The 55,413-nt window shown below is 66.2% G+C and carries 63 protein-coding genes, 2 tRNA genes and 1 pseudogene (1 of these 66 only partly in view); 21 read left to right on the top strand and 45 right to left on the bottom strand.

The features are described from left to right. A protein-coding gene (locus VF992_02710) for an Nramp family divalent metal transporter (GenBank protein HEX9340068.1) crosses the window boundary here: on the bottom strand, positions 1 to 1,335 show its 5' portion. The gene continues 210 nt to the left of window position 1, outside the view; only the first 1,335 of its 1,545 coding nucleotides appear in the window; it begins with the start codon at positions 1,333 to 1,335; the stop codon falls past the left edge of the window. A gap of 258 nt (positions 1,336 to 1,593) precedes the next feature. Here VF992_02710 and VF992_02705 point away from each other — a divergent pair, with 258 nt between their 5' ends. Together VF992_02705 and VF992_02700 are read left to right on the top strand one after the other, a co-directional pair. After that, positions 1,594 to 2,979: an FAD-linked oxidase C-terminal domain-containing protein gene (locus tag VF992_02705; protein HEX9340067.1), complete on the top strand. Its 1,386-nt coding sequence runs from the start codon at positions 1,594 to 1,596 to the stop codon at positions 2,977 to 2,979. A gap of 153 nt (positions 2,980 to 3,132) precedes the next feature. Continuing rightward, complete coding sequence (locus VF992_02700; GenBank protein ID HEX9340066.1) at positions 3,133 to 3,459, top strand: hypothetical protein; 327 nt, start codon at positions 3,133 to 3,135, stop codon at positions 3,457 to 3,459. Between the two features lie 26 nt (positions 3,460 to 3,485). Here VF992_02700 and VF992_02695 read toward each other — a convergent pair whose 3' ends face one another. Together VF992_02695 and VF992_02690 are read right to left on the bottom strand one after the other, a co-directional pair. Continuing rightward, complete coding sequence (locus VF992_02695; GenBank protein HEX9340065.1) at positions 3,486 to 5,510, bottom strand: LUD domain-containing protein; 2,025 nt, start codon at positions 5,508 to 5,510, stop codon at positions 3,486 to 3,488. 88 nt (positions 5,511 to 5,598) lie between these two features. Next, complete coding sequence (locus VF992_02690) at positions 5,599 to 6,153, bottom strand: lactate utilization protein (GenBank protein HEX9340064.1); 555 nt, start codon at positions 6,151 to 6,153, stop codon at positions 5,599 to 5,601. Positions 6,154 to 6,325: 172 nt separating this feature from the next. Here VF992_02690 and msrB point away from each other — a divergent pair, with 172 nt between their 5' ends. Both msrB and VF992_02680 read left to right on the top strand, forming a co-directional pair. Further along, positions 6,326 to 6,712 carry a peptide-methionine (R)-S-oxide reductase MsrB gene (gene msrB, locus VF992_02685; GenBank protein ID HEX9340063.1) on the top strand — a complete coding sequence of 129 codons (387 nt, stop codon included), beginning with the start codon at positions 6,326 to 6,328 and terminating at the stop codon, positions 6,710 to 6,712. A gap of 68 nt (positions 6,713 to 6,780) precedes the next feature. After that, the gene (locus VF992_02680) at positions 6,781 to 7,143 is read left to right on the top strand and encodes a VOC family protein (protein ID HEX9340062.1); all 363 of its coding nucleotides are present in this window, start codon (positions 6,781 to 6,783) and stop codon (positions 7,141 to 7,143) included. Positions 7,144 to 7,187: 44 nt separating this feature from the next. Here VF992_02680 and VF992_02675 read toward each other — a convergent pair whose 3' ends face one another. The 4 genes and pseudogenes from VF992_02675 to VF992_02660 form a co-directional block, all read right to left on the bottom strand. Continuing rightward, the gene (locus VF992_02675; protein ID HEX9340061.1) at positions 7,188 to 7,610 is read right to left on the bottom strand and encodes an SRPBCC family protein; all 423 of its coding nucleotides are present in this window, start codon (positions 7,608 to 7,610) and stop codon (positions 7,188 to 7,190) included. Positions 7,611 to 7,667: 57 nt separating this feature from the next. After that, positions 7,668 to 8,168: pseudogene (locus VF992_02670) on the bottom strand (SRPBCC domain-containing protein). Next, the gene (locus tag VF992_02665; protein ID HEX9340060.1) at positions 8,168 to 8,539 is read right to left on the bottom strand and encodes a metalloregulator ArsR/SmtB family transcription factor; all 372 of its coding nucleotides are present in this window, start codon (positions 8,537 to 8,539) and stop codon (positions 8,168 to 8,170) included. The pseudogene VF992_02670 and the gene VF992_02665 overlap by 1 nt, the downstream one beginning before the upstream one ends. Positions 8,540 to 8,614: 75 nt before the next feature. Continuing rightward, positions 8,615 to 9,007, bottom strand: a complete 393-nt coding sequence (locus tag VF992_02660) for a nuclear transport factor 2 family protein (protein HEX9340059.1) — start codon at positions 9,005 to 9,007, stop codon at positions 8,615 to 8,617. A 192-nt stretch (positions 9,008 to 9,199) separates the two neighbouring features. On the opposite strand from VF992_02660, the gene VF992_02655 reads away from it, so the two are divergent. Both VF992_02655 and VF992_02650 read left to right on the top strand, forming a co-directional pair. Continuing rightward, entirely contained in the window at positions 9,200 to 9,472 is a 273-nt protein-coding gene (locus tag VF992_02655; GenBank protein ID HEX9340058.1) for a DUF2277 domain-containing protein, read from the top strand. Positions 9,473 to 9,514: 42 nt separating this feature from the next. Beyond that, positions 9,515 to 10,471 (top strand): hypothetical protein, encoded by a 957-nt coding sequence (locus VF992_02650; GenBank protein ID HEX9340057.1) that lies wholly within the window; start codon positions 9,515 to 9,517, stop codon positions 10,469 to 10,471. Positions 10,472 to 10,553: 82 nt separating this feature from the next. Here the strand turns inward: VF992_02650 and VF992_02645 are convergent, their stop codons facing one another. From VF992_02645 to VF992_02625, 5 genes are read right to left on the bottom strand one after another with little or no spacing between them, the layout of a single operon-like run. After that, on the bottom strand, positions 10,554 to 10,859 hold the full coding sequence (locus VF992_02645) for an NIPSNAP family protein (protein ID HEX9340056.1): 306 nt from the start codon (positions 10,857 to 10,859) through the stop codon (positions 10,554 to 10,556). 48 nt (positions 10,860 to 10,907) lie between these two features. Next, entirely contained in the window at positions 10,908 to 11,924 is a 1,017-nt protein-coding gene (locus VF992_02640) for a zinc ribbon domain-containing protein (GenBank protein ID HEX9340055.1), read from the bottom strand. Between the two features lie 54 nt (positions 11,925 to 11,978). Next, positions 11,979 to 12,683, bottom strand: a complete 705-nt coding sequence (locus VF992_02635; GenBank protein HEX9340054.1) for a hypothetical protein — start codon at positions 12,681 to 12,683, stop codon at positions 11,979 to 11,981. A 40-nt stretch (positions 12,684 to 12,723) separates the two neighbouring features. Then, positions 12,724 to 13,179: an NUDIX hydrolase gene (locus VF992_02630; protein HEX9340053.1), complete on the bottom strand. Its 456-nt coding sequence runs from the start codon at positions 13,177 to 13,179 to the stop codon at positions 12,724 to 12,726. 26 nt (positions 13,180 to 13,205) lie between these two features. Continuing rightward, positions 13,206 to 14,540, bottom strand: a complete 1,335-nt coding sequence (locus VF992_02625) for an Nre family DNA repair protein (GenBank protein ID HEX9340052.1) — start codon at positions 14,538 to 14,540, stop codon at positions 13,206 to 13,208. A 101-nt stretch (positions 14,541 to 14,641) separates the two neighbouring features. On the opposite strand from VF992_02625, the gene VF992_02620 reads away from it, so the two are divergent. Then, on the top strand, positions 14,642 to 15,451 hold the full coding sequence (locus VF992_02620; GenBank protein HEX9340051.1) for a hypothetical protein: 810 nt from the start codon (positions 14,642 to 14,644) through the stop codon (positions 15,449 to 15,451). Here the strand turns inward: VF992_02620 and VF992_02615 are convergent. The 7 genes from VF992_02615 to albA are packed head-to-tail and all read right to left on the bottom strand — an operon-like array spanning position 15,448 to position 19,460. Then, positions 15,448 to 15,996 (bottom strand): DUF655 domain-containing protein, encoded by a 549-nt coding sequence (locus tag VF992_02615; protein ID HEX9340050.1) that lies wholly within the window; start codon positions 15,994 to 15,996, stop codon positions 15,448 to 15,450. The two genes, VF992_02620 and VF992_02615, sit on opposite strands and share 4 nt — an antisense overlap. Before the next feature lie 13 nt (positions 15,997 to 16,009). Further along, positions 16,010 to 16,330 (bottom strand): RNA polymerase Rpb4 family protein, encoded by a 321-nt coding sequence (locus VF992_02610; GenBank protein HEX9340049.1) that lies wholly within the window; start codon positions 16,328 to 16,330, stop codon positions 16,010 to 16,012. 10 nt (positions 16,331 to 16,340) lie between these two features. Next, positions 16,341 to 16,631: a 50S ribosomal protein L21e gene (locus VF992_02605; protein HEX9340048.1), complete on the bottom strand. Its 291-nt coding sequence runs from the start codon at positions 16,629 to 16,631 to the stop codon at positions 16,341 to 16,343. 5 nt (positions 16,632 to 16,636) lie between these two features. Further along, entirely contained in the window at positions 16,637 to 17,845 is a 1,209-nt protein-coding gene (locus VF992_02600) for a tRNA pseudouridine(54/55) synthase Pus10 (protein HEX9340047.1), read from the bottom strand. Between the two features lie 32 nt (positions 17,846 to 17,877). Next, complete coding sequence (locus VF992_02595; protein ID HEX9340046.1) at positions 17,878 to 18,282, bottom strand: DUF1634 domain-containing protein; 405 nt, start codon at positions 18,280 to 18,282, stop codon at positions 17,878 to 17,880. After that, positions 18,279 to 19,139, bottom strand: a complete 861-nt coding sequence (locus VF992_02590; protein ID HEX9340045.1) for a sulfite exporter TauE/SafE family protein — start codon at positions 19,137 to 19,139, stop codon at positions 18,279 to 18,281. Before VF992_02590 ends, VF992_02595 begins: the two co-directional genes overlap by 4 nt. Positions 19,140 to 19,187: 48 nt before the next feature. Further along, positions 19,188 to 19,460 (bottom strand): DNA-binding protein Alba, encoded by a 273-nt coding sequence (albA, locus tag VF992_02585; protein ID HEX9340044.1) that lies wholly within the window; start codon positions 19,458 to 19,460, stop codon positions 19,188 to 19,190. Positions 19,461 to 19,571: 111 nt separating this feature from the next. Between albA and VF992_02580 the strand changes: the two genes are divergently transcribed. Next, a complete protein-coding gene (locus VF992_02580; GenBank protein HEX9340043.1) occupies positions 19,572 to 19,739 on the top strand; it encodes a preprotein translocase subunit Sec61beta in 168 nt (55 codons plus the stop codon). 73 nt (positions 19,740 to 19,812) lie between these two features. Here the strand turns inward: VF992_02580 and VF992_02575 are convergent, their stop codons facing one another. From VF992_02575 to VF992_02550, 6 genes are all read right to left on the bottom strand, one after another. Further along, a complete protein-coding gene (locus VF992_02575) occupies positions 19,813 to 20,187 on the bottom strand; it encodes a hypothetical protein (GenBank protein ID HEX9340042.1) in 375 nt (124 codons plus the stop codon). Between the two features lie 72 nt (positions 20,188 to 20,259). Next, positions 20,260 to 20,448, bottom strand: coding sequence for a hypothetical protein (locus VF992_02570; GenBank protein ID HEX9340041.1), 189 nt, complete (start codon positions 20,446 to 20,448; stop codon positions 20,260 to 20,262). Between the two features lie 52 nt (positions 20,449 to 20,500). Beyond that, positions 20,501 to 21,439 (bottom strand): trypsin-like peptidase domain-containing protein, encoded by a 939-nt coding sequence (locus tag VF992_02565; protein HEX9340040.1) that lies wholly within the window; start codon positions 21,437 to 21,439, stop codon positions 20,501 to 20,503. 60 nt (positions 21,440 to 21,499) lie between these two features. After that, positions 21,500 to 22,114: a TMEM175 family protein gene (locus VF992_02560; protein HEX9340039.1), complete on the bottom strand. Its 615-nt coding sequence runs from the start codon at positions 22,112 to 22,114 to the stop codon at positions 21,500 to 21,502. Between the two features lie 48 nt (positions 22,115 to 22,162). Then, on the bottom strand, positions 22,163 to 22,555 hold the full coding sequence (locus tag VF992_02555; GenBank protein ID HEX9340038.1) for a nuclear transport factor 2 family protein: 393 nt from the start codon (positions 22,553 to 22,555) through the stop codon (positions 22,163 to 22,165). Between the two features lie 12 nt (positions 22,556 to 22,567). Continuing rightward, positions 22,568 to 22,984 (bottom strand): VOC family protein, encoded by a 417-nt coding sequence (locus VF992_02550; protein HEX9340037.1) that lies wholly within the window; start codon positions 22,982 to 22,984, stop codon positions 22,568 to 22,570. Between the two features lie 84 nt (positions 22,985 to 23,068). Between VF992_02550 and VF992_02545 the strand changes: the two genes are divergently transcribed. After that, positions 23,069 to 24,982 (top strand): S9 family peptidase, encoded by a 1,914-nt coding sequence (locus VF992_02545; protein ID HEX9340036.1) that lies wholly within the window; start codon positions 23,069 to 23,071, stop codon positions 24,980 to 24,982. 57 nt (positions 24,983 to 25,039) lie between these two features. Here VF992_02545 and VF992_02540 read toward each other — a convergent pair. Both VF992_02540 and VF992_02535 read right to left on the bottom strand, forming a co-directional pair. Beyond that, positions 25,040 to 25,119: transfer RNA gene (locus VF992_02540), tRNA-Ser, on the bottom strand. A gap of 491 nt (positions 25,120 to 25,610) precedes the next feature. Next, a tRNA-Ser gene (locus VF992_02535) sits at positions 25,611 to 25,692 on the bottom strand. Positions 25,693 to 25,787: 95 nt separating this feature from the next. Here VF992_02535 and VF992_02530 point away from each other — a divergent pair. The 4 genes from VF992_02530 to gcvPB are packed head-to-tail and all read left to right on the top strand — an operon-like array spanning position 25,788 to position 29,403. Beyond that, on the top strand, positions 25,788 to 25,994 hold the full coding sequence (locus VF992_02530) for a hypothetical protein (GenBank protein HEX9340035.1): 207 nt from the start codon (positions 25,788 to 25,790) through the stop codon (positions 25,992 to 25,994). 6 nt (positions 25,995 to 26,000) lie between these two features. Next, a complete protein-coding gene (locus tag VF992_02525; protein HEX9340034.1) occupies positions 26,001 to 26,588 on the top strand; it encodes a histidine phosphatase family protein in 588 nt (195 codons plus the stop codon). Positions 26,589 to 26,641: 53 nt separating this feature from the next. Further along, complete coding sequence (gene gcvPA, locus VF992_02520; protein ID HEX9340033.1) at positions 26,642 to 27,964, top strand: aminomethyl-transferring glycine dehydrogenase subunit GcvPA; 1,323 nt, start codon at positions 26,642 to 26,644, stop codon at positions 27,962 to 27,964. After that, positions 27,961 to 29,403, top strand: a complete 1,443-nt coding sequence (gene gcvPB, locus VF992_02515) for an aminomethyl-transferring glycine dehydrogenase subunit GcvPB (protein ID HEX9340032.1) — start codon at positions 27,961 to 27,963, stop codon at positions 29,401 to 29,403. The genes gcvPA and gcvPB overlap by 4 nt, the downstream gene beginning before the upstream one ends. Here gcvPB and VF992_02510 read toward each other — a convergent pair whose 3' ends face one another. The 8 genes from VF992_02510 to VF992_02475 form a co-directional block, all read right to left on the bottom strand. Next, the gene (locus VF992_02510) at positions 29,404 to 30,051 is read right to left on the bottom strand and encodes a 6-hydroxymethylpterin diphosphokinase MptE-like protein (protein ID HEX9340031.1); all 648 of its coding nucleotides are present in this window, start codon (positions 30,049 to 30,051) and stop codon (positions 29,404 to 29,406) included. Between the two features lie 16 nt (positions 30,052 to 30,067). Next, positions 30,068 to 31,165, bottom strand: coding sequence for a DUF373 family protein (locus VF992_02505; GenBank protein ID HEX9340030.1), 1,098 nt, complete (start codon positions 31,163 to 31,165; stop codon positions 30,068 to 30,070). A 285-nt stretch (positions 31,166 to 31,450) separates the two neighbouring features. Then, complete coding sequence (locus VF992_02500) at positions 31,451 to 32,104, bottom strand: translation initiation factor IF-6 (protein ID HEX9340029.1); 654 nt, start codon at positions 32,102 to 32,104, stop codon at positions 31,451 to 31,453. 9 nt (positions 32,105 to 32,113) lie between these two features. Beyond that, the gene (locus VF992_02495; GenBank protein HEX9340028.1) at positions 32,114 to 32,377 is read right to left on the bottom strand and encodes a 50S ribosomal protein L31e; all 264 of its coding nucleotides are present in this window, start codon (positions 32,375 to 32,377) and stop codon (positions 32,114 to 32,116) included. A 3-nt stretch (positions 32,378 to 32,380) separates the two neighbouring features. Beyond that, positions 32,381 to 32,536: a 50S ribosomal protein L39e gene (locus tag VF992_02490; GenBank protein ID HEX9340027.1), complete on the bottom strand. Its 156-nt coding sequence runs from the start codon at positions 32,534 to 32,536 to the stop codon at positions 32,381 to 32,383. Positions 32,537 to 32,538: 2 nt separating this feature from the next. Next, a complete protein-coding gene (locus VF992_02485; protein HEX9340026.1) occupies positions 32,539 to 32,874 on the bottom strand; it encodes a DNA-binding protein in 336 nt (111 codons plus the stop codon). Between the two features lie 3 nt (positions 32,875 to 32,877). Continuing rightward, positions 32,878 to 33,342: a 30S ribosomal protein S19e gene (locus tag VF992_02480; GenBank protein ID HEX9340025.1), complete on the bottom strand. Its 465-nt coding sequence runs from the start codon at positions 33,340 to 33,342 to the stop codon at positions 32,878 to 32,880. A 944-nt stretch (positions 33,343 to 34,286) separates the two neighbouring features. Then, complete coding sequence (locus tag VF992_02475; GenBank protein HEX9340024.1) at positions 34,287 to 34,787, bottom strand: GNAT family N-acetyltransferase; 501 nt, start codon at positions 34,785 to 34,787, stop codon at positions 34,287 to 34,289. 181 nt (positions 34,788 to 34,968) lie between these two features. On the opposite strand from VF992_02475, the gene VF992_02470 reads away from it, so the two are divergent. After that, the gene (locus tag VF992_02470; GenBank protein ID HEX9340023.1) at positions 34,969 to 35,538 is read left to right on the top strand and encodes a UbiX family flavin prenyltransferase; all 570 of its coding nucleotides are present in this window, start codon (positions 34,969 to 34,971) and stop codon (positions 35,536 to 35,538) included. 1 nt (position 35,539) lies between these two features. On the opposite strand, the gene VF992_02465 is transcribed toward VF992_02470, so the two are convergent. After that, positions 35,540 to 37,993: a DUF835 domain-containing protein gene (locus VF992_02465; protein HEX9340022.1), complete on the bottom strand. Its 2,454-nt coding sequence runs from the start codon at positions 37,991 to 37,993 to the stop codon at positions 35,540 to 35,542. 111 nt (positions 37,994 to 38,104) lie between these two features. On the opposite strand from VF992_02465, the gene VF992_02460 reads away from it, so the two are divergent. Beyond that, positions 38,105 to 38,848: a helix-turn-helix domain-containing protein gene (locus VF992_02460; GenBank protein ID HEX9340021.1), complete on the top strand. Its 744-nt coding sequence runs from the start codon at positions 38,105 to 38,107 to the stop codon at positions 38,846 to 38,848. After that, complete coding sequence (locus VF992_02455) at positions 38,848 to 40,065, top strand: NAD(P)/FAD-dependent oxidoreductase (protein HEX9340020.1); 1,218 nt, start codon at positions 38,848 to 38,850, stop codon at positions 40,063 to 40,065. Before VF992_02460 ends, VF992_02455 begins: the two co-directional genes overlap by 1 nt. Positions 40,066 to 40,149: 84 nt before the next feature. Here VF992_02455 and VF992_02450 read toward each other — a convergent pair whose 3' ends face one another. The 4 genes from VF992_02450 to VF992_02435 form a co-directional block, all read right to left on the bottom strand. Next, positions 40,150 to 41,373, bottom strand: coding sequence for an MBL fold metallo-hydrolase (locus tag VF992_02450; GenBank protein HEX9340019.1), 1,224 nt, complete (start codon positions 41,371 to 41,373; stop codon positions 40,150 to 40,152). A 27-nt stretch (positions 41,374 to 41,400) separates the two neighbouring features. Next, positions 41,401 to 42,498: an NAD(P)/FAD-dependent oxidoreductase gene (locus tag VF992_02445; GenBank protein ID HEX9340018.1), complete on the bottom strand. Its 1,098-nt coding sequence runs from the start codon at positions 42,496 to 42,498 to the stop codon at positions 41,401 to 41,403. Between the two features lie 12 nt (positions 42,499 to 42,510). Next, a complete protein-coding gene (locus tag VF992_02440) occupies positions 42,511 to 43,458 on the bottom strand; it encodes a polyprenyl synthetase family protein (GenBank protein ID HEX9340017.1) in 948 nt (315 codons plus the stop codon). A 175-nt stretch (positions 43,459 to 43,633) separates the two neighbouring features. Beyond that, positions 43,634 to 44,926, bottom strand: a complete 1,293-nt coding sequence (locus VF992_02435; GenBank protein ID HEX9340016.1) for a hypothetical protein — start codon at positions 44,924 to 44,926, stop codon at positions 43,634 to 43,636. A gap of 149 nt (positions 44,927 to 45,075) precedes the next feature. On the opposite strand from VF992_02435, the gene VF992_02430 reads away from it, so the two are divergent. Together VF992_02430 and trxA are read left to right on the top strand one after the other, a co-directional pair. Beyond that, the gene (locus VF992_02430; protein ID HEX9340015.1) at positions 45,076 to 46,401 is read left to right on the top strand and encodes a DUF835 domain-containing protein; all 1,326 of its coding nucleotides are present in this window, start codon (positions 45,076 to 45,078) and stop codon (positions 46,399 to 46,401) included. 44 nt (positions 46,402 to 46,445) lie between these two features. Beyond that, a complete protein-coding gene (trxA, locus tag VF992_02425) occupies positions 46,446 to 46,853 on the top strand; it encodes a thioredoxin (protein ID HEX9340014.1) in 408 nt (135 codons plus the stop codon). A 21-nt stretch (positions 46,854 to 46,874) separates the two neighbouring features. On the opposite strand, the gene VF992_02420 is transcribed toward trxA, so the two are convergent. Continuing rightward, on the bottom strand, positions 46,875 to 47,750 hold the full coding sequence (locus VF992_02420; protein HEX9340013.1) for an Mrp/NBP35 family ATP-binding protein: 876 nt from the start codon (positions 47,748 to 47,750) through the stop codon (positions 46,875 to 46,877). A gap of 56 nt (positions 47,751 to 47,806) precedes the next feature. Beyond that, positions 47,807 to 48,541 carry a DUF5781 family protein gene (locus VF992_02415; GenBank protein HEX9340012.1) on the bottom strand — a complete coding sequence of 245 codons (735 nt, stop codon included), beginning with the start codon at positions 48,539 to 48,541 and terminating at the stop codon, positions 47,807 to 47,809. A 148-nt stretch (positions 48,542 to 48,689) separates the two neighbouring features. Between VF992_02415 and VF992_02410 the strand changes: the two genes are divergently transcribed. The 3 genes from VF992_02410 (at position 48,690) to VF992_02400 (ending at position 51,342) form a co-directional block, all read left to right on the top strand. Further along, complete coding sequence (locus VF992_02410) at positions 48,690 to 50,084, top strand: NADP-dependent malic enzyme (protein HEX9340011.1); 1,395 nt, start codon at positions 48,690 to 48,692, stop codon at positions 50,082 to 50,084. Positions 50,085 to 50,185: 101 nt separating this feature from the next. Beyond that, positions 50,186 to 50,398: a hypothetical protein gene (locus VF992_02405; protein ID HEX9340010.1), complete on the top strand. Its 213-nt coding sequence runs from the start codon at positions 50,186 to 50,188 to the stop codon at positions 50,396 to 50,398. Positions 50,399 to 50,406: 8 nt separating this feature from the next. Further along, positions 50,407 to 51,342: a hypothetical protein gene (locus tag VF992_02400; GenBank protein HEX9340009.1), complete on the top strand. Its 936-nt coding sequence runs from the start codon at positions 50,407 to 50,409 to the stop codon at positions 51,340 to 51,342. Between the two features lie 54 nt (positions 51,343 to 51,396). Here the strand turns inward: VF992_02400 and dinB are convergent, their stop codons facing one another. The 3 genes from dinB to VF992_02385 all read right to left on the bottom strand — a co-directional run. Next, a complete protein-coding gene (dinB, locus tag VF992_02395) occupies positions 51,397 to 52,509 on the bottom strand; it encodes a DNA polymerase IV (protein HEX9340008.1) in 1,113 nt (370 codons plus the stop codon). A gap of 65 nt (positions 52,510 to 52,574) precedes the next feature. Beyond that, the gene (locus VF992_02390) at positions 52,575 to 54,146 is read right to left on the bottom strand and encodes an NADH-quinone oxidoreductase subunit N (protein HEX9340007.1); all 1,572 of its coding nucleotides are present in this window, start codon (positions 54,144 to 54,146) and stop codon (positions 52,575 to 52,577) included. 1 nt (position 54,147) lies between these two features. Continuing rightward, positions 54,148 to 55,413, bottom strand: a 1,266-nt coding sequence (locus tag VF992_02385) for an NADH-quinone oxidoreductase subunit M (protein HEX9340006.1), incomplete at its 5' end; no start/stop codon positions are given.

Below are 55,413 nucleotides of genomic sequence, written 5' to 3'. Positions count from 1 at the left end.
GAGCGGGTTCGCCCCGAAGATGACGATGATTGAAATGAGGGTGGCGAGTCCGAGCATGAAGGGATAGTAGAACCGGCGCGGGTCCTCCCGCGTGAACTTCCGGAACTTCGGACTCATCGCGTGGGCGCCGTCGACGAACTGCCGAACCAAGGCCTCGAAGACGACCATCTGCGTGCTGAAGAGGATGAAGAAGCCGACGATATAGGCCCAATTCCCCAAGAACGGCCCGTAGAGGGCGGTGATCTGACTCCCGGCGTACACGGGCATTCCTGCTCTGGTCGGCGCAACGCCCGATTGCTGGCTCAGGTATCCGACGAGGATCACGGGCATCATCATGCCGACGATTGCACCCGTGAAGAATACGCCCCACTGGTCAATCAGGAGATACTTGAACCAGCGCTTCCAGATTGCCGTGTTCTTCGCATCGGCCGGGAACGTCAACCCTGAGGCGAGCAGCTTCTCCTGCTTGCCTCCGACGAGCGCGGCGATGTAGCCGACCCGGTGCCCCATGCCGTACCCTTTGTCTCGATAATAGCTGATGATGAAGTAGTTCACCCCGCTCGCGGTGGCAGTGAACCCGGCGAGGGCGCCGAGGTCCGTGGCCGTCGTTCCGGAGGGAGGAGCGGCCGGCGTCACCATCGCGGCGAACGCACTCGCCGAGAACTCCGCGGGGACAAGGAGCACGACGAGGCTGACGACGGAGAACAAGATGAACGCGACCATGATCCAGTTCGCGATTTCCATCGTGCGCGAGATTTTCTTACCGAACAGTACGATTCCCATAATGAGGAACAGGAGGCCGGCACCGAGCGATCTCGATACGATCGCTTCCGAGGACGCCGGCAAGCGGTTGTAAATCAGGACGAACAGGCTCTGGCCCGCACCCGAGGCCCATCCGCCCCAGATGAACGCCAGCCAGTAGAGGAACACCGCCAATGGGATCCATAACCAAAAGCCGGGCGGGACACGGCCGAACGCGATGGCGGGCGACTCCCCGGTTGCGATCGTGAACCGCGCGAGTTCGACGTTGTAGAAGACTTGCAGGAGGGCGGATACGAGGACGACCCAGAGAATCCCGACGAACCCCTTCGTCCCGACGTTAAACGGGCCGATCAGCCATTCCCCGCTGCCGATCGACACCCCGAGCGCGATCAGGCTCGGACCGATGATGTATCGGATGACTTTCCCCGGCGTGATCGGACCCTTGATGTTGAACGCTTCCTCCGGCGTCGGGAGGTCCGTCACAGGGAGCGGCGGTCGACTCACGCCGATCTGGACGGTTTCCGTACCGGGCATCGTCTCCTGCCCCTCCTCGAGGACTTCCGTTTCGACCACAGAACCAACCCCGATTCACGGTGCGGGAGCGCAAGCGACCGACACTCGGAGTTCACAAGCCGGGCGACAAACGCCCTTCGAGGCCGTTCGACCTCCTCCCGTGCGCCGGCATGGCATGGGCATTTTTCAACCTATCGGTCCCGCGCGAGTGCCGCCAAGGCCCCTACGACGACCGATGGAGCCTGCGGGCCCGCCTGAGTCCTACCGGGGCCAAGCGTACACCAAGGCTTTTCACGACTTCAAGGCCATTCGCGTTCGATGCCCGCGCGAACTGCCCGAAAAGGTTTGGCCGAGGAGTTGTCGACGATTGTCGGTACGGAACACATCGTGACCGATGAGGCCGCCCTCGGTGCCTACCAAAGGGACATGGCCGACTTCGAAGCCGTCCCGAGCGCCGTCGTCCGTCCCGGGACGGAAGACGAAATCGTGCGGATCGTCAAGGTGGCGTCCCGCCGAGGCATTCCGATCGTGGCACGCGGGGCGGGGACGAGCCTCACGGGGGCCGTCGTCCTGAAAGGAGGAATCGTGCTCGACGTGACCCGGTTGAACCGGATCCTCAAGGTCGATCCGGTGAACTGGTACGTCCACGTCCAGGCCGGGGTCGTCCTCGACGACCTCAACGACGCGCTCCGGAAGGACGGCTTCTTCTTTCCGCCCGATCCCGCGAGCAGCTTCGTCTGCACGGCCGGCGGGGCGATTGCCGAGGGGTCCGGAGGCATGCGGTGCGTCCGGTATGGGACGATGCGGGACTGGGTGCTCGCCCTCCGCGTCGTGTTGGCGAACGGCCGCACGGCCATGTTCGGCGAGCCTCTCGCGAAGAACCGAGCAGGGTACGACCTTGTCCACCTGATGATCGGCAGCGAGGGGACATTGGGAATCGTGACGGAGGCCTACCTGAAGATCCTGCCCCTTCCCACGGTCCCGATCGTCCGCATGCTCGTCACATTCGGCGATTGGCCGTCCGCGGGCCGTGCGATCCAAGAGCTCCGCCGGAGGCGAATCTCGGCGAACCTCATGGAGTTCATGGACTTGGAGACCGTGAGGGCCGTGAACGCCGCGTTCCGCATGGACCTCGAGGAGGCGGAAGCCACACTCCTGGTGGATCTGGAAGCGCCTCTCGTCCCGTCGGCGGAGGAGGTCTTCCGGACACACGGGGCGCGAGGCTTCACCCGCGCCGCGGACGAAGAGCAGGCGGGCCGCCTCTATTCCGCACGGAGCCGCGCGTATCTGGCCGTCAAGGAACTCGCGTCCGGCGTGCAAATCGAAGATGTCACGGTCCCGATCGAGCGCTTGGCCGAATACCTCGGTCTCGTGAAGGAGACCGCCCGTCGGCTCGGCCTTCGCATCCCGACGCTCGGCCACGCCGGGGACGGGAACGTCCATCCGACGATCCTGTTCGACCGCGCGAATCCCGCGAGTCAACGCGCGGCAACGGCGGCACTTGAGGAGCTCTGTCGATACGCGATTCGAGTCGGAGGCACGGTGACCGGGGAACACGGGATCGGAGTTCAGAAGGCATCGCTCATGCGAGAGCAGATGGAGGCCCATGGAGGCCAGGAAGGCCTCCGGCTCATGAAAGAGATCAAGCGGTTGTTCGATCCGAAGGGAATCATGAATCCCGGGAAGTACGTCGAGCTGGCCTGAGAGGCCGAGCGAATCAGCGACGCGTCTGTGGGTCGGGAGATATCTCGCGGCTTGGTCGAGCCAGGGACGAGGCGGGCCGCCCCTTTGTGAAATCCCTCCTTCGAACACACACGGTTGATAATCTCGAGGCGTGTTCGGCGGCGGGGCTTGTCCATGGTCGCCCGTGGAGATGGAGTCCTAATCAGCCTGGTTGGGTTCATGGCCCTTTACGTGGGCGGCTTCTACACGGTGACCCGTCTCCTTAGCGGCCAAAGCCCCGGTCTCGTCGCTCCGCTTTTGCTCGTCCTCGGAATAGCGGCCTTGGTCGTCGCCATCGTCATCTACGTCGCCGCCGGGCCGCCGTCGTGGGCCCCGGGCGGACGGCCCCCGTGGGTCTCCTTCGCTTGTCCTGGCTGCGGCAGGCCCCTGCACTGGGTCGACGAACTCGGGCAGTGGTACTGTACGGAGTGCCAGGCTTACCGCGGCACCATGTCGACGTGACCGGCCGTGGACACGGAGGCGACGGCCTAGCGGCTGGGCTCCACCGCGACCATGTCGAGGGGATGCAGGACATCGACTCTCAGGCCGTCGTGCAACTGGAGGGAGCACACGCTGCTCTCGGTGGCGATGAGATCGCAGCCGCTCCCCCGGAACTGATCGAACAGCTTCTCTCCGACCGCCATCGACAGCTCATAGCCGAGCCACCCGTGTTTCATGCCGAACGTCCCCGCGATGCCGCAGCACGTGCCCGTCTCCACAACCCGCACGCGGTACGACGCGCGTTCGAGGAACCGGATCGCGGGCGCGCCTGAGGACAGCGCACGGTCGTGGCACGGTATGTGGAATCCGACGAGCCCTGCCGCATCCCGGGTCGGCCTCAGCGGCAAGTCTCCGAGACGCCCCTGGACGAATTCGAAGAACCCACGGGACCGCGCCGAGACCTTCGCCGCGACGTCCCCTTCGAGGAGCTTCGGATATACCTTTTGGAGCATGTAAATCGCGGTGGGCTCCGTCGAGACGACGACATACCCCTCGTCGACGAGCGGACCGAGGACTCGCAGGTTTTCCGCGGCGACCTTCGACGCCCTACCGAGCCGGCCGTAGGAGACGTAGGGCATCCCGCCCCACCGCACGTCCGGGATGACGACCGTGTACCCGAGGCGTTCGAGGAGTTCGATCGCCCGCAGTCCCAAGTCCGGGTTATTGAACTCCGCGTACAGGTCGGGGAAGAATGCGACTTTGCCGACCGATCCCGCGCGAGCGGGTCGCTCCCGGAAGCGAGCCCTCAACGGCCGACGCGCGAAGGACGGCAGGGTGCGTCGCCGATCCACGCCGAGGGTCCACTCCATGAGGGTCCGCACGGGACCATCCCGGAGGAGGCCGTTCGCGAGCGGCGCCGCGAGGCACGCGACTTTCGCGAACGCCTCGGAGGCCATGAAGAACCGCTCCGAGGTCGGCTGGCCGTGGGCTTCGACGTCTTGTTCTTTCACCTTTGCGATCATCCACGGGATGTCGATGTCGACCGGACAGATTTCGTGGCACAGGCCGCACGAGACGCAGAGGTGTGCGAACCCGGCCTCTTCGAGGCCGTGGACGTTCGCGGTCCATGGGATGCCGATCGGTCCCGGATAGATGTGGCCGAAGACGTGGCCGCCCGTGACTCCGTACGTCGGGCAGACGTTCATGCACGCGCCACAGCGGATGCAGTTGAGCGCCTCCTGGAACGCGGGATCGGACCGCATCTTCGTGCGGCCGTTGTCCAGGATGATCACATGGAATTCCCTTCCCATCGGGTCTCCGGTCACCGCCTGTCGTTGGGAGATGAGCGATACGTACACCGTCATGCGTTGCCCGGTCGCGCTGATCGCATGGCCGCGCACGAGGTCGGCGGCGTCCTCCCACCGGCGGACGATCTTCTCGAGGCCGATGAGGGCGATGTGAACCCGGGGCACGCTCGTCACGAGGCGGCCGTTGCCCTCGTTCGTCTCGACGACGATGGATCCCGTTTCCGCGACGCCGATGTTCGCTCCGGTCACGCCGACCTTCGCCGCGAGGAACAGCGGCCGGAGCCGCGCGCGGACCGCGGACAAGATGCTCGACGGTTCGGCGGCGATCGCCTCCCCGTAGGCCTGCGTGAGCATCCGGGCGATCCGGTCCGAGGTCATGTGGATCGCCGGGAAGACGAGGTGGGAGGGCTTCTCCCCGGCCACTTGGCACAACAGCTCACCCAAGTCCGTCTCGATCGCGCGGATCCCCTCCGCCGCGAGGCCTTGGTTCATCTCGATCTCCTCGGACGTGAGGGACTTCGACTTCACGAGGAGGTCCGCCGCGTTGGCCCTGCAGACGTCAAGCACGTACCGAACCGCGTCGCGGCCCGTCGCCGCTAGGAAGACGCGTCCTCCGTTCGCCCGGACCGCATCGGCGAAGGCGTCCGCGATCGAAGGATCGTGGGCCGCCGTCTCCTTGATCGATCGAACGCGATCCCGAAACGCCGGGAGGTCGAGCCCGGCCTGCTGGATCGTCGCGGCCCGGTTCGCTCGACCTCGCTCCATCGCCTCCCAGAGTTTTCCGATCCTCTCGGGCTGTTCGATCGACCGACGGACTTCCGCCGCGAGCCGCTGACGCGCCTTCCGCAGCTTCCTACCTCCCGGGGTACCAGTCGAGCATCATGACGTGGAGCGAATGCGGGCCGTGGACCCCGTACAGGAGGCGAAGCTCGATGTCCCCGGTCCGGCTCGGGCCCGAGATGAACGTGATCGTGGGTCGGTGGCCCGGCGCGCTCGAACGGAGAATCTCACCGGCCGCCGCCATCCCTTCGCCGACGCCCTGGACCAACCGCTCGCTCGGGATGAGGACGATGTGCACGATCGGCAAGGAGGCGGCAAGCCGCGCCGAATCGTCGTGGGCGACCTCGACGACCGCGCCATCGTCCGCGACCGCGAACTCGGCCCACGTCACGCCGACGTCCGCGTCCGCGCACGTCCTCACGACCTCTTCCGCGGGGACCTCGTCGAGGAAGCGAACGGCCAATCCTCGAAGGCCGTCGGCCACGACGGAGCGAAGCGCCGCCGGGATGTTCGCGACGACGATTCGATTCGCATGGTGCGCCTCGACGATGGAGCGCAGAGTCTGCGAGGCGACTGCCTCCGTGGCCACGGCATGTGGCTCGGCCCGGAGGTCGCGAAGGGCCGCCACGAATCGGCCCGGTAGCTCGGGCCTCGAAAGGATGACCACCGCCTCCGACGCCACGATAACACGGACCGGCTTATGGCTTCGCGCACCGAATCCGGACCGATCGGATTCCGCAGGTCCGAACCTATCTGCTCAAACGAAAGCTTAAAACGGAGCGGAGGCTGAGTTCGTCCTCGTGGAGACGCTAGACAAGGCGAAGCTGCGGCAAAAGCTCACGCCATTGCAGTACGAAGTTTGCATCAACGCGGGGACCGAGAGACCCTTTACCGGGGAATATTGGAACAACCACGAGCCCGGCGTCTACGCATGCGTCGTCTGCGGGAAGGAGCTTTTCACCGCAGGGACGAAGTACGACTCCGGAACGGGCTGGCCGAGCTTCTGGGCGCCGGTCGACAAGGAAAGCGTACGGCAGAAGGAAGATCGGAGTCTGTTCATGCGGCGGACGGAGGTCGAATGCGCCAACTGCGGTTCCCACCTAGGGCACGTGTTCGACGACGGACCCCGGCCGACCGGGTTGAGGTACTGTATCAACTCCGCCTCCCTCACGTTCCGTCGAGGATGAAGCGCAGGCCGGTCTCAGGGGAGAGCACAAGAGCAAAGTTTATCGCCCGAACCTCGGGTCATGGGCTCATGGAGAAGGGCAACGTGCGGATCGGGTCGATCGTCATCGACGTCAGAGACTTCGACCGAATGATGGCCTTCTGGCAGGAGGCCCTCGGGTACCGCCCCGGCCGACCGCCCGACCCCGAGGATCCGTTCGTCATCTTGAAGGACCCGACCGGGAAAGGACCGAACGTATCGATCGACGGGATGCCCCCCGAACGGAACGTGTTGCATCTCGACCTCTACACGGACGACCAAGAGGGAGAGGTCGAACGCTTGCTCCGTCTCGGCGCGACCCGCTACCGACCCCGAGATCCCGGCGAGGATTTCGTGGTCCTCGAGGACCCGGAAGGCAATCTCTTCTGCGTCGTCGACACGAAGGGCTATTGAGCCGCCGCCGGGCCAGCCGGCGGCGGGTCCACCCAGTCCTCCGTTCACGTCTTCGCGAGGAGCTCCTCGAGGCGATCCCACGTCTCGCGTGCCCCGCCCTCCATCCCAGACCCGACCATCCCCTCGAGGTCCTCGACGGAGTCGAACTGGGACGTGATCGTCACCCGCGTCCTCGGGCCGAGATCCTCGAACGTCGCCGTGTCCAGGAGGACGTGGCCCGGCATCCCCTCGAACTCGAACGTGGACACGAGGCGCTCGGGTGGGACGACCTCACGGTACTCCCCCCTGAACCCGTACTCGGTTCCGTCCGGGTCCCGGGAGACGTACCTCCACCGGCCGCCCTTGCGCACGTCCATCGTCTCGACGGTCGCCGTCTGCCTCCGCGGGCCCCACCACCGAGGGATGAGCTTCGGGTCCGTGTAGGTCCGGAAGACGCGCTCCCGCGGGGCGTTGAACACGCGAGACATCACGACCTGCCGCTTCCCCCGGTCCGTGACGAACTTCGTCCCGGAGGACCCTTCCGAGATCGAGGCCGCAAGCTTCTCGAACGACTCGGTCCAGCCCTGCTCCGCGCCCTCTCGGTCCGGTCCGGCGGGGAAGCCGGAGTGCCGTAGCGTCATCTTTGTCTTTCCGCCGACATCCTCGAGTGTGATCGTCACGAGCAACTCGAGCGGGAAGTCCGCGGTGAAGCCGTAGTGAGACGCTGGGACGACGTTGCCGTTCGCATCCGCAAAGCTGTCCGTGGCGACGATCTTCGTCTTGGGGACGACCTCGCGGTACACGCCCGTGCCCCAGTAGTCCTTGCCGTCCGGCGAACGCATGCAGTAAAGGTATTTTCCCCCGACCCGGAGGTCGATCTTGGAGAACGGGGCCGTGAACCCTTTCGGGCCCCACCACCGTTTGACCTCCTCCGGCTCCGTCCACGCCTTCCACACGCGGTCGCGCGGCGCATCGAACGTCCGCGTGACCACGAGCTCGTTCTCCTTCGCCTGTCCCTTCGCTGGTTTCTTCGTCTGTGTTGGCATCACGTCTTCCTCCTGACTTTTCGGGAACTCGACTTCCTCGGCCTTCGCTCGAGGTGCTCGGCCAACCGATCGAACCGGTCTTCCCAGAGCACGCGGTACCGGGTGAGCCAGCCGAACGCCGCGCTCAGCGGAGCCGCATCGATCTGGACGCGGTGTACGCGCCCCTCCGGTTCGATCCGGATCAGCCCCGCCTCCTCGAGGACGCGCAGGTGCTTCGAGATCGCAGGCAAGCTCACCTTGTGCGGTTCCGCGAGCTCACCCACGGTGGCTTCGTCGCCGGAGATCTGCTCGAGGATGGCCCGCCGAATCGGATGGGCCAGGGCCGCGAAGATCGCGTCCAGGTCCGTTTCGACCGCTAGTCGGTTAACCATCTGGTTAAGTGATATGCGAGCCGGATATTTAACGGTTTGGTTAACCGTTTCCATCCACACGCCGATGTGCGAGCCTCACCGGGTCGGTGTCGGACTCGATCCCCTCTGGAACACCAGGAGGTCGACGTAGTGTCGTTCGCGCGCGATTTGACCGTCCTCGACCCGGAGGACGACGCACTCCGGGTACTGCAACGGCGCCCCTCGGAATGTACTCGTGATGTCGGATTCCACACAGACCCATCCGCGATCGCCGAACATGTTGGCGATCTCAACATGGAGGTCCGGGAAGTCCCCGATCAGTTTCTTCAGATATTCGAGAACCTGGCGGGATCCGACGACTGGTTCCGGGTACGCGGGATGCTCCATGATGATGTCCGCCCGATAACTGTCACGAATTCGATCCCAGTCACGATCGTTAACCGCGTTGATCAATCCGCGGACGGTGCGGCTCTCACCTTCGGTATTCATCCCTCACCCACCACCGCTCCCACATTGGCAAGCCTCCATATCTGGGTTCCGGACGTGAAGCGTTTCGCGGAGATCGGGAGGTTCTATCCCGTCGGCTGGAGGCAGCCCACGGGGCGCGTCGGGGCTCGTGCGCGAAACATTTTCCGGATAGGATCGGTTCGGGGTTTACCGCCTCCTCGGGGTGAGAACGACATGTGCCGGAACATCAAGACCTTGTTCAACTTCGACCCTGCCGCGACCGACGCGGAGATCCGAGAAGCCTCGCTCCAGTTCGTCCGGAAGGTATCGGGATTCAGTAAGCCTTCGCGCGCCAACGATGATGCGTTCAATCGTGCCGTCGTTGACGTCGCGGCGGCCGTCCGGAACTTGTTGGACTCCCTGGTGACCGGTTCGGAGCCGCGGAATCGGGAGCTCGAAGCGGCGCGCGCCCACGCGAGGGCCACGAAACGATTTGGCAAATCTTGAGGGCCGACCAGCTCAGGCCTCGGCTTAATGAGGAACGAATCGATGCCGTTCGCTGTGCCCCGTCGCGAGCGGGATGCTTGGCTTGCGGACTCCGCGCAACCGGCGGCGTGGTACCGCTATCTAGTGGAGGTCGAGGGCCGATCGCCGGAATCGGCGCAGGCCCGCGTCGCGCGCCGACAGATCCCAACGCGCGGATGGGCTGCGGAGATCCTCGCCGAACAGGATCCGCGCGGCTTCTGGAAGACCCGGGAGAGCCTGTACCGGCCGAAGTATGTGGCGACGAACTGGCGACTGCTCGCCCTCGCCGAACTCGGCCTCACCGCCCGCCACCCGAAAGTCCGCCGTGCGGTGGACCTCATGCTGCAGGACTACGGCGGGTCCGAGGGGCCGTTCTGCCGACTCGGAGGCGAGCCCCACTTCTGCTTCGTCGGCAACACGGCGCGGATGATGATCCTCTTCGGCCTCACGGAGGATCGCCGGGTGAGGGCGTCCCTCGACTGGCTCGCCGACCAGCAGCTCGACGACGGCGGGTGGGACTGTTTCGGCCGTCCGAACGGGACGCTCGACTGCTGGGAGGCGCTGGCCGCGTACGCCGTGATCGGGCGTCGGCGTTGGACCCGCAGATGGAAACACGCGGTTGAACGGGGGGCTGAATTCTACCTCGAGCGAACGCTCCTCCGCGAAGGCCGCCAACGTTACATGTCGTGGGAACGCCTGCACTACCCAGTCCACTACTACTACGACGCCCTCGTCGGCCTCGAGACGCTCGCCCGCCTCGGATACGGCGACGATCCGCGGAACGAGCCCGCGCGGTCGCTGCTCAGGCAGAAGATGCGACCGGACGGGAGGTGGACCCTGGAGGCCGTCCACCCGGACCTCGCGCGGGGGGCGAACTATCACCGAGAGGAAGGCGTTCGCCGATTCGCTCTCGAACGACTCCATGCGCCGAGCAAGTGGATCACGTTGCGGGCGCTCGGCGCGCTCGGGGACTCGAGATAGAGGTCCCGGAAGACGTCGGAGTTGCGGCCTCCCGCCGACCGTGCAAGGGATCGATGAACCGATACGCCTCGACCGGGCGTCGTCAGCGGGAAAGGGCGGAGGTCACGAAGCACGTCTCCGCCTTCTCGATGAGTGGCGCGGGGTCGGGGCTCAGGGCCTTGCGCTCCGGGGATGCGTAGTAGTCGGCGTCGCGCGTCTCGAAGCCCCCGCCGCCGTCGTAGGTGAGGACCCAGACGAACCGGTTCTCCCCTCGGACGACCCATGCGCCATCGACGCGGAATCCGAATTTGCGGCGGAGCGGGAGCACGCCGCGCGTCCAGCCGTCAAGCCACTCCTCCATCTTGCCTTCCTTGATCGTATAGATCCGAAGTTGCGAAGTCGCCGCCACGCGCATGGGAGCGTTTCCCGGCACATGTGGGTTCCGGTTACCCGGGCGTCACCCTCGCACTCGGGTCCCGCAGTTCATGCAGAACATCGCCTCGGCGGGCACCGCGACCCCGCACGTCGCGCAATTCCCCGACGCGACGGCAGGCGGCGGCGCCGCTACGGCCGACGGGTTCGAAGGAGCGGGAGATGGCGCGGGCGCAGGGGCGGGTGGCCACGCCCAAGCGAGCGGCGGGGGCACCGCCCGGTACAGCTGTGCGAGCCCGGCATCGAGCCGGGCCCGTGTCTTCGCATAGATGGAGAGGAAGATCACGTACCCGACGAGGGCGAGGCCCGGCGGAAGGAACACGCCGCCGATGAGCAGCGTCGACATCCGGAGGGCTTCCTCCGAGGAGACGGTGGACGGGTTCGCTGCGAGGTCGAGCAGACGGACGGTCAGGAATCCGACCGCGGCGATCCCGATGACGCCGAGGGTCGGGATGAGGACGCTCGCGGCGTCGGCCCACCGACGGGTCTCCGGAGGCTGGAGGGATCGGACCATGAAGCGGTACATCTGGGCCTTCGAGCCGACGCCGGCGGTCCAGAAGACCGTCACGAGCAACGGCACGAAGACGGTCCCGGACACGGTTCCCGCTCCGAGTAGGAACGAGCTGCCCGTGATGAGCAGGGACACAACGAGGATCGTGGCGATCGTGGAAAGCGTCGTGCCGATCCACTTGAAGAGGACGCCGCGGCTCGCGTCTCGGGCGTGGTCGGGGCCGTATTCGTTCGCCCCGTGGTGCATGCGGAGGACGGACATGAGCGCGACGATGAAGTTAATCACGAAGACAATGACGAGGCCGCACGCCGCGGAACCGATGATCGACGCCGCAGCGAAGGCAGACGCCTGATCGGACGTCGTCAGCAGGATCGCCGCGGTACCGACGGTCAGCGCGAACACGCCGAAGATGATGTCGAGGATCAGGCAAACGTAGTACGTCTGCACGCCCCGGAGCGTGTCCGGCTTCACGACGACGGACGGCCAATACGGCACCGGCGGGCCGGCGGGCGCAGGGGTAGGGGCGGCCACGATAGCGCACGGAGTGGAGGCCCGATAAACATATCGACGGAGTTCTGGGAAGCCTTACCCTCGAGCGATCGGATCGAGCGGCAGCACGAAACGGATCCGGGAGCGTGGCCCGTCGACCGTGATGCGCACGCGGCTCCGGTCCAGAGGCTCGACGACCGGGTGCAGGTCGTCGCGCTGCAACAGGGCGACGAAGCGATCGAGGCGCGCGCCGGTCCGCACGTGGCAGTCTCGTTCGAACGCACGCCACCCTGCGGTCAGGGATGCGCGAGGCACGCGGTCCCGAGAGAGCCGGACGGCGCCAATCGCGGCGAGTCGCCGGAGCCCTGCCACGGCCCCCGGGGTGGAGATGCGGGCCGCCTTCGCAATCGCGTCGGCCGCTGCCTTCGGCGTTCGCGCGAGTGCGACGAGGATCGCCCGATCGATGCGGTCCTCCCACGCGACGAGGAAGCACTCGGATGCCCGAGGATACATCCCGGACGCGAAGAGGGACGTGCGACCGGCGTATCGACGACGTTCGAGGAATCCTTGGGCCACAAGCTGCTCCACATGGTATCGGAGCGACGGGAGCGGCAGGAGCAGGAGCCGGGACGCGGATCGCTCGTGCAGGCCCGGATACGCGGCCGACGCGAGCAGGACCTCGAGCCGGCGGGGATGCAGCAGCCAGCTGCGGCCTCCGCGTCGTGCGGGTGGAGCGATCGGGACGTCCTGCACGTCGAGGATCGTCCGGATCTTGCGGGCGATGCCGGATGGAACCGCCACGGGACGCGAATGCATCCGAGCCCACAAGAGGCTTCGCAGATCAGCGCGGGCCCGAAAGCGCTGCGCTCCCGCGGTCCTTTGCGGCCTCCTGGACGACCTCGAGTGCGGCGGGCGCGAGTTCGTACTCCCCGAGTTCTCGGAGCGGGATGAAGCGGGCGTTCTCGGTGTCCGTCGCCGGGAACGGATCTCCGCTGACGTAGTCACAGAGGAGGTCGATCAGGACGTAATGCCATCGGACGGCTGACCCGTCCCTCTCGATGTAATCGCTCACGCCGAACACCTCCCGCGGGCGCACGACGACGTTCGTCTCCTCGCGCGTCTCTCGAATCGCCGCCTCCTCGATCGTCTCTCCGACTTCGAGGACGCCCCCCGGGATGCTCCACCGCCCCTTGTTCGGTTCGGATGCCCGCTTCACGAGGAGGACCTCATCGCCCCGGAAAACGATCGCGCTGACGGCAGGGACCGGCTCGTCCGGGGATTCCGCGGATGCGGGCACGACCACCCGGAAGCGCCCCGCGCGCCTTAAGCCTGCGACGCCGGGAGCGCGAGGCGGCCCGCATCCCAGAGGACGAAGTCGTCGAACGTCCGCTGGTACAGGACGTGCTTGAGGACCTCGCTGACGCGGACGTATCGCTCCATCGGGATGTCCAGCCGCGTCCGAAGATGGGACAGGGTCGCGGCCATCGTCTCGAATACGGCGGGGCGGCGCCGCAGGGCCTCCCGCACGTGCTCCCGGACGTTCCAGACGCCGACCGGCATGATGTACCCCGGGTGCGTCTCGCGCAAGATGACCGTCGCGGCCTGTCGGCGTTCCCGGACCAACGCCTCCCCGACGGCGAGGCGCGCAGCGTAGTAGCAGCCGCCGATGCTCGCGTACGTCGTGCGGCCCTCGAACCCTTCGTGGTCCCCGAACATCACGATCTCGCGCCCGAGCGGGTTCCACAAGGTGTTCGGATACCACGCCTCGATCAGCTCGTACCGCCACGGCCTCGGGATCATGACCGCCAGGAATCGGTCGTCGTACCCGACCGCCTCGTACACTCGGATCTCGTTGATCAGCGGCGACGACTTCACCTGGTCCCGCAACGCCTTGCCGATCGTGTCGTCGACGGCGGTGATCGACCACCGGGTGGGCACGAACCGACGCGCCTTCTCGATCCCGAACGCGCCGACGCTGAACGCCCGCTGGATCTTGGAGACCGGGACATTCCGGTCGAAGAGCCCGAGGACGGCGTCCTTCGCCTTCAGGTCCGCGTCCGAATACGCGCGGTCGATGGCCGCGTCGACTTTCAGCGTGCCGACGTCGAGGCGCGTCAGCGGCGCGGACGGCCCGAACGGTTGCACGTTGTCGTCCAGGACGACGCGGCCGTGCGGCCTACGGCTGAAGCCCGCCTCGACCTCTGCCGGCGACGTCGCGAGGGCGAGCTCCCGCGTCGAGTCGACGAGCCGGCCACCGCGGTCGACGTCCATCACGTGCACCCGGTGCATGCCGCGGACGAGCTGCGACCGGAACCTCACGATGTCGTCCATCGGAAGGCCGACCCATGCCTCCGGCGAATCGAGGATCTGCGTGTCGCCGTGGACCGGCGGCACGAGGGGTCCGACGAAGACCTTCGGATAGCCGAAGCGGCCGACGAACACCCCCGGCGGGGAGGAGCCGTCGAGATCCACCCGATCGATCATCGGGGCGGTCTTCATCATGGAGTCCCAGCGGACCATGATCGGGCAGCGCGATTTGCCGCAGAGGAGCTTCGCGCCACGACACGAGACGCAGAGGCCGCTCGCGATCGCGGCACGCGTGTCCGCGTCGAAGAGCGCGCCGAACTCCGGAGGCGGTTGCATCGGGAGCGTGAGCATGCGCCCTCGAGCGAGTCCGAAAAGGCTTTAAGAAGGTGCCGACCGGGTCCCCGAATCGAGACACGCGAAGGATTATCCGCTACGCAAAACGTTCCCGGGCCGTGAAGCCGGATTCACCACTCGCGCTCGGCACGGAAGACCGCATCCTGCTGTATCTGTCCGACTTCCGGAACACGGAGGAGCGGTACGTGCTGCCGCAAGCGCTGACCCAGAAGGGAATCGCGTTCGCGGCGGGCGTGCAGCGGAAGCACCTCTCCCGCTACCTCGACGAGATGGTCCGGGACGGCTTTCTCGTCGAGACGAAGGCGCATATCGAAGGCGAGAAGCAACGGATGCTCGCGTACTACCTCGCGCCGCGCGGGTGGGAGCGGGCGATGGGGATCAAGGAGCGCCTCTCGACGGTCCGCGTCCCCGTGAAGGTCGCCGGGGTGACGAAGGACATGACCTTGGCGGAGATCGACCGCGCGACCTCCGTCCACCTCACGTTCTCCGATATCGTGCGCGAGGCGATGAACGTCGACGAGCTCGATCTCGAGTACCTGGAGGGCATCGACGACCGCCGCAAGCGCGCGATGGACGAGCGGGTGAAGCGCGTCGAGGAGTACACGCGCGCCGTCATGACGGCATGGAAGGACGGCCGAGTGACGGCGACGGAACGCCTGCTCGTCGAGCAGCTCCGGGAGAACCTCGGGATCTCGAAAGAGGAGCAGGAACGGATCGAGAGCCAGGTCATCGAAGAGGTGCTCGAGACCCGGACAGGGATTTACCGCGCGGTCGCCGCCGAGGCACTGGAAGGCGGCCCGATCACCGACGAAGAACGCGAACTCCTCGAAGCGCTGCGGAAGAAGCTCGGGCTGTCGTCCCACGATGTTCGAGAAATCGAGACCGACTTGACGAAAGCCGCGGCTTAACGGGCGACGAAGAGCCGGTACTTCTGAGTCGGGTCGGAAATCTCCATCTCGATCCGCTTCGCGACCAGCTTCTCCGGATGATGGACGCTCGCGACCCGCTGCTCGAGGTCCTGGAACGACAGGAACGGGCCTTTCTTTCGCTCCTCGAGGATCGCCCACATTGTCTTCTTCCCCAGGCCCGGGAGGAGCTCGAGCATGTGGAACCGCGTCGTGATCGCCTGCGCGCGGTTGAAGAAGTCCACGAACTTCGCCTCTTTCTCTTTGACCGTCTCCTGGACCACGAACGGCATCTCCTTCTGCGCGGCCGTCGTCAGCTCCTCGTATCCGACGCGGCGCTTCACGTGCAAGACCTCCGTCCGCTGGTCGACTTCCTTGCCGATGTACACCCGTTGTCCAATCGACAAGGCGACTCCTTCCTTCGGCACGAGCTCGAACAGCTTGAACTCGTCCACACCGAGCGCGTACGCGAGCGGCTCACGGTGGAACTTCGACTGGTCCGGATGGCCTTGCGGTAAGTAGTCGAGGATGCGGGCGTAATCTTCCATGCGGCTCGCCTCGTCAGCGGTACTTCCCCACGATCTCGAGGACTTTCTCCGCATCCTCTTTGGAGAGGGCGAACCGTTCCTTGGCGAAGATCGCGCGGACGTCGTCCAAGTGGGTCGGCATCAGGTCGGCAATCTTCACCGCGTTGAAGGGCGACATCATGGGGACCTCCATGAGCTCCTTCACGATCCCGGGGACCTTGTCCGCGGGCACGCGGGCGAAGAGAGACGCGTGCGAGAGGGAGTATTGCTGCTCTGGGTTCAACTCGCCGCGGGCGGCTTTCTCTTTCTCGAGGATGACCTTCAGCTCGGCGAGGGAGACGAACATTTCCTCCATGATCTCCCCCCTACGCCCGCCTCAGGTGCTCGGGCCGGACCACGGCCTGCTTGATCTTGCCGCCGAAGCGCACGTCGACGAGGAACGAGCCGCCGCGCCGCCCGACGACGGTGCCCGTCATGCCGTGGAATCGGTGGTGTGGCCAGCCGCGCTGGACGCTCGAGTCGATCACGATCGTAACGCGGTCGCCGTCCTCGAACGTCTGGAAGGACCGCGTGATCGGGGAGAGCCCGCGCTCGCGGGGGCTGCGGCGGAACTTCTGCCGCGTCTTCTCCATGATCCCTTTCGAGGCCTTCACCATCGGTCTCACCGGTCGTCGTGGACGTCCAAGACGTCGAGCTCGATCACCTCGCAGGCGACCCCCAGCCGTTCCGCGAGGGACGGCGACGTCCTTCCGCGGTCCCCGTGGATCCACTCCTTGACGTAAGTCCCCGCCTCCGCCGTCACGCGGATCTCCGCGCGGTCTTCGTCGACCCGGACGACCTCCGCCGCCAGGATGCGTCGATGCCTCGTGGTATCCGCACGCCGGTGAACGACCCGTTCGGGGGTGCGCTGGGCGATCGGCTCGGCCACCAAAACTGGCACGGCCGTTTTAAGCTTTGCTTCCGCGACGGGAGGGACCATCCGGAAGAGGACGCGGTACGTCTTCGCCGCGCGGTCCTCTTTCAACGGGACGACGTCGGCGCCCCGCGCCGGGACGAGCTGGTCGACCTCGACGATGCCGGACGCGTTGATGCGGGCGACCGCGGACACGACATCGATGTGCCGGCGACGAGGCTCCTTGATCTCGAGGATGAACGGACGGCCGCGGCCGAGCATGAGCGCGTCGACATCCTCGCGGCCCATCCCGTGGAGCGCGTGGCCCGTTCCGCCGGACTCCCGCATGACCTCGGCGGCGATGGCCTCCTCAACGCTCGTCGGATACATCTTGCCGGTCCCGCCGCATCGCGCGCATCCCTTGCCCATGCACCGTCGGCACGGCCACCGGGTCTGCGGCACGCCCCGGACGACCTTCCGGTAGCGGCCGCGGAGATAGAGCGGGTTCACCTGCAAGTCCACGTGGTCGAACGCGGGGTCGAGGATCGCGACGATGTCGGGCGCGGCCACGTCCGGCTCCTTGTCGACCGCCTCGGAGACGCGCTTTCCGACTTCGCGATTCACTTCGGCCTTCAGCGGCTCCGCCGCGGAGAGCGCGAGGTCGGACCACAGCGACTCCTCGCGGGCCGAGGCTTCCCGATCGATCCGCGAGCCGACGCGGAACGTGTCGTACTCCCACGGCCCGAGCGTGCGGACGACGAACTCGGCGAGCCCGTCGTAGCGGGCCGTCAGCCCCGCGCACACCCAGCACGGCCCGTCCGCGCGGCCCGTGACGTCCCGGATCGCGCGGCCTCGCTCCTCGTTCGTGTGTCCATGGCCGACCTTGCCGAGGAGGCGACCGAGGCAGGCGTCGCACAGCGTCCGATCGCCGAGCTTCGACCAATCGACCAGGCGTGCGGCGGCGAGGACCTCGTCCACGGTCCTCCGCAAGCGTGGGGCGCCTTAAAGGCTCACGCCAGCAGGAACACGCTCACCGACAGGTTCAGGAGCACGAACGCCGTCAGCACGACGTACGTGCGGTCCCGCTCCTCCGCGAACGACAGGAAACTCAGCACCACGCGGGCCACGGGGGTGAAGATCATCAGCAGGATCCCGAGGTTCAGATAGCCCGCGGGGGTGAAGCGGACGAGTTGCGGGAGGAGGTTGCGCGCGGCGATCGAGTGCGACGGAATGTCTCCCCCGCCGAGGCTTTCCAGGATGAAAGCGAACACGATGAACGCCACCGAGACGACGACGCCGCCCCGGAGGACGTGATAGATGAGGCGGTTGATGTCCTCGACTTCCGCGACGACCGCGCGGCGCAGCGCGGCAATCCGATTCTGGACCATCTTCAGGCCGACGCGCGGGTACATCATAGCGTCATCTCGATCCCCGCCGCCCGGATGGCCATGAAGATACCGATCGCCGCGAGGAAGACCGAAAACACGAACCGGACCCGCTGCGCCTTCGACCGCACGAGGACCCGGGTGCCGAGGTTCGAGCCGCTGAAGACGCCGACGATCACCATCGCCGCGTAACTCGGGTTCACCCAACCCTGGGAGTAGTAGATGAACGCACTCGCCGCGGCCGTGACCCCGATCATGAAGTTGCTCGTCGCCACCGCGGCCTTCATCGGCACGCGCATGAGCATGTTCATCGCGGGCACCTTGATGAAGCCGCCTCCGACGCCGAGGAGGCCGGAGAACAGGCCGGCCGTCGCGCTGACGCCGAAGCCCGCGCCCGGACGGTCGACGCGGTAGCGGTAGACGCCCTGGTCTTCCTGATCGAAGTACACGCTCCCGAGGTTCAGGCGAGTCGAGAGCGGGGACTCTTCGCCCGCCTGGTACGCCCGGTCCTTCGCCGTCTCGGGGGTGCGCGCCATCGCCCCTGCGGCGTACAGCACGACGACCCCGAACACGCCGAAGAGGTACGGGCCCGGGAGCAGAAGTCCGGCGACCGCACCGACGATCGCCCCGAGCGTGGTCGCGACCTCGAGGAACATCGCGAGCCGCAAGTTCGTCAGGTGGTCCCGCACGTATACGGACGCAGCGCCCGACGATGTGGCGATGACGCCAATCAGACTCGTCGCGATTGCGACCTTGATGTCGATCCCCAGGACGAGCGTCATGAAGGGGATCAGGAAGACGCCGCCGCCGATGCCGAGGAACGACCCCCCGATCCCCGCGAGGAACGCGAAGAGGGCGAGGAGGAGCAGCACGTCGATCGGCGACACGCGGCGACGGCTAAAGGGAAGGATGATAAATGTCTTTCTCGCCAAGCGTCATCGCGACAAGACGATCTCGATGCTGCTCACGCTCGTCGCGCGGCCTTCCTCCGACGTCACCTTCTCCGTCGCGATGCGCACATCGCGGACCTTCGCCTCCGGGACGAAGCGGCCACGGACGATCTCCGCGACGTCGACCGCGCGAGAGATCGACCGACCCCGGGCCTTCACCACGACATCCCGCGAGCCGCCGTTGAAGTAAGTGACGACGGCGAGGACGTAGTTCATCGTCGGCTTCTTGCCGATGTAGACGATGTCGGACTCGGCCAACGAAGGCCCCCCGGGGGCGAGCCGCCATCCGGAAGCCGCGTATTAATCCTCTGCAGCCCGGGCCGGATGCGAAAGGTTTTAGATTCCATCCCGCATGGAGACGGCGAGTGCATGGCACGCGACCGCGACTCCGGTTTCCACTCGGCGGCGGGCCTCATCCGCTACTTCGACCAAGAGGACGAGAAGGCGCTGAAGATCCCGCCGTGGGTCGTCGTCGTCTTGTGCATCGGCCTCTCGGCGCTCGTCCTGCTCGTCACGTACCGGTGGCCGATTTCCTGAAGCGCCGCCCCGCGACCCAAGGCTTTTGACGCGCCGGCCCTTGGCTCCGGGCGCCGTTCCGCCGCCTGACGCGCTAGCGGTATTGCCCGCACGACGGACAGTACCAGCGCTGGTACTCCGGGTACCAGGTCATCGGACCGCCGCAGACGGGACAAGCCGCCTGCGGGGCGACCGGGTACGGGACGTATCCGTAGGGCATCGCGCCTCCGACGGGATGGTTCCCCCGCACGACGAGGTAGACAACTACGACGATCGCGAAGCCGATGAATCCGCCGAAGAACGAGGCGAGGATGAGCAGGACGATCCACACGGTCGCGTCCATCCCACGGCTCTGCGCGTCCCCGTGCAACCAGAGGGCGGCGACGATGACGGCCAGGAGCGTGGCGAAACAGACGCCGATGAGGATGACCAGAAGTTCGGTTCCGACGATTTGCAGGACGGCGACCACGGATCTCGACGGAGGCCGCACCTCCGTGGGCCTACTTCATGTTTCTGGACGGGCGGTCGCTCTGGACGCGGCCTACGCCTTCGATCGGGTCGACTTGCGCGACGTGCTGTCCGTGTTCGCCCCGCTCACCGGCGTATTGCTGACGCTATCCTTGTAGCCGCAGTGCTCGCACTCGATCCACACCCGGACGGACAGGTACTGCCAGTTCCAGGTGAGCTTGCCGCAATTCGGGCAGACTTCCGGGTGGGGAGGCCGCATCACGAACCGGGCGATGAGGCCTCCGGATTTGAAGTTGTTGGGCTCCGTGCCTCGATCAATACGGCCGAACGGCGAGCGCCACGGTCGCGTGCACCCGCACCCCGCGTCGCTCGGCATCGACTTCGACCGTGTCGCCGAACGCCCGCTCCCGTAACGCCTCGACGAGGTCCGCGATCCCGCTCAGGGGCCGGCCGCCGAGGGACGTGATCACGTCGCCGACCTGCAGTCCCGCGACGTCCGCGGGCGATTTCGCGTTCACCTCGGCGAGGAACACGCCGGTCCGGGCCGTGATCCCGTAGTACGCCGCGAGGCGTCGGTTCACGTCGTATCCGGCGATGCCGAGCCATGCCCGCTGGACGTGCCCGTGCTCGAGGATCTGGCGGGCGACGTCGAGCGCCGCGTTGATCGGGATCGCGAAGCCGATGCCTTCCGCGTAGGGGATCGTCGCGGTGTTGATCGCGACCACGCGACCCTGCAGGTCCACGAGGGGCCCGCCGCTGTTCCCAGGGTTCACGGCCGCATCCGTCTGGATCACCGGCAAGCCGTCGCCCGGCCATCGCGTCAGGTTCCGGCGGAGGGAGCTGATCACGCCCGACGTCACTGTGGGGCCGCCGGGCAATCCGAGCGGGTTTCCGATCGCGAGCACCGGCTGGCCGACCTTGATTTCGTCCGAGTTCGCGAAGTCCGCGCGACGGAAGTCCTTCCCGTCGACGCGCACGACCGCGACGTCCGTCTCCTCGTCACCGCCGACGACTGTCCCGCTGAGGACGCGCCCGTCGGTGAAGGCGACGATGACCTTGTCCGCGCCGTCGATCACGTGGTGCGTCGTGAGGATGTGGCCCTTCTCGTCGAGGATCACGCCCGACCCGATCCCGCGGCGCGGCCACGGCCCGAACGGCGGCCCATAGGGGCCTCGTGCCGTGCTGACGTTGACCGTGCTCTCGCCCGCTCGCTCCACCGCCTGGATGTACGCATTCTGGAGATCTGCCAACATGGGGCCTCCCATCGCGACGGCGGCGTATGTTGAGCGACTTCCCGGCGCTATGGTCACACGTCACTCGCGTTGGCGGAACACATGCCGGTCGAGGCCCGCGGGTGCGATGTAGAACGGGATGAGGAGCGCGTAGAGCGCGATGCTGACCACCGTGTTCACGGGCGAGAACGCGATGGCGATGACGCACACGGCCGGCGCGATCGCGATGCGATGTTTCGCGGCCCGGATCAGGGAATCCGGGGTCGAGGGCGGGACGAGCCGCCGTCCCGAGGTCGCGTACCACCAGTGCAGGTACCCCGCCCCGCCGATGAGGATGAGCACGAGCCCGTACACCTGGACCGCCGCGGGCGCGCTCCAATATCGGCTCATCAGGGAGGTCGAGAAAGGCACGAACGCCACGAGCATGAGGAAGAGGATGTTGATCCAAAGCAGCGGACGGTCCGCGTTGTGGATCACGCGGAACTGGGCGTGGTGGGCGACCCAGTAGATGCCGAGGACCACGAAGCTAATCGCGTAAATGAGGAAGCGAGGCAAGAGCGCGACGAGTTCGCCCGGGAGGACGACGGCCGGATCCTCCATCGGCAGGACCTCGGGCACGGTGAGGTTGAACGCCAAGAGCGTCATCGCGATCGCGAACACGCCGTCCGCGAGGGTCTCGATCCGCGCCGGACTCATCGTCGGCTGCGTCGGAGGAGGGCCGCTCGACGACAGGGTGCATCGCCCCTAGGCCCAGAACGCCTCGAACGCCGCCAGATCGTCGATGAAGAGCCGCGCCTCGAGGATCCGCCCTTTCTCGATCCGCATCAGAAGGAGGTAGCTGCCCTCGAACGCGCGATCGTCCCGGTTCGCCGTCGCGGTCGCGAGGGCCACCGCGTGCATGTCGCTCGCGAGGATGTCGACGAGCTCCGCGCGGAACGTGCCGCCGCTGAGCTCCGCGAGCTTCTGGAAGTATGCGAAAATCGCCGCATGGCCCCGGTGTTCGCCGGAAATCGGCGAGGAACCCGGCACGTACCACACCGCGTCCTCGGCGATCAGCTTCTTGAGCCGCTCGTTGTCCTTCTTGTCGAACGCGTCGTAGAGGTGGTTGACCAGCGTCGCGTTCGGGTGCTCGAACATGGATCGCCTCCGTCACCCGCGACCGAACCGCCGAATGCCGGCATCCCCGAAAGACCCTTCCATTAGGCCCGGCCGCACGTTCTCGAACATCGCGAGCTCGTTCCCGCTCGGGTCCTTGAACAGGTGGCACGGGCCGGGAGGAATCTCGAACGAGCGCCCCTCGGACTTCCAGCCACGCGAACGCAAGTCCTTCGCGGTCGCCTTGAGGTCCCCGACGTCAAAGATCGGGAGGACGGACGGCGCGTGGCGGTGGTCCGCGAGGATGTACTGCGGCCCGTCGCACAGCCGCACCGAGGCGACCTTCGCGCCGAACTCGTGGTAGTTCCAGAGGAGCTTCGCCCCGAGAACCTTCGTGTAGTAGTCGAGATCGCGATCGAGGTCGGCGGTCCCGACGTACAGGTACGCGAGCTTGCCCAGCGGGCCGGCCATCGCCTCGGGGACAAGTCGGCGGGGGCGATGAGCCTTGCGGGCGTGGGAGCAGAATTTATCACACGCGACGGGCTCGCCCTCCGCATGGCCAAGCCCGTCGAACCCGAGGATCTCGCCGCCTACGCGATGCTCTCCGAACCGAGCCTCGCGCCGGACGGGACGTTCGCGGCGATCTCCGTGCACCGCGCCCTGCTGGACAAGGACGAGTACGAGGGCAACATCTGGATCGTCCCGCTCGACGGGACGGCCCCGGGGCAGCTCACGACGGCCGGCAAGGATGGCGCCCCGAAGATCTCCCCCGACGGGAAGCGGATCTTGTTCACGTCGAAGCGGGAGATGGGGAAAGACGACAAGGGGAACGCGCTCTACCTAATCCCGACAGACGGCGGCGAGGCGACCCTCTTGCTCCGGCGCGAAGAGGGCATTGAAGGCGCCGCGTGGTCGCCGGACGGGAAGCGGGTGCTCTTCTTGTCGAACGTCGGCGAAGACGACGAGGATGTCCGTACGATCCGCCGCATCAACTTCTGGTTCAACGACAAAGGCTTCATCTACAATCTCCGCAAGCACGCCTTCATCCTGACCCTCGCCACGAAGGCCGTCAAGCAGGTGACGAAGGGGGAGTTCGACGTCACGAAGGCGGCGTGGTCGCACGACGGGAAGCGCGTCGCGTACGTCGCCCAGATGGAAGACGTGCGGCCGTACCTCCAAGACGTATTCGTGCTCGATGTGGCCTCGCGGAAGACGATCCCTTTGACGAAACATACGATGGAGATCGCGAGCGTGGGCTGGTCCCCGGACGACCGGCGGCTCGTGTTCCGGGGAGACGACCTGCCGCGCGGATTCGCCTCGCACGAACACCTGTGGGTCGTCGACGCAAAAGGGGGAGCGCCGGAGCGCCTCGAGTCGATGGACCGGAACCTGTCGAACGCGCTGAACTGCGACGTCCGCATGGGCGGCATGAGCCCGGATCCGAAGTGGGTCGGCGACCGCATCTACTTCGTCGCGGCGGAGGGCGGCGGCGTGCATCTTTGCTCGCTCGACGTCGCGGATCGCCGCGTGAACCGCCTAGTCGGCGGCGAACGGTGCGTCGAGGCATTTCAGGTGAACGACGGCGCCCTGATCTTCACCGGGATGGAATCGATGTCGCTCCCCGAACTGTACCGATTCGACGGGGAGCCGCGCAAGGTGACGTCGTTCAACGATGAGGCGCGGTCCAATCTGGCGATCCGGAAGCCGGAGCACTTCACCTTCCGCGCGAGCGACGGGGTCGACGTCGAAGGTTGGATCCTCTGGCCGTCGAAGCGGGGCAAGGTCCCTACCATCCTCTACGTACACGGCGGGCCGAAGACCGCATTCGGCTACAGCTACCTCCACGAATTCCAGGTGTTCGCCGCCAGGGGGTACGCGGTCCTCTTCACGAATCCGCGGGGGAGCGACGGATACACAGAGGCGTTCGCGGACCTCCGCAAGCACTACGGCGAACGGGATTACCAGGATCTCATGGAGGCCGTCGATTACGCGATCGCTCATTATCCGTTCGTCGATGCGAAGCGGCTCGCGGTCGCTGGCGGCTCGTACGGTGGGTTCATGACGAACTGGGTCGTGACCCACACAGACCGGTTCAAGGCCGCAGTCACGGACCGCTCGATCTCGAGCTGGTGGACGTTCTGGGGGACGAGCGACATCGGGCCGTACTTCGGTCGCGACCAGACCGGGGTTGACCCGTGGGACGACGAGGAGACGACGCTGGCGAAGTCGCCGCTCCGCTACGTCAGGAACGTCACGACACCCCTCCTCCTCGTCCATTCGTTCGAAGACCTTCGCTGCTGGCACGTCGAGGCGATCCAGTTCTTCACCGCCCTGAAGTACTACGGCAAAGAGGCCGAGATGGTCCTGTTCCCGAAAGAGAATCACGATCTCTCGCGCGCGGGGAAGCCGAAGCACCGAATCGCCCGGCTGAAGGCGTACCTGCGTTGGTTCGACACGCACCTGAAGTAGGCGAGCGCCGCAGTCGCGGCCCCGAGTCTGCCAGACCGGTCCACTCTCGCACCGGAGCGCCCAGGGCAGGATTTGAACCTGCGAGGGGTAACCCAGCGGTTTTCGAGACCGCCGCCCTACCGGGCTTAGGCGACCGTTCGGCTGATCCGGACTCAGATTCGCAACGGAGCCGCCCCCATTCCTCGAAAGCAACCCGGTTTTTGGGGACGCTCCCCGCCGTGAAACTACTCTCGTCCGTCCTTGTTGTCCTCTGGCCGAGGGGCTCCTTCCACCCCGGATTCGTCCTCGGAGGCTTCCGGGAGCAGGGCACGATGGGCCCTGCCCAGAAGGCGTGTGGCGACATAGAAGACGATGAACAAAATCACTAGTACGAGTAGCGTGCCGCAGAAAGCACGTCCTGGGCCCGAATTCAGCCAATTCAGAAAATTCCCCCAATCAGTTTGGAAAGCCTGCCAGGAAGTTGGCATATGTATGACGCGGAGCGCGATGGAGGAGCCCGCGCCTAAAGCTTCCTGCCATCAGACAAGCAAACGAAGGCGCGGGGCCTAGCCTGTATGCGGGGCAGGGGCGCCACTTAGTGCAGGTCGTAACGCTAATACGGAAATTGGCACCAGGTCTATGGGTGAAGCGCCCAGGGCAGGATTTGAACCTGCGAGGGGTAACCCAGCGGTTTTCGAGACCGCCGCCCTACCGGGCTAGGCGACCTGGGCAGTCGTTCATCCGGAAAACGATGCTTCGGATAAGCGTTCCGACCAGGAGGCGAAGGAAGGAACGCTTAAGACCGGCGCCGCCCTCGGTCCGCGTCGTGCAAATCGTCGCCGAGCTCGTTCCCCGCCGAACGGAGGTCGCCGTGGCCTTGGAGTCGGATGCGACCGGCGAGGATCTCCTGAAGGCTCTGCGGCTGCCGCCGGACGCGCACCTTCTCGTCCGAGGCGACATCCCAATCCCGATCGATGAACCGCTCCGCGATGGGGAGCGGATCTGCGTGATCGGAGTCGTTTCGGGCGGATGAATTCCTATGCACGCGACACTCGTCCTCCTGCGTCATGGCGAAATCGTGCGCCCTCTCGGCACATCCAATTTCGACCGAGCTCCCCTGTCCGATCGAGGCCGCCGACAGATCGAGGATCTCGTGGCGGCATGGCCCACCGCACCGCCCACTCGGGTCTATACGAGCCCCTTGCGCCGGAGCATCGAGACCGCGATCGTCCTCTCCGAATCGTTCCACATTCCGATCCTCAAGCGGCCGTGTCTCAAGGAATGGGCTCCGGACGAATCCGGGATCTCGCAACCGGAGTTCAAGGCCCTCGAGACCCGCGCATGGGCGGACCTCGATTACTTGCCGCCCTCGAAAGAATCCCTCGGCATGGCCGTGACCCGCGCGAGGACGTGCCTCGAGTCGATCGGCTCGGACAACCCCGGCCGCGTCGTCGCGGTATCAGGTCACGGCACTCTCTTCTCCCTCGTCCTCTCGGAACTCAAGGGCGACCGCCCGTCGGAGACCTACAAGGACTCGATCGGGTTCGGGTCCGCGGCGATCATCGAAGCCGGCTCCGGCCTACGGCTCGTCCGGGATTTCACACGACTCAGCGCTGCGGCTCCGTGACCTGCACTCGATGCCAAACCCTTTAAGGAGGCACCTCTCTCAGCGGAACCCGCATGCCCTCCGATGAGGACGAGATGCTCCAAGCGATGGGCTTGCAGCGCATCGATGACCTCTTCGCGGACATCCCCGCCGCCGTCCGCATCCCGAAGATCGATCTTCCGGACGGCCTCCCGGAACTGACCGTCGTCCGGCACGTGACCTCCCTCCTGTCCGCGAACCGCACGATGGCCGAGATGCCGACGTTCCTCGGCGGCGGCCTGTACGACCACTTCGTCCCCGCGAGCGTCCGCGCGATCACGTCGCGGTCCGAGTTCTACACCGCGTACACGCCGTACCAGCCCGAGCTGAGCCAAGGCCTCCTTCAGGCGCTCTGGGAGTACCAGAGCCTGATTTGCGAACTCACCGGGATGGACGCCGCGAACACCTCGATGTACGACGCGTCGACCGCGCTCGGGGAAGCGGCGCGGATGGCGCACCGCATCCACGGCGGCAACGTGTTCCTCGTGCCGCGGGCATTGCGCCACAACCGCAAGGCCGTCCTCGCGAACTACCTGAACGGCACGGGCGTCGAGGCGCGCGAGGTCGACTACGACCGGGGGACGGGCATGCTCGACCTCACGAAGCTGGAGGCGGCGCTCTCCCCCGCCGTGTGCGGCGTATACGTGGAGAATCCGAACTTCCTCGGGCGATTCGAGGAGCAGCTCGCGGAGATCCGCGCCCTCACCGGAGCCGTATTCGTCGTCGGCGTCAATCCGATCGCGCAAGCGGTCGTTCGGCCTCCGGGAGACTTCGGCGCGGACATCGTGATCGGAGAAGGCCAGTCCCTCGGCACCGCGGTGAATTGCGGCGGTCCCCTCCTCGGAATCTTCGCGTGCCGGCAGGAGCACGTGCGGAAGATGCCGGGCCGGGTGATCGGCCTCACGCGCGACGTGAAAGGCCACCGCGCGTTCTGCATGACTCTCCAGACGCGGGAGCAGCACATCCGACGAGAGAAGGCGATGTCGAACATCTGCACGAACGAGTCGCTCTTGGCCGTCGCGGCAGCGGCGTTCGTAGCGGTCCAAGGTTCGAACGGCCTGCGACGGCTCGCGGCGGAGAACATCCGCCGGGCGAAGGAGCTCGCCGCGTCGATCGACAAGATCTCGGGCTTCACCGCGCCGGTGTTCAACGGGGCGCACTTCAACGAATTCGTCGTGCGGTACAAGGGGGACTACTCGGCCGTCCACCGGGGCCTCTTGGCCCGTGGCGTCCATGGCGGGCTGTCGCTCGCCCGGCAACTCCCCGAGCTGAGCGACTCCGCGCTGTTCGCGACGACGGAACGGCAAAAGGCGGACGACGTAAACCGCCTGCTCCAGGCCCTGGAGGCGGTCGCGTGAGCTTCCGGCAAGCCTACTGGGACGAGCCCCTCCTCCTCGAGAAGCGGTCCGCCCCGGACGATCGGGTCGACGTCGCCGACCTGGTCCCGCCGAACCTCCGCCGAGAGCGGCTCGGGATTCCGAACCTCCCCGAACATGAGGTCGTGCGGCATTACACCCGGTTGTCGCAGATGAACTTCGGGATCGACACGGGCTTCTATCCGCTCGGTTCGTGCACGATGAAGTTCAACCCGAAGTTCACGGAAGAGCTCGCGGCCCTCCCGGCCGTCGCGCGGATGCACCCGGACCAAGACGAGGCGACGATGCAGGGGGCGCTCCGCCTCCTCTACGAGCTGCAGGACATGCTCGCGCGGATCGCAGGCATGGACGCGGTCACGCTCCAACCGGCGGCCGGCGCGCAAGGCGAGTACACGGGCCTCCTCCTCGCGCAGGCGTACCACCGAGACCGCGGGGAGGAGCGGCATCAAGTCATCCTGCCGGACACGGCGCACGGGACGAACTTCGCATCGGCCGGCATGCTCGGCTTCGAGATCGTTGAAATCCCCTCGAAGGACGGCCGCGTCGACCTGAAGGCGCTCGAGGCCGCTGCGGGTGAGAAGACGCTCGCGTTCATGCTCACGAACCCGAACACGCTTGGCATTTTCGAGGACCGCGTCCTCGACATCGCAGAGGTCGTGCACGACGCGGGCGGGCTCTTGTACTACGACGGAGCGAACTTCAACGCGATCCTCGGCCGGACTTCCCCGGGGAAGATGAACTTCGACATCGTGCACTTCAACCTCCACAAGACGTTCACGACGCCGCACGGCGGCGGCGGACCCGGCGCCGGGCCCGTCGGGGTGCGCGGCCCGCTCGAGCCATTCCTCCCGGTGCCGGTCATCGGCCTCGACGGGCGCGGCTACCATCTGAACTACGACCGTCCGAAGTCGATCGGGAAGGTCCGCGCATGGTACGGTAACTTCGCCCTTCTCGTGCGCGCGTACGCGTACATCCTGCGGATGGGCGCCGACGGATTGCGGGAGGTCTCGGACCACGCGGTCCTGAACGCGAACTACGTGCGGCACCGGCTGCAAGGCGTGCTCGACGTGCCGTTCGGCGGGCTGCGGAAGCACGAGTTCGTCGCGAGCGCCGCGAAGCTCGCGTCGCGCGGCGTGCGGACCGTCGACCTCGCGAAACGGCTCATGGACTTCGGATACCACCCGCCGACCGTCTACTTCCCGCACCTCGTCGAGGAGGCGTTGATGATCGAGCCCACGGAGACGGAGACGATGGAGACGCTCGACGGCTTCGTCGACGCGCTCACGAAGATCGTCGGCGAGAGCCCCGAGACCCTGCACGGCGCGCCGCACAACACGTCGGTGGCGCGCGTCGATGAGGTGCAGGCGGCCCGCGATCCGATCCTCAGCTGGCGGACCGCGAAGGCCCGCGGGTCGACGTGACTAGAGTGCGAGGTCGTCGCGGTCCAGGCTGCTCAGCAGGACGTACGCCCAGTCGAGCTTCCGCTGCTTCATCCGGCGGTCCGTGTCCTTCGCGTTGGGACGCTCGAAGTCGAACCCGACGAGGTGGATCCGCCGGGCGCCGAAATGGTCCGCCAGGAAGACCCCCCGGTCGCCGTCCGTGAAGCCGCCGAAGTTGCGGAGCCCGCCGGCGGGCCGCGACTGCGTGGTCGCCACCGTCGGGCCGGAGAAACGGGGGGCCCATTCCCGCACGGCGGGCCCGTTGTCCCCATGGCCGTGCACGACCGCGACGGTCCCCTCCTGGTTCGCCTTCACCTGGTCCGAGACGGTCCCGTCGAGGTCCGTGACGAGGACGGACGGGAGCCTTCCCGACGCGAGCGCGACCGAAGTGGCCTCGTCCGCGGCCACGAGGACCCCCTGGGCGTCGGCGATTTCGTCCTCGACGTTCGGGCCGTTCCCGGCGACCGTCACCTCCTTGCCCCGAATCAGGCGCCGCAGATCGGCGTCCGCCGCGCGCGTCCCCGTCAAGATCCGGTCCAGCTCGGCCGCGACGGCCTCGTCGGCGTCCCGGGAAAAGCCGAAGTCCTTCAAGATCTGGACGTAAAACGGCTCCCACGCCTCGAAGTCCATCGGAACCCCGGCGGCGCTAACCGTCCTCAGGTCGATCTTTCCGTTCCTCGCGGCTCCGGTACGAGAGACCCGTCACCGCGACCAGGAATACGGCGAGCCCGATGCTCAAGTAGATCAGGGGGAGCGAGGCGGCGGGGTTGTACCCGGCTAAGATTGTCTGCAGGATCTGGGTCATCCCCAGGACGAGGAGGCCCATCGCGACGAACGAGACCGCGACGGCGAGCGCGTGACCCGGCGCCCGGCGCCGCTTCAGGTAGGCGTCGATCACCTTCCCGCCTTCGAAAGCCAGCGCGCCGATGACGAAGAACCAGACCGACCCGAAGACGAACGAGAGGAACCTCGCCACGTACGACGTCTCGCCCGAGCGACTCGCGAGATCGGCGCCGAAGAACACGCCCACGAGGATCAAGATGAGCGCGGACACGTTGAAGAAAATCGCCAGTTCTCCGGAGGCGACGGAATCCCGCACGCGCTGGTAGTAGTGACCGCCCTTCTCGAAGACATCCCGGAAGCTGCTGACGGGCAACGAGATCACGATCAGGTAGAAGCCGGCCAGGAGCAGCGCCAAGCCCCCCGCCGCGGTGGGCCACGCCAAGTAGATCGCCCCGAACAAGAGCAGGACGAAGCCCAGCGGGGCGACGATCTTCCGTCGCACCCTCGGATTCTTCAGTTGCCGCCCGAGCGTGTAGTAGAGCGACTCCGCCGTGGGCGTCTGCCGCACGTACACGCGACGCACGTGGTCGACCCGGATCCGGGAGCTGATGATCGGGGCGAACGCCTCGTCCTCCGCACCGTCGGACACGAGGAACACGCGCTCCGGGCGGAGGTCCCGGAGGATCTGATCGAGCTGCCGCGTCAGCTCGATATCCGACACCGTGCCGACGTGCACATCGCCGCAGATCGTCGCGATCTCGGCGTCCGGATTCTCCCTCCAGTAACCGTCGAAAATCGAAATCGCACTGAAGAGCGCGTTGACGTCGGAATCCTCCGGGTCGGCGATCGCGAGCCGCATGGCCGCGGCCAAGTTCGCATCGCGCCCGACGATCGGACCCCGGAGCCCCGTCTTCGCCCCGATGTCGTCGTCTCGATCCACGCAGAGGACGAGCGTCTTCATGGACGCCTTGCTTACCCGTCCCTTGATATATCAAACTTGTCGGACGATTGTTGTCACAAAGCCCGGTGGTCACAAGGGCAGATAGTCTACTCATCCACGAGGATAGGCGACGCATTCCGACTCCATACCCGCGGACCGCCGCCCTTGCACCGGAAGCCAATGTGGTGGCAGCTCCGTCCGGATTCTCACATCCGCCGACCTCTCCCCGATACGACCATAGAGGCGGCCAACGAAGGCCACCATCCGCGAACGTGACAGAATCTCAGACGATCAGGAACCCGTGAGCTAGAACAACCCGAGGCCTTCCTCGATTCGCCCGAGCTCAATCGGCGTGGTCCGGGAGCCGACGACCGCACCGTGCGCGTTCGCGACCATGGACGCGCCGACCTGCGCCGCGCCGTAGTTCGCCGTCGTGATGTGCACGGGGACTTGGAGCGTCGACTTGAGGAGTTCGAGCTCGCCAGGTCGCGCATGCGGATGGCATAGGACGCCCTTGTTCGTCGCGACGGCAACCGAGCCGACCGTCTTGATCCCGGCGATCGTCCCGCGTACGACCGGCACGCCGAGCGACTTGTGGATGAATGCGACCGCTTCGTCGTCATAGTTCGGATGCACGACGGCGCCGTGGTCGTTGGACAGGATGTTGTTGCCCACCGCGCTCAGCCGGTGCGGGAGCGGATACACGGCGTCCCCGATCGCATCGAGCTCGGCCTCTTCGATGAATGGGGAGGCGAGGATCCCCTTCGAGTTCATCGCGACGAGCGAACCAACGACGGTCGAGTGGGCGACGGACGTGACGACGTGCGTCGTCTGGAGCGCCTCGTCCATGCGGCGGATCGCGGACTTCGGGACGTCGGGGGCGACCAGGAGCAGCTCGTCGTTCGCCGCGCAGAAAACTCCGATGTAGGGGTTCCCTGCGATGTCGAGCCGGCGGAGCAAATAGGTCCCTCAATCCTCCGGCAGACTCACGACGGCGGACCCGTCCTCGAATTTGATCGCCTTGATGCGGATGCGGCGCGGCGGGTGCTCGCGGCCCCGCTTCCATAGGTATTCGTTCAGCACGTCGTCGATGAAGATGCGGTCCGGCTTGAGGTGCCGCTGCACGTGCTCCCGGATCGCCTTGATCGCCCGGGGCGTGCGCTTCGTCCGGGAGGCCGCCCAGGCGGCCCTGAGGGGCACGACCATGATGCGTTCCTCTTCCTGCTCCGCCATGGCTCACGCCTTCAGCTTGTTGCGGCGCCACGAGCGGCGCTTCGGATGCCGCGTGAAGTTCCGCTTCGTCCGCTGGATCACCCATGCGGGCACGCGACGGTTCGCCTTCACCTTTTTCAGGAGCCGCAGCTTCTTTGCGTACGGCTTGTTGCGGGCCATCGTCAGCGCCTCTCGATCTTGATGTCCCGCTTCCGCGGGATCACGCGCTCCAGGATCTGCCGCAACGTCGCGTCGTCGATCGCGCGCTGCACGCGTCCGCTCTGGGCGAGCGCGATGAGCTGGTTCTCGATGCTCTCCTTCAGCTCCGGATAGGCGAGCTCGATGCGGCCGAGTCGCTCCCGTGCCTCCGGCGTCAGGATCTGCCGCATGATCTGCTGTCGCTGGGCCTGGATCTGGTCCCGGTACTGCTGGTCCGCCGCGGCTTGGACCTGGGCCTGCTGCAGTTCCTGCAGCTTCCTCCGGCGGATCGCCTCGAGCTCGTCGTCGTCCAACGACATCGATCAGGGCCCTCCGGCGTACTTCGCCAGCTCCGGCATCGTCACGGCGAGCTCCTTCAGGATCTCGTGGGACAAGGCGTCGAGGAGTTTCCGGCCCTGGGGGCTGATCGAGCGGCCCCGCTTGTCCGTCTTCGCGAGCAGGCCCATCGACTCGAGCTGCTGCATCGCCTCCCGTGCGATCGACCGCGACCCGCGCCGCGGATGGTAGGGGGCGGAGCCATCGTCCCGGCGCCCGCCGAACTCCGCCGCGAGGCGCGTCGTGCCGACGGGCCCTCGGAGGTAGACTTTTCGGAGGACCGCCGCGACTCGCCGATACCACCAGTCGCTCTGGGTCGGCGCCTTCTCCGTATGCACCCCCGTGCGGGCGAACGCGGCCCACTCCGGCGGCTTGATCTTGCCCTCCTTCTGCAGGTGGTCCTTCAGCCGCTCAATCAAGAGGGCGGGAGGCACGTCGTAGGCGGTCGTCATCGTCGACACTCGGTGAATTCGGGCTTCATAAATCGAGGTCGTATATGAAGGCTTGGGGCGGGGAATTGTCGCATAGCATCATTGCCGCACTCGGTCGCAAGGTCTTGAATGCGTTCCCACCGTGGCACGAGAGCGAAGCTCGGTCCGTCTTGTGGTGCAGCTTGATTGTGAGCCGTTTTCCCTCGCCGCGAAACGACCGAAACCATTGAGTACACCGCGTCGCGATACACTCCGGAGGAGGAGATGCAGCCTTCTGGACCTTCGGAGCCACCTTATGAGCCACCGTACGAACAACCGCCGCCGCCCGACGTCCCACGAGCGCCGCTGAGGCCGAGCCACATTGCTCGCTACGTCGTAATTGCCATAGTTGCTGTTGTCATCGTGGGATTGGCTTGGGGATTCGGAATCCCGCTCGCACAGCAATCTGCAGCCACGCCCAAGATCACCTTGACTGACGCCGCATACACACAGTCGGGCTGCGGCCTCTTCGGTCCATATTACTACACATTCAGGTGGACATTCACTCTGGTCAACACGGGCAATGCAAATGGCTTCGCTAGCGTGATGTTTTACGTGAACGGCGATTCCGCGGGAAAGAATCAGTATTTCGTACCGTTGGGTTCTCAAATTACGAGAAGCAGCTCGGTGAACGGGCCCGACCACGGCGGATGGCCCTGCCCGAGCACGGACAGGTCGAACCTCACAATCACGTCCGTTACCAAGGCGTAACAGCAGCATGGCCCTGTGTGGCAACCGGCCCGCATTAACGGAGGAAGGGTCCCTCCAGGGACGCCGAGACCTTTCTGACTGGTTAACGTCACTCTGCCAAGACTCGGAGCTCCGGCATGCTATGGGGAGCGAACGACGGCGAAACCACTCCGCTTCCATGGCTTGCAATACGAATTCTCGCTCACACGAAGGTTGCGTGCTCCCACCGGAGGAAACTACCGGGAGGCCGGAGACGGGTTCGGCAGGCGTCGGCGGCGCTGCGTGGAGAGAAAGCGCCGCATCTCCGTGGTTGGCTCGAAACCTTCCTTCCGGTAAATCGGCTCGCCGAACCGAGACGCGTGGAGGAGCATCACGTCGATTCCCCGCGCTTTCGCCCAGCGGACGGCGGCGCGGACGACCCGTGTCGCGTGCCCTCGGCCGCGGTGGCTCGGCTCAGTGAACATCGATAAGAGATACGCGGCGCGGGTGCCTTTCCAGAGCGGTCTCGGCTGGACCGCCATGATCCACACGCAGCCGCTCGCCACCGCCACGCCATCCTGCTCGACGATGAAAGCAACGAGCCGCCCGGAACGGATGCGCGCCCGGGCCCAGCGTCGGTACACGCGGTCTGCGGCGTCGAGATCGCGCACGGACAGGTCGGCGACCGCCTCCCACATCCCGCGCCGATGGCGGACGAGGAGGTCCAAGTCCTTCAGGGTCGCGCGACGGACGCGCACGCGAGGCACGCCCGGAAATTCCTCCAGAGAAGTTACTCTTTTCGCCCCGCCGCCTACAGCCGCCTCCCGCGATGAAGATGACGCACCTGCCAAGGAACCGCTTCCTGGCCTCGTCGGCATGGCCGTACGGCGATAGCCCGGCGCGGAACCTTCATCCGCACGCCGAGCCTCTTCCGCCGGCGTGGGCCCGGAGTCCCGAATCCTGCTGGGCGTCACTGGAGCCTCCGGCGTCGTGTACGCCCGTCGACTAATCGAGGCCCTCGGCGACCGCGCGGACCTCATCGTGACGCGAGACGCGGAGGCCGTCATCGACGTCGAGGCGGGGCTCTCTGTCAAAGAGTTCGCCGCGGGCGCCCGGACGATCTATACCGGGGACGATCTCGCGGCCGGACCCGCGTCCGGATCGCATCCCTTCCGTGCCCTCGTCGTCGTCCCATGCAGCGGCACGACCCTCGCGAAAATCGCCACGGGCATCGCGGACAACCTCGTGACGCGGGCCGCGGCCGTCGCGATGAAGGAGCGGAGGACGCTCATCCTCGTGCCGAGGGAGACGCCGCTCGGCGCCGTGACGCTGGAGAACATGCTCAAACTCGCGCGCCTCGGCGTCGTGATCCTCCCTGCCTCTCCGGGGTTCTACGGCAAGCCGAAGCGGATCGACGACCTCGTCGACTTCGTCGTCGCGCGGATCCTCGACCACCTCGGGGTCGAGCACGGCTTGGGTCCGCGTTGGGGCGGCCCGCCGGACGTCTGAATCACATCTGGGCCGAGAGGTCCATGTACTCGTCGAACTCCGCGCGAAGCCGCCGGAGGTCCGGGTCCGGGAGAAGGCCGGGCGAGACGCGCGCGACCACCGTGACCCCGTGCACGAACGCCATGTCGTTGGCCTTTCGGAGGAAGCGGATCACGTCGCCCAGAGACGCGTCCGAGACGATCTGATCCAGGCCGTCGTACAGGATGACACCACCCTTGCCCTGCCGCGCGAGCGGTAGGATCGCCCGCAGCCCGGCGGGATCGAGCTTGTGCGGATCGATTGCGTTCGGCGCCTGCGAGGAGACCTGCAAGAACTGCACGTCCTCGCCGCCGAACTCGAGCCGGAGCCGGTCCGGGGCCGCAGGCGAGAAGCAGAGGGACGGCTTGCCGCCCTGCGTCAGGTCGTGCATCCACGCGAACGCGATCGCGGGATTGTTCGCGACGATCAGGTACCGCTTGCCCGTGTCCAGGTGGCGGAGGCGGCCGCCGCAGTGCTCGCATGTGACCGCGCGGGGATCGGCGCCCTCCGGGATCACCTGCAGCTCGCCGCACGACTCGCACCGCATCGAGACGACCTTCTTCTCCCGGACGACCTCGAGGGCGATCGGTTTTCGGCAGTTCGCGCAACGCATCAGGCCGGCAGCACAGCTGAGGTGGTACACCGCGCCGCACGTGCAGTTGTACGTCTTGTCGCCTTCCCGCACCTCGCGCAGACAGTGCGTGCAGTGGGCGAACACGGCCACCGGTTCGGGCGAGGGCGGGACCTCTTCTCGCCCCTCGAGGATGGGTGGAGCGCCAACCACGGGAGGCGGCGCCTCCTCGAGTCTCTGCCGGTAGTACGCCCGCGTGCCGAATCCGACGAGCAAGGCGAGGGTCAAGGAGAGGAACCAGTATGCGGGCCCCGAGACGAAGGTGCGAAGGCCGACCACTCCCAGGGCCGTCGGGACGAAGTAGAAGAGGATCAGCACACCGATCGCGACGCGGCCGATGTTGTGCAGCCATTTCACCCTGTGCACCGCCGGCCGAAAAACGCTCGGATGGGACTCGCGGTACCGGTGGTAGGCGCCGTTCTGGAGACGCGAGATGGCGTGCGACGCCACGAGCATGACTCCGAACAGGACTTGCGGGTTCTCGGTGAGGTCGAGGGTGCGGAAGCGAATTGAGTCGGGAGCCGGGGCGCTCGCGTCCCACGCCGACGTGTAGTACAGGATCTCGCCCCCGGGCGTTCGGATGAGCTGAGTGCCGCCGGAGACGAGTGCGGGATCGGAGAAGCTGAGCGTGCCGACCAGGTAGTGCGAATCCGTCTCGACGACTTCGCCCTCGTAGTCGGCCGGCGCGTGCAAGGCGAAATCTCGGATGAAGAAGCCCGGCCCGCTCCCCGTCCCGTCGGAAGTGAAGTTCAGGCGGAGCCGTACGCGCTGCCCGAGGTACGCGTCCAGGTCCACGGTCGCGTTCGTCCATGAGCCGACAGGCGTCGACGGCAGATCGAACGATGGCCCGAACGACAGGTTCGTCCATATCGTCAAGGAAGGCTCCTGCGCGATCTGCAGATGCAGCCGGTCGTTCGGGTCCGCGACCTGGCCCGTGTAGTTGAACGTCACCCACGCGTGAGATGCGAACCGTAGATCGAACGGCTCGTAGAACGACGAAGCGCGCGCGAGGGCGGGATCCGCGGTCGTCCGGGTGGCGGCGACGGTGTTGTTGTCGTACGCGCCGGTCGTGTCGTTGCCCGCCCACATCGCTTTCCTCCCGTCCGCGGTGGTATTGTTGTGCCAACCGCCTTCGTGCAAGAACGGCCAGACGTCCGGAAGAAAGCCCGACGGCGTCATCGTCGGCGACTGCTGTGCCTCATAGGAAAAGAAGGCATACGGAGCCTCCGCCAAGACCGGCGTCGGGAGCGGCACGCGTGCGTTCGCCGTGGTCGAATAGGCCTCGAAGAGAAAGCGGATGACGACATCGGCAGTGGAATTGAGATCCTCCCCCGCGAGGCCGGCGGTGCTCCGCCGGAAACCTGTGTCCCGATCGCTCGGATCGTCCTCCCGCAGATTGAAGCGACCGAGGTTCATGTACTGCACGGGTGTGCCGGGGAGCGTTGTCGCCGGGGGGCGTTCGAGCATCACCTCGAGGCGGTCCGTATAGACGAGTCCCTCCGCCGCGTCGAGCCGCCCGTCGCGGTTCGCGAGAATCGAGGCGCCGGACTCGGGGAAGCCACGCGGGACGATGTCGTACTCGTCGAACATGTGGATGAGCCTCGCGCGGAACTCCGCGGCCTTCGATCCCGTGAAGGTCCACGAGACGTGACCGCCGCCGCGCAAGTCCGAGGTCCCGAAGAGCTCGTAGTCCGTCGCGACGATCATCCGGCCCGCCGGATTCTGTCCGATCGACGGCCCGACGACGGCCCAGAACAGGAGGAGGGCGGCCCCGAGGGCCAAGCCGGCCGGTCGCACCGAGCCCATGGACCGCGACGGAAAGGTCCCGTCGGGATAAAGGCTTGTGCCGGTCGACCGCCCGGCCCGCACGCGGCCCTTTCGAAAAGGTCAAATGGCGCCCTAGGGTATCGTGGAATCGTGGTTCCGCAAGACTTGTCGAAGCTCCTCGCCGGGGGTGCGGACCTGGAGGCGGAGTTCGATCGGGCCACGAGGACCCTCGAATCGATCGGGCTCTCGGGATACGAGGCGCGCGGGTACATCGCCCTCGTGGCCCACGGCTACGGGAGCGCGGAGACGATCGCGGAGACGGCGCACATTCCGCGCACTTCCGCGTACAAGGTCTTGCAGAGCCTCTGCCAGAAAGGGTTTGCAATCTCGACCCGGGGCCGCCCGACGATCTTCAAGCCGGAGGCGCCCGGGAAGGTCAAGGGCCGCGTCATCGAGCACCTGGAGGACACGTTCACCAAGCTCGACCTGCTCCACGAAGTCCTGAGGTCGAAAGGCGAGCCGCAGCTCGTCTACACGATCGTGACGAAGCCGCGCGTCCTCGAGAAGGTCGGCGAGCTCATCGATCAGTCGATGGAGAACGTGATCGTGTCGACGCCGACGTTCTCGGAGATCCGGGAGAACGTGGGGAAGAAAATCGAGCAGGCGATCGCCCGCGGCATCCGATTCACGATCATCACGGAGCCGGGGCAGAAGATTCCGGAGGGAGCGTCGTCCGTCCACCGGAAGGGTCTCATCGCCACGGACGTCATCGTGGACGGCGCGTCCGCGCTCATCGCCGCGCCGGACCTGTCCGCGTGCGGGTATACCGACAACGCGTCGCTGTCGAAGCACCTGGAGAACTTCCTCGAGATCATCATGAACCTGAAGGAGTGATGCCGCACGTGGTCTCCTCGGCGCGCTCCTTCGATGTCATCGTGATCGGTGCCGGGCCGGCCGGGGGCTACCTCGCAGGCAGGGTCGCAAAGGCCGGATACGAGGTCGCCCTCGTCGAGGAACACCGCGAGATCGGCGAGCCGATCCAGTGCGGCGGCCTCGTCACCCCGCGGGTCTTCGAGTACGTGGACTGCAAGGAGACGATCATCGGAGCGGTCCATGGGGCGGAGCTGTACTCGCCTTCGGGCCGCAAGCTCGTCATCGACGGGCGCGATACGGAGGCCGTCGTCGTGCAACGGGCGATGTTCGACCGCGCCATCGCCACGGACGCGGTCCGGAAGGGCGCGCACACGTTCCTCGGCGCTCAGGCACAAGCCGCGAGACGCGAGGACGGCGGCGTCGAGGTCGTCGTCGATCAGGACGGACAGCCGAGGAAGCTGCGTTGCAAGATCCTCGTGGGCTGCGACGGTGTCCGTTCGAACGTCGCGAAATGGTTCAACATCCTGCGTCCGAAGAAGATCCTCCCCGGATTCGAGGTCGAGATGACCGGGGTGCGCGGCGACCCGGGATTCGTGAAGCTCTTCATCGGGAGCGACATCGCCCCGGGCTTCTTCGGCTGGATCATTCCGAGCGGCGACACGGCCCGCGTCGGCCTGTGCGTCGGCCAGGGGAACGCGTACGCCTACCTCGAGAGAATGCTGCAACGCCCCGAGGTGCGACAGTACACGAAGGGAGCGCAGCCGATCCTGTACATCGCGGGCGGGATCCCCCTCGGATTCCCGCGCCGGACGTACGCGGACAACGTCATGATCGTCGGCGATGCGGCGTGCCAGGCGAAGGCCGTTTCCGGCGGTGGCATCTTCACGGCCCTGACGTGCTCCGACCTCGCCGCGAGGACGGCGATCGAGGCCCTCCAGGCGAACGACTGTTCCGGGCGGATGCTCCACCGCTACCACCGGGCGTGGACAAGATCGATCGGAAAGGAGCTCCGGAAGGACCTCGCGATTCACGAAAGCTTCGCGCGCCTCACGGACGCGCAGTTCGAGGAGCTGTTCGACATCTTCGACAGTCCCGAGATCCGCGACTTGATCGAGAGAAAGGGCGACATTGACTTCCCGTCGAAGGTGGGTTGGGCCCTGATCAAGGAAGACCCGCGGCTCCTGAAGTACGTGGGGAAGGCATTGCGGGCGATGATCGCGAGGAACGTCGGCATCTGACGGGTCCGCCCCTGCGGTCCTCGCTCGACGGAGCGGCACGACCCGCCAACGAGAGGAAGCCCGGCCGATGTCCGGGGCATCCGGTCACAATGTGTGCCACTGGCCTTCCAGAGGGAGGAGGACCTCGCGTCCTTCGAGGGCGTCCGCCAAGATCTGGCGGTTCTCCCCGTGCATCAGGACGACCCGCTGCGGATCGCATCCCTCGATGAACCGAACGAGGTCGTCGTGGCCCGCGTGGGCACTGAAATCGAACTTCTGCCACTCGCACTTGATGTCGACCGTGACGCCGTGGAGTTCGATCACGCCCTCGTCGATGAGCCGCCGTCCGTTCGTGCCTTCGACCTGGTAGCCCGTCAAGAGGATCGCGCTGCGAGGGTCCTCCCGGATCTCCTCGATGTACCGCAAGACGGGCCCGCCATCGAGCATCCCGCTCGTCGTGACGATGACGTCGCCCCGCAACGCGAGCTGCGAGTCCCTCCGACCTCGCACGACGCGCGCGCGGTTCATCGCCTTCCGCAGGGCCTTGACGGACCGGAGGTACTCCGGGTGCTCGACGTAAATCGAGTTCACCTTCTTCCCCATCCCGTCCAGCCAGACCTCGTGGCGGGCCTTGGCGAGCGTCAAGAGGATGTCCTGCGTCCGGCCCACGGCGAACGAGGGTACGAGCGCGAGGCCCCCGCGGTTCACGACCTGCTCGATCTTCTTCAGGAACGCATGCTCCGACTTGAGCCGCTCCGGATGCTGGCGCCCCGCGTACGTCGACTCGATGAAGAGCGTGTCGCACTTCACCGGCCGGGCGCCCCACACCAGGTCCGTCGTCAGCGTGTGCAGGTCGCCCGTGAAGACGGTCGTCTCCGTCCCATTCACCTCGAACATCGTCGCGCCGGGAATGTGGCCCGCCGGATGCGCGGTGACCTCGAGGTCGCCGATGTCGACGTTGTCCCCGAAGTCGATCGTCTTGAAGCGCCGCCGGGCGCCCCGCAGATCGCCGTCGTCGAACGGCGCGTCGAAGCCCTCCGCATCCGCGATTTTCAGGCTGTCCTGGAGGAGGAGGTCCGTGACGTCCGCCGTGGACGGGGTCAGCACGACGTCGAGGTCCTGGCGGCGGGTCACCCACGGGATCATCCCCGTGTGATCGAGGTGCGCGTGGCTGATGAACATCCCGTCCACCGGAGGGGCGGGCATCGGATACTGCGGCGGATCTCGCGGGAGCAGCCCGTAGTCGAACAGGAGGGAGATCGGCCCTTTCTTGAGGACCATCCCGAGGCGGCCCACCTCGGACGCCCCGCCGAGGAATTGAAAGTCCATCGGTTCCCGATTCGATACTTCGGGCCGCTATAAGAGACTGGCGCTGCCCCGCACGAACAGCGGTTGGCAGCGGATCGCGCGCGCCATCCGCCGCCGACCGAGGAGGACCATCGACAACTCCAAGAGGCGATCGCTCCCGAAGAAGCGGTCCGCGAGGTGCTTGATCCGCACGCCTTGCGCGAGCGGGCCGCCAACGGCGGAACGCCAGCGCTCTTCGTATGCGTCGATCGGCGTGCCGTCGAGGAGATGGTCGGCCGCCGTGTGGCCCGCGATCCGGCCGGCGATCATCGCCACGTTGTTCCCGCCGCCGTTCGTCGCCATGACCATCCCCGCCGCGTCGCCGACGAGCATCGCGTTGCCGGCGACCGTTCGCGGAGGCGGTCCCTGGACGGGCACGAACCCGCCCGTCGCCTTGCCGGGCTCGAGTCCTCGATCGAAGGTGAACCGGTCGAACAGCGCGCGGAGGTTCCCGCGGAAATGCTCCCACGTGCCCAGGCCGACGTTCGCGCAGCCGGCTTTCGGGATGATCCAGGCGTATCCGCCGGGCGCGAGGTTCCCGAAGTACAGGTCCGTCGCCGTGCCGAAGTCGCCCTCTGCGGTCGCGCTCATGGCGGGTCCGGACACGGGCCACTCGAGGCCGACGGACCGCGCGACCGTCGAGCGCGGACCGTCCGAGCCGACGATCACTTTCGCGCGTAAGCTGCCGCGGTTTGTCTCGACGTCCTCGCCGTGGACGCGGAGGACGGTCGTCTCGGTCGCGACCTCGGCGCCTTCCGCCGCCGCCTGGTCGGCGATCCCCTGGTCCATCTTGTCCCGACGGACCGTGAAGCCGCGAAACGGGATGTCGTAGCGACGTCCCGCCGGCGACCAGATCCGGATGACCGGCGTGTCGACCTCCCGGACGCGGTACGGAATCTCCATGAGGTCTTCCAGATCCGAGACGGTCGGGAAGATCGCCCGCACCTCGTCGTTGTGGGCGACGTACTCGCCGCACTGCACCGGCACGCCGATCTCCTTGCGCTTGTCGACGAGCAAGACTCGGAGGCCGCGCCGCGCGGCGTACCGCGCCGCCGTCCCCCCGGCGGGGCCCGCGCCGACCACGAGGACGTCGTAGGGGGTCGGCATCGCGGCGCCCCCTCAGGCGTCGCGCGACAACACGTACTCCACGAGGCGGTACATGTTCGCCTTCGCCTCGCTGTCCGGGATCGGATCGAGCGCCTTCTTCGCCAGCTCGGCGTACGTCAGGGCCTCGGCCCGCGCCTTCTCGATCGCGCCGGAGTCGCGGAGGAGGGCGAGCCCTCGTTGCACGTCGGCCTCCTGCTTGCGCCGCTTGCGGATCAGCCGGGCGAGGGCCGGCACGTCAATCCGGCTGCCGTCGTTCAGGGCGTGGATCGCGACGAGCGTCACGTTCCCTTCCCGGAGGTCCGTCCCCGGCCGCTTCCCCAGCCGGAGGGCGTCGCCGACCACGTCGAGGATGTCGTCCACGATCTGGAAGGCGATCCCGAGGTTCAGGCCGTAGTCCCCGACGGCGTCGACGTCCTCGAGGCGCGCCCCCGCGAGCAGGCCGGCAATCTTCGCGCCCGCCATCATCGGAAGCGCGGTCTTGCGGAGGATGATGTCGAGGCACTCCTCGCGGCTCACGTGCGTATCGTACGCGTGGCGCTGCTGCCGGATCTCGCCCTCCGCGAGCGCGGCGCACGCCTGCGCCGTGAGCTCGACGATGTCCGCGTCGAACTTGCCGCCGATGCCGAACGCCTTGACGAAGAGGAAGTCCCCCGTCACGAGCGCGTTCTGCACGCCGAACTTCCGGTAGGCTGCGAGGCGGCCGCGGCGCATCTCGCCGCCGTCGTTGATGTCGTCGTGGATGAGCGTCGCGCTGTGGATCATCTCGAGCGCGGCGGCGAGGTCGATCGCCTGGCGGACATCCGTGCCGCCGAGCGCCTGGAAGGCGAGGAGGGTGACCATCGGCCGGATCCGCTTCCCCCCGGCCTCGATCACGTAGGCCGCGATGTCATGGAGGAGAGGCTCCTCCGAGACGATGCTCTCCCGGATCCGCTCCTCGACGAGGGCGAGTTCCTTGGTCACGCCAAAATCGTGCGAACCCGTCATCGGGGCCGTCCCAATCCGTGCTATCAAATCGGCTTATATAATCGTTTCCTGGGTACCGGACCGCCGGCGCCCCAGGGGCTGCGGGTCCGGCCTCCCACGCCGTCGCAAAGCAGGCGGGCGTTTCACCGCGGGGTCAGGTCCTGCGGATGGCCTAATCCGCGACGGACGCGACGGCCCGCATCGGGACCTTGCCGTTGGCCGCGACGCTCTTGACCGTGGGCGCGATCGCCTCGAGGAATGTATGGATCATGTCATCCCGGTTCCCGATCCAGTCGGCCATCATGACGACGGGCATCATGATCGTCATGAACGGGTAGACGAGGTTCTCGTCCGGGATGTCCTTCGTCGCGAGGCGGAGCCCCATCGACGTGAGGTCGGCGATGCGCCGCAGGTGCGCGTCGTAGTCCTCGATCGTCAGGTGCGGGTTGTAGTTCTTCAGGGATGTCAGCTCGCGGAGCTCCTTCTGCCGCATCGCGATGAGCGAGAGATTCGCAATCCCGTTCCGGAGGTCCTGGTGGATGCTCGACACGTGGTCCATCAGGATCACGGCGGCGTCGTAGTAGTACCATCCTGCGAGGAAGTTCTTCATCTGCCGGAGGTCGTACGATTGGTCGGTGAAGGCCATGTCGATCAGGTTGTGCCCGCTCGCGACGCTCACGTGCCCGCCGAGCTTCTCCCACCAATTGATTGAGTCGTCGGGCGCGTAGAAGCTCTCCGAGACCTTCTCCATCCGACCGACCGAGAAGTTCGGTTCCTTCTGGTACATCGTCAGGGCCTGGCTCAGGGCCACGCGTTCGTTCATGATCTCCATCTGATAGAAGTAGTCGGCCCCATGGGGGGCGTGGTTCCAGAGGACGTTGAACCCGCGGGTGATGTTGTTGATCAAGTCGAACAAAGGGATCTGGTCCTGGCGCAGCATCGTCACCAGGCGCTTCATGAACGACGTCGAATCGAAGTCCGGATCGAACATCGTGCTGAGGACCATGTGGTGCAGGTCTTTCGCCTCAAGGTACGAGTACGCCCCCTTGTCGATCAGGTCGTCCAGGATGCCGATCACGCATTCCCGGTAGACCTTCGCGGTCATTGTCTTCGCGATGTTCTCCCGCGGCATGTGAGGGCTGAACTGCTCCGTCATCATCGTCGCCCCCGCCGCGAAACGGAGCGTCTGCAGGTAGTTCCACACCTCGCCTTGGTCCTCCCAGAACGCCCCAGGCGGGATGTTCGGCGGACGCAGGGGGATGCCGCCTGAGGTCGAGTTCTCCCGAAGCTCCTTCAAAGCCTTGTGAACGTTCGTGATGTGGTCCCGCAAGGAGGCCTTGTCGAACCCGAAGTCATGGAACTCGAAGAGGCCTTCGGCGTATCCGCCGAGGCGTAAGACCGTCCGGGACAGGAGTTCCAGGTCCTCCCGGTTGATGCCGAGCGGGACGGCGGGTTGGAGCGTCACCGAATTCAGGAGAGTCGTTGCCCACGGTGCATATGAACGAGCCCGTGTTGATTCTCCGCCACGATTCTTATTCTTGAGAACACGGGGCGGCTGGAATCGCTCCGGATAACCGCTAGGGACCGCTTAAATAGCCTGCCGGACGCGTGTTGGTGCAGCGTCGAAACGGGGGACTCTCCCTGGCCGCCAGCGACAGCATCGTCTCGTACCTGAGCGCCGCGAGCGCGCTATTCCTATCGATCCTCATCATCGTCGCGATCGCGCGGCAGAAGACGCACCGGGTGTTCCAGAAGCACGTTCTGTTGTTCGCGGTCTCCCTGCTGGTCTGCGCGATCATCTCGAACGTCCTCATTGGGATCTACGTCACCGAACCGGGACAACAGTTCATCCAGTCTCTCAAAGACGGCATCGTCCTGTCGAAGCGGGTTCAGGCGACGTTCGACTACCTGTTCGCGATCGCGATCGGCGCGTTCATCGTCGTCGCGACGACGCCGGCGATCAGCTCGCGCAAGGACTTCGCGGCCTACATGACGGACGAGTTCCCGAGCTCGTACGTGTTCTACGTGTTCATCATGGTCATCACGATCATCACGATCCTCGTGTCCCCGGTCCAGGTCATCTCGACGAACCCGACCGTGATCTCGTTCGAGCCGTACTTCCTATTCATCAACGGTTTCGCGGTGGCGACGCTGATCCTTTACGCTCCGTACCGGTTCGTCGCGTACCTGCGTAAGACGAAACCCGGGCAGGAAGTCCGGCGGGACACGTTCCTCATCATCTTCGGGATCTCGGGGTTTGCGGTCGGCGAACTCCTCTTCGAGATCTTTCTCCCGAACAACGGGATCGACCTGCGGGCGCCCGGGTTCATCGTCGAGATGGCGCTCGTCGGGCTGATCGCGTTCGGGGTCCGCGAGAAGTCGTTCCTGCAGGCACTGATCCTGCCGGAGGCGGAGGCGCACCTGCTCACGAAGCCGACGTACGAGTTGGACCGAGGCCACGCGTACGCCGTCCTGGAACGGGACGCGGGCCAGGCGTTCGAGATCTTCAAGGACTCCGTGACGCACGGGGCGCAAGGCCTGTGCATCACCCGTCGCTCGCCGAAGTCCGTCATGACGGAATACGGGCTCGAGAAGACGCCCGTGCTCTGGCTGAGCCGCGTCGCGACGGAGAAGAACGCGATCCGGCCGTCGCCACCGGAGAAGGTGGCGTTGGCGGTCGAGCATTTCATCGAGGTGAGCGAGAACCCGATCGTCCTCCTCGACGGGTTCGAGTACCTCGTGTCGCACAACGACTTCGGCTCGGTCCTCGCCCTCTTGCACGACCTGAGCGAATCCGTCGCGATGCGGGAGGCGATCCTCCTCGTCCCGTTCGACCCGACCGCGTTCGGCGAACGCGAGATCGCGCTCGTCCGGCGCGAGCTCCGGCTCCTGGGTCAGATGGCGGAGGAATTCGGCTCCGTCACGAAGATCCCACGCTGAGCGGGACCAAAGGCTTTTATCCGCCCGTCCAAGTGGGTTTCCGCATGGAGGATCCCGATCTCGAGGCGATCCGTGCGAGGAAGCGTCAAGAGCTGCTCGCGGCACTCGCGCCGAAGCCCGCGCCGCCGGCATGGACCGGCCCGATCACCTTGACCGACACCACGTTCGAGGCGGAGGTCCGCAGGCCTGGGCTGCTGCTCGTCGACTTCTGGGCGGAGTGGTGTGGGCCGTGCCACCGCGTCGCGCCGGTCCTCGAAGACATCGCGAAGGCTCGAGTGGGCCGAATGCGCCTCGGCAAGCTGAACGTGGACGAGAGTCCGCAGACGCCCGCTCGGTTCCAGGTCGGCTCGATCCCCACGATGCTCCTCTTCAAGGACGGGAAGCTCGTGGAGGGCCTCGTGGGCGCGCTGCCGCGGGCGCAAATCGAGGCGGTCGTCGATCGGTGGACGTGAGCCACGGCGGCTTGATCTGGCTCACTGCGCGAGCGGACCGGTCGGGCGCGGTTTCGCTTCCTTCAGCTGCGGCCTCAGGTTCACGACGATCGTTCGGAACGCCTTTGCCGCCTCGGAGTCCGGATGCTCGATCACGAACGGCTTGCCGGCGTCTCCGCCGATGACGATCCGCGGGTCGAGCGGGATGCGGCCGAGGAACGGCAGGCCCATCTCCTTTGCCGCGGCCTCGCCGCCACCGACCTTGAAGATGTCCGTCGGCTTGCCGCAGTGCGGACACACGAACCCGCTCATGTTCTCGATGACTCCAAGGATGTCCAGCTTCACCGCTTTCGCGAAGGCGATCGACTTACGCACGTCGAGGAGAGACACCTCCTGTGGCGTCGTCACGACGACCGCGCCGTCCGCGTCGGGGATCTCCTGGGCGACGCTGAGCGGCTCGTCGCTCGTCCCCGGTGGGAGGTCGATCACGAGATAGTCGAGGTCGCCCCACTCGGTGTCGGAGAGCATCTGCTTCAACGCCTTGATCTTCAGCGGCCCTCGCCAGACGACCGCGGTGTCGCGCTCGATGAGCTGGGCCATCGAGATCACGCGCACCCCGGCAGGGCCGATCGTCGGCTCGAGCCCCGTCGCGGTCGCCTTCACCTGCGCGTCTTCGACGCCCATGATCTTCGCGACGTCGGGACCTGTGACGTCCGCGTCGACGAGGCCGACGGCGCCTTCTTCGGCGAGGACGCACGCCAGATTGGCGGCAACAGTTGTCTTGCCGACACCGCCTTTTCCTGACATGACGACGATCTTGTGTTTGATGCGGGACATTCGCTGCGCCATCTTCATGCGCTCGCGCATCGCCGCCATAATGTGCGGGGGAATCTGCGCGGTCTCGAGTTCTTCGGCCAAGTTTTCACCGGGAGAGATACGGAGTCAGATTCGCGCGTATATTAAACGTTGCCGACCTACGTCTGGGCGGCCTTGGTCATCAGGCTGGCAAGCCTCCGCACCTCGAAAAGGAACGCCGCCCCGGAAGGGTCGTTTGGGAGGTTCGCGAAGAACTCCGCGAGGGCGTCGACCGTGACGAAGCCGGCCTCCCGGTCGAACGTCCGCGCTCGAACCCATAGCGGGTCATCCGCGGCGATCAGCGCGTGCCGCCTCAGGTTGCCGAGCGAGAACCCGTTGCTCACCGCGAGCCCGACGTTCCGCCAGCGGTCTTCGCCTCGCATCCCCGCGTTCCCGTCGACCCAGCCCGCAAAGAATCGGTACGCTCGGTCCCCGCCGTCCGAGGCGAAGACGAGGAACGCCAGGTCGTCGGCGTATATGTCCTGGATGTGGTTGAAAGCCTGCGAGAACGCATCCTCCCCCGCCTGGGGAATCCGCACCTCCCGGCTGACGGCTCCGTAAACGTCCGGATCGTGCGAGGCGTGGCGGGCTTCCGTGCGGAGCATGTGGCCCATCTCGTGGGCGACGAGGCCGTCAAGTGTCCCCGATTGCACCGCCCGCACGGAGACGAAGAGCGTGTGTCGGTCGCTCAGGGATTTCGAGGCGCCCATGATCGGCATGGAGACGATTTCGGCGGAGACCGGCGACCGCAGCCGCAAGCCTTCTTCCGCGTACCCGCGCTCGACCGTTTCGAACGCCTCTCGGACCTCCCGCACCCCTCCCCCGCCCGCCTTGTCCACCACCGTGAGGAGCACGTCCATCGGAATCCACCGATTCAGAAAAAGCTTCGTGCGAGGATCGGAAGAACGCACGAACTCCGCGGATCAGGCGCGGACCTTCATCCGAGGACCAAAGGTTTATCCGACTTCGTTCTGCTCATCGGCCGCCCGTTCTCGTGTTCCCATGGTCGCGACCAAGAAGCGCGCGCGCTCGAAGGACGTCAAGGCGCCGACGCCACAGGAGGTGGCGGACAACCTCCGCAAGGCGAACTTGCCGAAGGAGCAGTCCGCGAAGTACCATCCGTACTATCAGGGCAAGATCGAGATCGTCCCGCGGGTCCCCGTGCGGACGTTCAACGACTTCGCGATCTGGTACACTCCCGGCGTGGCGCAGCCGTGCCTCGACATCTACGCGAATCCCGAGAAGGTCTGGACGCTGACGAACAAGTGGAACCAGGTCGCCGTCGTCACGGACGGCACGCGCGTCCTCGGCCTCGGCGACATCGGTCCCGAAGCGGGCTTACCGGTCATGGAAGGCAAGGCGCTCCTGTTCAAGTACCTCGGAGGCGTCGACGCGTTCCCCGTCCCGCTGGCGACGAAGGACCCGGAGAAGATCACCGAGACCGTCAAGCTCATCACGCCCTCGTTCGGTGGCGTGAACCTCGAGGACATCGCGCAGCCGAAGTGTTTCGGCATCCTGGAGCGGCTGCGCAAGGAGTGCGAGATCCCGGTCTGGCACGACGACCAACAAGGGACCGCGACGATCAACGTGGCCGGCGTCATCAACGCGCTGAAGGTCGTGGGCAAGAAGGTTGCTGACGTGACGATCACCCTCGTCGGCGCGGGCGCCTCGAACATCCGGACGGCGAAGCTGCTCATCGCCGCCGGCGCGAAGCCGGGCCACCTCATCCTCGTGGACTCGAAAGGGATCGTCGGTCGTCGGCGCGCGGACATCGAAGCGGCGGCGGCCGATTACCACGAGAAGTGGGAACTCGCCCAGACGACGAACGCCGAAGGCCGCGAGGGTGGCATCCCGGAGGCGATGGCCGACGCCGACGTTGTGATCGCGGCGTCAAAGCCCGGACCCGGCGTCATCCAGAAGGACTGGGTGGCGTCGATGGCAGACGACTCAATCCTGTTTGCGATTGCGAACCCCGTGCCGGAGATCTGGCCGTGGGAAGCCGCGGAAGCCGGTGCGCGCGTGATCGCGACGGGCCGTAGCGACTTCCCGAATCAGGTGAACAACAGCCTCGGCTTCCCCGGCATCTTCCGCGGCACCCTCGACGTGCGGGCGCGGACCATTACAGATGAGATGTGCATCGCCGCGGCGGAGGAGCTCGCGAGAGTCCAGGAGGAGCGCGGGCTGGACGAGGAGCACATCGTGCCGACCATGGAGGAGATCGACGTCTTCGCCCGGGAGGCCGCCGCCGTCGGCCGGAAGGCGATCGACCAAGGGATCGCCCGCGTCACGAAGAGCCGCGACGAGCTCCTCGAAGGCGCCCTCGCGCTGATCCGACGCGCGCACGAGGAGACGAAGTTCCTGATGCAGGACGGCTTCATCCGGCCACCCCCGCCCTGACCCGGGCGGTCGAACTCCCGGCTTGCCGGTCTCGACCGGTGCCTCTCGGTCCGGAAAACCGTCGACGGATTTATCGTCCGCTCGTTCCTATGGAGACGTCGATGGGGTCCGTGGAGGAAGTGAAGCGTCGACACGAGGCCCATCTCATGAAGATGCGGGGGGTGGTCGGGGTCGGCATCGGGCGTAAGGACGGCAAGGACTGCATCCGGATCTACGTGGACGAGGACAGTCCTCGAATCCGAGCGCAAATCCCGGATTCGCTCGACGACATCCCCATCGAGGTCGTGGTGACGGGGACCTTCAAGGCCCTGTGAAGGGTGGGATGACGCCGAACGCGGAAGACGCGAAGCTCGTCTGCGAGTGCCAACTCCTCGGGATCGAGAGGGAGGGACTGACGCCGTCGACCCACCCGGACGTCGTCGGGGTGGGGATCGGCCACCGCACAGTCCGCAGCTTCCCGACGGACGAGCTCGTCGTGAAGGTCTACGTCCGCCAAAAGCTCCATCCCCTCCTCGTGAAGGACGGTCGGACGATCCCGGACGAGATCGAGGGCGTGCCGACGGACATCGAGGAGGCGGGCGAGTTCTCGATCTGGCGCCCGATCCCGCCGATCTACCAACGGAAGGTCCGTCCCGCGATGGGCGGCTTGTCGATCGGTCACTACGCCATCACCGCCGGCACGATGTCGTGCCTCGTGCAGGACGCTGGCGAGACGTTCATCTTGTCGAACAACCACGTCCTCGCGAATGAGAACCGCGGCGTCGAAGGGGATCCGGTCCTCCAGCCCGGCACCTTCGATGGCGGCAAGACGGACCGCGACGTGATCGGTCGCCTCGACACGTACGTCGCGGTGGACCCGGAAGGTCCGAACCTCGTGGACGCCGCAATCGCGGCCCCGTTCGACGCGCGGGATGTGACCCCGGACATCCTGAACATCGGCCGATTGCGGGGGACCCGCGAGCCGACGCTCGACGAGAAGGTGATGAAGAGCGGCCGCACGACGCGCCTCACGAACGGAGCGGTGGTGGACGCGAGCGCGACGCTCCGGGTGGGCTACGCGACAGGCGCCTACGTCTTCACGGACCAGATGATCATCAAGGGCGAGCGCGGGTCCTTCAGCGCGGGCGGAGATTCCGGGAGCACGATCGTCGGGTACGACGGCCGCGCCGTCGGGCTGTTGTTCGCCGGATCTCCGTTCTTCACGGTGGCGAACAAGATGCCGAACCTCGAGAAGGCGCTCGACGTGAAGGTCGTCTAGGCGGCCTCTGGTTTCGGGCCGGTCCGTCGGGTTTCTCGAGACCAGCTCTTCCGCTCAATCGGGCGGAATGGTCGACCATTTCGCGAGCGTGGCCTGCGGCGCCGCGTGCTCCTTCAGGTGCGAGAGCCGCACGCCGATGAGGCGCACCTTCCGGTCGGGCGCGAGGACCTCCTTGAGCATCATCTGGCTCAGGGTCAAGATCGGATCCAGGTCGGTCGTGTGGATCTTCAGGCTGCGCGACCGAGTGTGCGTCTCGAAGTTCGAGTATCGGGCCTTGAGGGTGACCGTCCGGTATGCGTATTTCTCGAGGAGGAGCTGCTCGTGGAGCGATTTCGCGAGCGCCTCGAGTTCGGGCCAGACCGTGCTATACGAGTCGAGGTCTTTCGCAAAGGTCGTCTCCGTACTGATTGATTCCGGTGGGCCGCTCGGCTCGACCACCTCGCCGGCGTCGCGACCGAGGGCGACGTCGTAAACGTACTCCCCGAACGCCCCGAGGAGCTCGACGAGGTCTTGGCGGTTCGTCCGCTGCACGTCGCCAATCGATTCGAGCCCGAGCTCCTTCAGCCGCTCGGCGGTTTTCGGGCCGACGCCCGAAATTTTCCGGACCGGGATCGGTGCGAGGAATTCGACCACGTGGTCGGGCGAGACGACCGTGAGGCCGTCGGGCTTCTCAAAGTCCGACGCGATCTTCGCGAGCGCCTTCGTTGGCGCGATGCCGATTGAGCAGGAGAGCCGATGGTCCCTCCGTATCGCGGCCTTGATGTCCCGTGCGATCTCCTGAGCGCGGGAGAAGTTCCCGTCGCACCGGTTCGTGACGTCGAGGTAGCCCTCCTCGATCCCGCTCGGCTCGAGACGATCCGCGAAGCCGCGGAGGGTCGCCATGATTTCGCCGCTCACCCGGCCGTACAGCTCGAAGTGCGGCGGCACGAAGATGGCGTCGGGACACCGGCGGAGCGCCTCCACGCACGACATCGCGGACCGCAGGCCGTAGCGTCGGGCCTCGTAGCTCGCCGTGAGGACGACGCCGCGCGGATGCTTGCGGGGATCCGCGCCGACGACGACAGGCTTGCCCTCCAGCGCGGGATTCTCCCGAATCTCCACGGCGGCGTAGAACGCGTCCATGTCGACGTGCAACACGACGCGCGATCCGGCGGAGGCCGAAGCCATGGCGCTTCCTCATGGACGGGTCCTGAGATAAAATCCTTCGCCACGGGGACGGGCGAATCGAACGCCTAGAAGAAGAACCCCTGGGCGGCTTGGATCAGGTAGTTGAGGAAGAACGCTGCGAGAATGGCGGTCAGTATCACGATCGCCAGGGCGATGAACACTGCAGCGTCGATCGACCGCGGGGCGGAGATCTTCGTCGCCCCCTCCTCCGGTTCGAGGATGTACATGTACCAAATCACCCGCGCGTAGTAGTACAGGGAGAGGGCGCTGTTCAAGACCCCGGACACGGCGAGGGCGAGGTACCACTGGTTGAACGCCGCCGCGTTGACGGCGCTCGAGAAGAGGACGAATTTCGAGAAGAACCCTCCGAGCGGGGGGATGCCCGCGAGGCTCAGGAGGAAGACCATCATCGAGAACGCGAGGAACGGCATCCGCCGGCTCAGGCCCTTGTACGCCTCGATGTCGTCCGGGACGCCGCGCGACTCGGTGCCCGCGACGACGAGGAACGAGCCCGCCTTCATCGCCGCGTAGACGAACACATGGAGCATACCGCCGACGAGGCCGTACGCGGCCACATTCGCGGCGTTGTCCGTCGGCGACGTCGACTGGATGGCGACCGCACCGACGGCGAGGGCGATCAGGATGTACCCGGCCTGGGCGATGCTCGAGTACGCCAGCATGCGCTTGATCGATCGCTGCGGGATCGCGACGACGTTTCCCACGGTCTGCGTCACAATCGCGAGGATCGCGAGGGTTGCGACCCAGTCGACCTGGACGTTCAGCAGGCCGATCAGGAACACCCGGAAGAGGGCGACGATCCCGACATTCTTCGACGCAGACGTGAGGAGGACGCTGATCGTCGTCGGCGATCCTTGGTACACGTCGGGCGCCCACATGTGGAACGGGACGACGGCGACCTTGAACCCGAATCCCGCGATCAGGAACACGAGGGCGATGATCAGCGGGGGCTCGATCGCCGGGTACGCCGTCAGGTCGAGGTGGGTCCGCAAGAGCGCCAGGTCCGTCGTCGACGGGATCGACGTGGTGCCCGCGATCCCGTAAATCAACGAGATGCCGAACAGGACGACGCCGGAACTCACCGCGCCGATGATGAAGAACTTGACCGCCGCCTCGGTCGCCTGCTTGTCCCGCTTCCGGTACGCGACGAGGGCGAACGTGCTCAGGCTCGACGTCTCGAACGCCAGGAAAAGCACGAACAGGTCCGTCGCCGCGGCGGTGAACATCATGCCGACGATCGCGAGGAGCATGAGCGCGTAGTACTCGCCCTGGTGCGGCTCCTCCTTCTGGATGAAGCCTCGGGACGCCAGGATCGCGAGAAGGGCGACGAACTCGAACATCACCTGGAAGAAGAGCGCGAATCGGTCGACGTCCATCTTGAGCTCGGCGGTGAAGTCGCCTTCGGCGCCGACGGGGGACGGCCACAGAGACACGCGCAGCGCCGTCGTGATCCCGAGGCCCATCATGTCGAGCGTGATGAACACCGCGAGGCCGGTACCGACCAAGGCGAGTGCCCATAGCGCCTCCGGCCGGCGCCGCCATGCGAACCCTAGGACCGCCGAGGCGAGCGCCGTGACGACGAGGATCGCCTCCGGGAGGAAGACCGTGTAGCTCGACACCTCACAGCCCTCCGAGGATGCCGCTCGACCACGTCGAGAGGAGGTCCAGAAGGAGCACCGGCACGATGCCGAACACCGCGAACGATGCCGCGAGGACGGCGAGCGGCGCGACCTCGAAGCGGTGGAGGTCCTTCGCGCCCTCCCACTTCGGGTTCAGCGGCCCGAAGATCGAGCGTTGCATCGCCCAGATGAAATACGCCGCCGTCAGGATGACGGTCAGGATCGGGATGAAGACCCACAGGCCGAACGCGGCGTAGACCCCGAGGAAGACGGAGAACTCCGCGACGAACCCGACGAGGCCGGGGAGCCCGAGGGACGCCAGGAACGAGATCATCATGAACGTCGCCAGGCGCGGGACCTTCTTCGCGATCCCGCCGAGCTCGGAGATGTTCCGCGTGCCGAGGGAGTGGCCGAGCGAGCCCGCGACCATGAACAGGGCGGCGGCCACGAGCCCGTGCGCGAACATCTGGAAGATCGCGCCGCTGAAGCCGAGCACGGCCCCGGGTCTCAGCCCGACCTGCGTGTAGCCGTACACTCCGGCGGCGATCCCGAGGGTCACAAACCCCATGTGGCTGACGCTCGAGAACGCGACCATGCGCTTGAGGTCGTCCTGCGCGAGGCACACGACGGCGCCGTACAGGATCGAGATCACGCCCACCGCGGCGAGGAGCCAGTACATGTCAATCGCGGCCTGGGGGATCATCTGCACGTTGAACCGGATCAGCCCGTAGCCGCCGAGCTTCAGCAGGATCCCGGCGAGGATGACGGACCCGCCGGTGGGCGCTTCGACGTGGGCGTCCGGGAGCCACGTGTGCAGAGGCCATGTCGGGAGCTTCGTCCCGAACGCGATGAGCAGGGCGACGAACATCAGGTCCCCGACCTCCCGCGGGATGGGCACGGTCGCAATGAGCTCCCGCATATCGAACGTGTGCGGGCTCGAGTAGAAGTAGAAGGCGAACACGGCCAGGAGGAGCGGCAAGGAAGCGAGGAACGTGTACATGAAGAACTTGATCGCGGCGTACTTCTTCCGGGGACCGCCCCACACTGCGATGATGAGGTACATCGGGACGAGGCCGACCTCCCAGAAGATCAGGAATTGGAAGAGATCGAGGGACAGGAAGACCCCGGTGATCGTGGTCTCCATGAACAGGAAGGTCGCGAAGAATGCAGGCACGCGATGGTGCTCGTCCCATGAGACCGCGAGGGCGAGCGGGGTGAGCAGGGCGTTCAGGAAGACGAGGACGACGGAGAGTTCGTCGGCGCCGAA

The organism is Thermoplasmata archaeon, assembly GCA_036395115.1.
Lineage (GTDB): Archaea > Thermoplasmatota > Thermoplasmata > RBG-16-68-12 > RBG-16-68-12 > RBG-16-68-12.
The sequence above is the reverse complement of the archived record's forward strand: the minus strand, read 5'-3'. Positions and strand labels throughout refer to the sequence as shown.

Coding starts and splice junctions, on each gene's coding strand:
- VF992_02560 (HEX9340039.1), bottom strand. CDS start 22,114: ATGAGTCCGGCGCGGATCGAGACCCTCGCGGACGGCGTGTTCGCGATC.
- VF992_02555 (HEX9340038.1), bottom strand. CDS start 22,555: ATGTTCGAGCACCCGAACGCGACGCTGGTCAACCACCTCTACGACGCG.
- VF992_02675 (HEX9340061.1), bottom strand. CDS start 7,610: ATGTCTCGCGTGTTCAACGCCCCGCGGGAGCGCGTCTTCCGGACCTAC.
- VF992_02445 (HEX9340018.1), bottom strand. CDS start 42,498: ATGCCGACCCCCTACGACGTCCTCGTGGTCGGCGCGGGCCCCGCCGGG.
- VF992_02480 (HEX9340025.1), bottom strand. CDS start 33,342: ATGACGACCGCCTACGACGTGCCTCCCGCCCTCTTGATTGAGCGGCTG.
- VF992_02455 (HEX9340020.1), top strand. CDS start 38,848: ATGCCGCACGTGGTCTCCTCGGCGCGCTCCTTCGATGTCATCGTGATC.
- VF992_02595 (HEX9340046.1), bottom strand. CDS start 18,282: ATGATGTACCCGCGCGTCGGCCTGAAGATGGTCCAGAATCGGATTGCC.
- VF992_02695 (HEX9340065.1), bottom strand. CDS start 5,510: ATGGAGCGAGGTCGAGCGAACCGGGCCGCGACGATCCAGCAGGCCGGG.
- VF992_02700 (HEX9340066.1), top strand. CDS start 3,133: ATGGTCGCCCGTGGAGATGGAGTCCTAATCAGCCTGGTTGGGTTCATG.
- gcvPA (HEX9340033.1), top strand. CDS start 26,642: ATGCCCTCCGATGAGGACGAGATGCTCCAAGCGATGGGCTTGCAGCGC.
- VF992_02650 (HEX9340057.1), top strand. CDS start 9,515: ATGCCGTTCGCTGTGCCCCGTCGCGAGCGGGATGCTTGGCTTGCGGAC.
- VF992_02580 (HEX9340043.1), top strand. CDS start 19,572: ATGGCACGCGACCGCGACTCCGGTTTCCACTCGGCGGCGGGCCTCATC.
- VF992_02405 (HEX9340010.1), top strand. CDS start 50,186: ATGGGGTCCGTGGAGGAAGTGAAGCGTCGACACGAGGCCCATCTCATG.
- VF992_02665 (HEX9340060.1), bottom strand. CDS start 8,539: ATGGTTAACCGACTAGCGGTCGAAACGGACCTGGACGCGATCTTCGCG.
- VF992_02410 (HEX9340011.1), top strand. CDS start 48,690: ATGGTCGCGACCAAGAAGCGCGCGCGCTCGAAGGACGTCAAGGCGCCG.
- VF992_02660 (HEX9340059.1), bottom strand. CDS start 9,007: ATGAATACCGAAGGTGAGAGCCGCACCGTCCGCGGATTGATCAACGCG.
- trxA (HEX9340014.1), top strand. CDS start 46,446: ATGGAGGATCCCGATCTCGAGGCGATCCGTGCGAGGAAGCGTCAAGAG.
- VF992_02485 (HEX9340026.1), bottom strand. CDS start 32,874: ATGTCGTTGGACGACGACGAGCTCGAGGCGATCCGCCGGAGGAAGCTG.
- VF992_02450 (HEX9340019.1), bottom strand. CDS start 41,373: ATGGACTTTCAATTCCTCGGCGGGGCGTCCGAGGTGGGCCGCCTCGGG.
- VF992_02545 (HEX9340036.1), top strand. CDS start 23,069: ATGGCCAAGCCCGTCGAACCCGAGGATCTCGCCGCCTACGCGATGCTC.
- VF992_02510 (HEX9340031.1), bottom strand. CDS start 30,051: ATGGACTTCGAGGCGTGGGAGCCGTTTTACGTCCAGATCTTGAAGGAC.
- VF992_02400 (HEX9340009.1), top strand. CDS start 50,407: ATGACGCCGAACGCGGAAGACGCGAAGCTCGTCTGCGAGTGCCAACTC.
- VF992_02610 (HEX9340049.1), bottom strand. CDS start 16,330: ATGGAGGAAATGTTCGTCTCCCTCGCCGAGCTGAAGGTCATCCTCGAG.
- VF992_02705 (HEX9340067.1), top strand. CDS start 1,594: ATGCCCGCGCGAACTGCCCGAAAAGGTTTGGCCGAGGAGTTGTCGACG.
- dinB (HEX9340008.1), bottom strand. CDS start 52,509: ATGGCTTCGGCCTCCGCCGGATCGCGCGTCGTGTTGCACGTCGACATG.
- VF992_02605 (HEX9340048.1), bottom strand. CDS start 16,631: ATGGTGAAGGCCTCGAAAGGGATCATGGAGAAGACGCGGCAGAAGTTC.
- VF992_02615 (HEX9340050.1), bottom strand. CDS start 15,996: ATGGAAGATTACGCCCGCATCCTCGACTACTTACCGCAAGGCCATCCG.
- VF992_02465 (HEX9340022.1), bottom strand. CDS start 37,993: ATGGGCTCGGTGCGACCGGCCGGCTTGGCCCTCGGGGCCGCCCTCCTC.
- VF992_02565 (HEX9340040.1), bottom strand. CDS start 21,439: ATGTTGGCAGATCTCCAGAATGCGTACATCCAGGCGGTGGAGCGAGCG.
- VF992_02495 (HEX9340028.1), bottom strand. CDS start 32,377: ATGGCGGAGCAGGAAGAGGAACGCATCATGGTCGTGCCCCTCAGGGCC.
- VF992_02550 (HEX9340037.1), bottom strand. CDS start 22,984: ATGGCCGGCCCGCTGGGCAAGCTCGCGTACCTGTACGTCGGGACCGCC.
- VF992_02625 (HEX9340052.1), bottom strand. CDS start 14,540: ATGCTCACGCTCCCGATGCAACCGCCTCCGGAGTTCGGCGCGCTCTTC.
- VF992_02525 (HEX9340034.1), top strand. CDS start 26,001: ATGCACGCGACACTCGTCCTCCTGCGTCATGGCGAAATCGTGCGCCCT.
- VF992_02655 (HEX9340058.1), top strand. CDS start 9,200: ATGTGCCGGAACATCAAGACCTTGTTCAACTTCGACCCTGCCGCGACC.
- VF992_02505 (HEX9340030.1), bottom strand. CDS start 31,165: ATGAAGACGCTCGTCCTCTGCGTGGATCGAGACGACGACATCGGGGCG.
- VF992_02680 (HEX9340062.1), top strand. CDS start 6,781: ATGGAGAAGGGCAACGTGCGGATCGGGTCGATCGTCATCGACGTCAGA.
- VF992_02490 (HEX9340027.1), bottom strand. CDS start 32,536: ATGGCCCGCAACAAGCCGTACGCAAAGAAGCTGCGGCTCCTGAAAAAG.